The organism is Galliscardovia ingluviei, assembly GCF_014635685.1.
Classification (GTDB): Bacteria; Actinomycetota; Actinomycetes; order Actinomycetales; family Bifidobacteriaceae; genus Galliscardovia; species Galliscardovia ingluviei.
The window spans coordinates 346,029-403,699 of record NZ_BMDH01000001.1 but is presented as its reverse complement, the minus strand read 5'-3'; the positions used below and the strand labels follow the sequence as shown (position 1 = coordinate 403,699).

The window sequence follows — 57,671 nt, the reverse complement described above, 5'->3', positions numbered from 1 at the left end:
CACTACCTTATCAATACAGTATTCATGCAACACTATTGCACTTGAGATAATGCTTCACGCGCATACTGTGCGGTCTGTCCTGGAGTTTCACCAACTGCAATATGTACCGCTTCAAGAGCCTGCTTCTTTTCCTGTGCTGTGCCCTTGCCTCCAGAGACAATAGCTCCAGCATGACCCATTTGCTTACCCTCAGGAGCAGTAAATCCAGCAATATACGCTACCAGCGGCTTAGTCATATGCTCAGACGCCCATGCTGCTACTTCTTGCTCAGCACTACCACCGATTTCACCAATCATCACTACAACTTTGGTATTTGGATCGGCATCAAATGCCTGCACAGCTTCAAGTAATGTAGTGCCCACAATAGGATCGCCACCTGCGCCCAACGCAGCTGTAAAGCCGATATCTGATAGCTCACCCATAAGTTGGTAGGTTAAGGTTCCTGACTTGGAAACAAGACCAAGAGGACCGTAGGAGACAATATCTTGAGGAATAATACCCAAATTAACTCCCGGTAATGGCGCATCACTTGGCTCAAAAGTCACCAATCCAGGACAATTTGGTCCTACAATTTGTACGCCATGCTGTCGCGCTAATGCAACCATATATGCACTGTCGGCAACAGGAATACCCTCGGTAATAACAACAATAAGCTCTATGGATGCCTCGATAGCTTCTACTACTGCATCTTTGGCAAATCGCGGAGGCACGAACACTACTGATGCTTTTGCTCCTGTAGCTTCCTTCGCCTCTTTACACGTGCCAAAAACTGGAATTTCAACTGAAGAGCCTTGTACATCAAAGGCAACAGTTGTACCCGCTTTACGTGGATTAACACCGCCTACAATGCGCGTTCCTGCTGTAAGCATACGTGCTGTATGCGTCATCCCTTGATGTCCAGTCATTCCTTGGACGATAACAGGAGCGCCCTGTTCAATAAATAATGCCACAATTGCCTCTTTACCGTAAAACTTACTTCTTAAACTATGTATTTCTCTACTGGTTACTCGAACTTGTGTAAAGTATTGACCTCTAGTAGTACAGCAATACATACTATTGGTTACTTCTATAAATCAATACCCCATAGAGACGTTATGCACGTTCACCTGATTCTAGTGCAATTCGTACTGCACATTGTGCCGCTTCCTCCATAGTTTGAGCCACATTGATTTGAGGATTATTCGCGGATTGCAAAATAGACAATCCTTCTGCAGCAGCATTGCCATCAAAACGCACAACAATTGGTCGAATAGCAGTGATTTCATCAAGAGACTGCAGAATACCAGTAGCCACTTCTTTACACGAAGTAATACCACCGTAGACATTGATAAATACCACACGCACTTTTGGATCCGAAAGCACAATTTCCATACTTTGCTTCATCACCTGTGCAGAAGCGCCGCCACCAATATCTAGGAAGTTGGCAGGTTTAATATCACTGCCCTGTTGTTTGGCAGCTCCTGCTACGGCATCGAGAGAGCTCATTACCAATCCTGCGCCATTGCCAATAATCCCAACTTCACCTGCGAGCTTCACATAGTGCAAACCGAGTTGCTTGGCACGGGTTTCCAGTTCGTTCGCAGCATAAGGATCGACAAACTGCTGCCAACCATCATGACGATACGCAGCATTGTCATCAAGTGTGATTTTTGCATCAAGCGCGCATAACGACTTTGAAGCATCGTCATCTGGATCGCCAATTTTAGCTAATGGGTTGATTTCTACCAGTGTCGCATCATTATCCTTAAATACCTGCCACATTTTCAGTAGAATTTGAGCAGCTTGCTCTTCATCAGCATGGTAAAAGCCAATTTGCTGTGCCATAGCACGAGCAGCATCGATATTAAAGTCTTCTAGCGGACTAATATGCAAACGCTTAACTGCTTCAGGGTGCTCTTTGGCAATTTCTTCGACTTCTGTACCGCCATTTGCTGTTGCAAGCACATCAAAGTCACGTGAATTTCTATCGATAGCAATAGAGATATAATACTCGTGCAAAATATTCTTGGCCTCAGCGACGAGCACACCACTGACTTTATGCCCATGAATGGTCATTGGCAGCAATTGCTCCGAGGCTAAAATTGCTTCATCACGTGTATGTACAAGTTTAACTCCGCCAGCTTGACCACGATGGCCAATTTTTACTTGTGCTTTAATGACGCAAGGTAAGCCAATTTCTTCAACGGCCAACGCTACATCATGAGAATTTTGTGCGTAAATAGCGCGCGGGGTTGGAATACCAGCCTCGTCAAGTAACTGTTTGGCCTCATGTTCATACAAATCCATGGTAACCCCGCTTTCCAATAGAGGTAGTTTGTTGCGTACTCAATCTTGAGTAAGTGTAGCACTATACAACAGTTAAGCTGGCATAGTAACCAAACTTGAGTAATGTGATTGCTTAATAGTGTCTGGAATATCAATTCCTGTAAGTTCCATAACGAAGCTAAATCCAGCCACACTCGCTCCACTTGCTTCTATTAATTGCTGTGCAGCTTGAGCAGTGCCACCGGTCGCAATTAAATCATCGACAACAAGCACTCTGGATCCTGGTGTAATTGCCTGCTGTTCAATTTCGATAGTGGCAGTACCGTATTCCAGTTCATAACTTGCGGAAAGCGTTGGAGGAGGTAATTTCCCCGCTTTGCGAATTGCTACAAAACCTTTACCTAAACGCAATGCTAACGGCACACCAATTAAGAAACCGCGCGATTCTAAGCCAGCAATAACATCAAATTCGTCAGCAGGTACAGGTAATGCTTCTTCAAGTCCACGCATCAAGGTTTGTAACGCTTGAGCATCTGCCAGCACCGGCATAAAATCACGGAAAATAATGCCCTCTTTAGGGAATCCTGGAGTTGAGCCTATGCAATTGATAAAATGTTGTGCCTCTTGCTCACTCACGTTTAAGTCTTTAATCTGGATATCGCTGTTCATTATGCTCTTCTTCGTCTACGCTACTGGAATTTTGATGTTCACCATGCTCAAACTCTGTACAACAACGCATGTGAATATGTGTACTGCGCTGCGTATACAGCAAAATAAAGCCGCAATTCTTGAAACACTAGGTGAATTGCGGCTTGTGTTTACTTATGAGACTGCTCTGCAGACTCTTCTTGTTCTGCGGATGGTTCAGTTGCTGCAGCTGGTGCTTCTTCTACACCCTCTGCATTGCCTTCAGCAGCATCAGCAGTCTGCTCTTGTGCGTCCTGATCTGTCTGTGCTTCGGTAGCTTCTTGCTGTGAACGCTCATATTCTTCGTCGCTGACATACTTTGGTTCCACTGGAGCCTCGGTAATAGCTTGAATGCGCCAACGGCTACGAGAACCCTCGGAATCAAGAACCACTTGATCGTGATCAAGATCTACTTCAACAATATTGCCAATCAAACCAGAGAGTGTAGCAACTTTGTCACCTGGTTTGAGGTTAGTACGAAAATCGTCCTGCTTGCTACGCTGTTTTTTAGCGTTACGGCTCTGCCAGAACATTATCAGCACCATAGCGAGAACTAAAATAATAAGGAACATTCCATTAGGATCCATGTGCGTAGCACTCCTTGCATAACCAATCTCAGCGTATACCACTGAGCATTGCAGACACTAACTCTTTAAGGCTAAAACAGCACATTGACATCATCAGGCGGCAGTATTCCCAAATGCTGCCATGCTTTACGTGTCGCCACACGCCCTTTTGGCGTGCGAATCAAGAACCCCTCACGAACTAAGTACGGTTCGCATACAGTTTCCACGGTTTCTGATTCTTCACCAACCATTGCTGCTAGATTATTTAATCCCACAGGACCACCATTAAAGTTACGACAGATGGCTTCAAGTACTGCCATATCAAGGCGATCCAAGCCTTCTGTATCAATTTGATACAAATCAAGTGATTCGATAACGGCCTGGGCATCAACTCGAGGAAGATCATGCACCACAGCCCAATCCCTGACTCGGCGTAGCAAACGATTAGCAATACGCGGTGTGCCACGGGAACGTCGCGCTAATTGGTCAGCAGCGTCATCGTCAACTGGTAAGCCCAAAACTGCTGAGGAACGCTGAATAAGGCGCTGCATTTCTGAACGAGGGTAAAAATCTAAATGTGCCGTGAATCCAAATCGTGCACGCAAAGGAGCCGGAAGCATACCTTCTCTTGTGGTAGCTCCGACCACAGTAAAGCGAGGAAGTGTCAGAGGAATAGAAGAAGCCCCAGGACCTTTGCCCACCACTACATCAACGCGAAAATCCTCCATAGCAATATAGAGCAATTCCTCTGCAGGACGTGGTAAACGATGAATCTCATCAATAAAAAGCACTTCCCCTTCTTCCAATGAAGAAAGAATTGATGCTAAATCACCAGCATGAGCGATAGCTGGACCAGAAGTCACACGAATAGCTGATTCCAACTCATGTGCCACAATCATGGCCAATGTTGTTTTGCCCAATCCCGGAGGTCCAGCAAGCAAAATATGGTCAGGAGCCACACCACGCTTGCGCGCAGCATCTAGAAATAACTTCATTTGTGCTTTAAGTTGTGGCTGCCCAATAAATTCATCCAACCCTTGAGGACGAAGCTCTTCATCACTAACTGCATCTGCACCTATGGGTGCTGCTTGAACCATCCGTAACGACTCTTCACGAGCATTATGGTTCATTCCATCGCCTACTTCACTGATCATATTCACCCCCTTATGCATTATCGACCCTTATCCAGCCACGCTAATGCAGCTTTAAGTACTTGTGGTACTTGTTCACTGGTTATCGGCTGCTGCAACTGCTGTTCCTTAATCACACTGCGCACAGCCTCACTCGCATCGCGCTGCTGCCAGCCTAGGTACATAAGCCCTTCTACTGCCTGAGCAACACCTGAATCCTCAATTGCATCAACTTGCTGCGCGTCTGTTGTGGAGTGCTGCTGATCATTTTGCACAAACTGTAGAGAACCTTTAAGCTCTAATACAATTTTTTGAGCACCTTTTTTACCAAGACCGGGAGCTTTGGCAAGAGCAGTAATATCACCTTGCTCCACCGCAGCTTGCAATTGTTGAGCACCTAAAGTACCAACAATAGATAATGCCACTTTAGGACCAATACCACTAACCTTTTGCAATCGTATAAAAAGCTCTTTACTAGTCTGGGAAGTAAAGCCATACAAAGCAATGGCATCTTGCGAAATATTAAGCGTTGTGAACACATGGGTCTGCTGACCGACATGCATACTCATAAGCTCTTTGCTCGGCATACGAACTTCATACCCCACACCTTGCACAACTACTATGGCATGCTCTTTGCCAATAGCTGCAACAGTGCCTTCTAAACTCGCAATCATAGTCACCTCCCAACCCGCAATTAAACGCATATCAATTCGAACATCTGTTCGATATTGTATCGGAAAGTTTACACACTCGCTACTTTTACATACCTCGGCGTGTACCGCGTCCTCGTTGGGCTTGCGCTTGAGCTTGAGCCCATTGCCGTTGAGCAGCGGTAAGATGCTGTTCTCGCTCTCCGCCTTGTAATGCACCTGATGGTCGTAGCGCATGACACATAGCCAAAGCCAATGCATCGGCAGCATCGGCCGGCGTAGGCAGTGTATTAAGACCTAAAATTCGCGTCACCATTCGCTCAACTTGTATCTTCTGCGCTTGACCGTTGCCAGTAATCGCTAACTTAGCCTCCGTCGGTGTGTGCAAAGCCACAGGAATGCTACGTTGTGCAGCAGCCAACATCGCCAATCCAGCCACTTGAGCGGTACCAAGCACTGTAGCCCTGTTTTCTTGGGCGAATACACGCTCAATAGATACAGCATCGGGGCTAAATTCATCGAGCTTGGCGCTAATGCCCTGAAAAATACGCAGTATGCGCAAATCTTGTGACAGATGTGGATCTGAACGCACCACATCCACGTGAATAAAGGAAAGCCGGCGAGCTGCGCCGGCTTCTACCACGCCTATCCCGCACCGTGTCAGTCCAGGATCGACCCCTAAAATAATCATGAACTACTCTTCGTCCAGCTGAGCCATAATTTCGTCAGTGGCCTTCCATGTGCTGTAAATATTTTGCACATCGTCCAAATCATCCAAGTTATCAATTAGCTTGGAGACCTTGCGAGCATTATCAAGATCAAGCTCAATTTCGTTCATTGGCACCATTTCAGTTTCTGCAGAATCGTAATCAATGCCAGCATCCTGCAAAGCCTTACGTACTGGTACCAAGTCACTTGGATTAGTAGTTACTGAGTAGATGTCGCCATCTTCAACAACATCTTCTGCACCAGCTTCTGCAGCAATCTCAAAGAGCTTATCAAAATCAACGCCTTCACTTGGCACTTCAATAATACCCTTGCGCTCAAAGTTGAAGCTTACGGAGCCGTTTTCAGCTAACGAGCCACCACCCTTAGACAAGGTAGAACGCACATCTGCAGCAGCACGGTTGCGATTATCCGTCAAGCAGACAATAATCAGACCAACACCACCTGGTGCATAGCCCTCATATACGATCTCCTCGTAGTTAGCGCCACCTGCTTCTTCACCGGAACCACGCTTAACAGCACGTTTAATGTTGTCTGCAGGCATGGAGTTCTTCTTAGCTTTAACAATAGCATCGAAGAGTGCAGGATTACCGTTAGGATCGCCACCACCTTGACGGGCTGCGATTTCAATATTCTTGATGAGCTTTGCGAAGAGCTTGCCACGCTTTGCATCAATAGCGGCCTTCTTATGCTTTGTGGTCGCCCACTTGGAATGTCCTGACATACTTCTCCGATCAGGCTAGACGATAAAACTTCGACACGATGTTACGGCGTAAAGCAGACATTTGCTTCAATAAGAGAAAAGTCCCACGACTTTCATAACGTCGCAGGACTGTATTGTGGCTTATTAGCCACTTCAAGCCTATGGCTTTACTTAAGCATTTGGCCTCTTGCCGTGATTTGCACCCTTCTTACGGCGTTCACGACGCATACGTCCACGCTTGCCCATTTGGCACTCCTTTACTAATCAACTTACGCCTTGTGGATTATCGCATATTACCCAGACTAATGCAAATATGCAAGCACTTGTCTACGCCAATACACGTTGTAAACACAAGTATTTAGGCACGTGATGCAGCAATAAACAACTCGGTAGTGCTTGTCGATCCTGGCTCGATAGTAATCAAATCAATACCAGTATTAAAAGCATTCGCATAAGCTGTTTGAGGCTCTACAGCAACGCCTGCAGGATGCTGGGGAGCTGGGAAATGTGTGCCTGTGCACACCTGGAAGGAGGTAATCGTTTCATCGCCGCCGATACGTACTACTACCCCATCAGGGCGAGTGAATACAGCGGTCACCGTACCATGGTCATCATGCTGTAAATCTGTCCACGCATCATCAAATGGCTGCTCGGTAAGTAGCGTTGCTTGACGCAAATCATATTTAGTACCTTCAACAGGCTCCGTACCAGTTGGAATTAAATTCTGGTCAACAGTAACATGCGTATTACCAGGAATCATGAGTGAGCACTGAGCATTGTGCTCATCGATTTCATCGCCATAACCATGCAAACCATTAGCAAGCCAAGGGTGCACTGCCAAAGCCCATGGAGCCTTGCGATCGCCATAATTGGTAGCACGAATAACGATATGCAAGCCCTGTTCATCCAGACGGTACTCTGCTTCAACAGTTACATCAAATGGGTATCCAGCAAGTGCAGGGGTGCGCCAAGACAAGGTAACTGCCGACTCTTGCAATGATTCAAGAGTCCAACGTTCACGATATCCATAACCATGAATAGCAGTATTACGCTCATGCTCATCAATTGGTAGCACATAAGTATTGCCGTCAAACGTATAGGTTCCTGCTTCAATGCGATTTGGGAATGGCACCAAAATCTGTCCATGGCATGTCGGTGCAGGTTCATTAGCATCAAAAGGCACAATAACTTCTGTGTCTTGCCAATCTAAGCGGCGCAACGTTGCACCTTGTTCTGTAATTACTGCTCGATAATCACCATATGTAATAGTGTATTGTGCACCAGTATGCGGGCTACGCATTTGAGTCATTTTTTCTCCCAATACATCCGACCTTTGGGTAGCGCACACGTCCACATTGTATGCGCACCACCTTAGTCTACAACAACCGGTTCACTGGGCGTGTATGAACAGACACGAACACATGTACACATAGTCACGCATATTTACAGCATTGTCGGCTTGTTTCGCAACAATAGCTGTATGTCATGGACGATATCAACTGCTATCCAAACCTTAGAACAGCTGCCAGAACAGCCACTAATCACCACACTAGCTAACAGTGCACTCCTCGGATTTGACACCGAAACCACGGGCATTGACACCGATAGTGATGCCATTTGTTCTGCTACGTTAGTATGCAAATTCCCAGACACCTCTTGGCAAGACTATGGGGTACTGCCTTGGATTATTAATCCGCATCAGCCAATAGACCCCCGAGCAAGTGCTGTAAATGGTTTTACTGATGAATACTTGCAAACACATGGACGAGAACCAGAACAAGCACTAGACGAAATTGCCACAGTAATTACTCTTGCCCAGCGCAAGCATATTCCATTGCTGGCTTACAATGCGCCATTTGATGTTGCTATGATTGAGCACAATCTTGAACGTTGGGGGCTTCCTACTATTCAACAGCGGCTTGAGCAAACATCAGACATGCTGTTAGTTGTTGACCCGCTGGTACTTGATCGCGCAATTTCACACCGTTCTGGGAAGCGTACACTCAGCGCCACCACCTATTATTACGGCGTAGTGCCACACGGAGATTTTCACGATGCCACAGCGGATACTATCGCTGCAGTGGAACTAATCGAACCAATGGCTCGTCTCTTCCCACAAATTAGCAATCTTACCCTAGAACAACTGATGACTTGGCAACGTAATGCCCATGAACAGCAGCAAGAAAGCTATATGCAGTGGGCTGCGAGAAATGGTAAACGCGCATGGCGCAGTAATTGGTTATAAGGATACTCAAACCTTTTAGTGCTATGCCATTACTCATCATGGTTATGCGTTGAGTTGTGCATTTTCTGACTGATGGTCGCACTCACTCCATCAGCACGCATAGTTACGCCAACTAAAGCATCGGCTAAAGCCATAGTGCGCTGCTGATGAGTGATTACCAAAAGCTGTGATGATTCACGGAGCTTTTCAAAGGCATTGAGCAATCGCGTCAGATTCATATCATCTAACGCTGCTTCAACCTCGTCAAGAATATAAAAAGGACTTGGTCGTGCAGTAAAAATAGCAAAAAGCAAAGCCAGCGTAGTCAGCGAGCGTTCGCCGCCAGATAGTAGCGACAACTGCTTTACCCGTTTGCCAGCAGGTCGTGCCTCGACATGTACTCCTGCCTCTAACGGATGTTCATAATCGTCAAGTACGAGTTTGCCAGAACCTCCTGGGAAGAGCACAGCAAACATCTCCTCAAACGCATACGCGGTGGCATTAAAGGCTTCGATAAAGGTATGCTGCATTGTAGTGTCAAGATGGTCGATAAGCCTTAGCAAGTCATTACGTGAGTTAATCACGTCGTCGCGTTGCTGATTGAGGTGGCTGAGTCTATCTTGTAATGCATCATATTCTTCTACAGCAAGTGGATTGATTTTGCCGAGCCTGGCGAGCTGACGAGTTGCCTGCTCAAATTCTTGAGTTTGTTCATCTCGATTAAACGCGCGAGTCAGTGGCTGATTGTGTTCATCAACGCTTACGCTACCGTCTTTGGCATACACTGGTACTGGCTGATCGGGACCATACTGTGCAATAGCTTGTTCTACGCTTACCCCTACATCGGTGCGAATAGCGTGTTCGAGCTGCCCAAATTGTATAGCTAATCGCTCACGTTCAATATCTAAGGTACTTTGACGCTGTTGAATGTGTGTGAGCTTACTTGATAGTTCGTGTTGTTGCTCTCGCCACGCACGCAACTGCGCTTGTTGCGCGCTTGAGGATTCTTGTAGCCGCTGGAGTTCTTGCTCAAGTTCAGCACTATCCTTGGCTATCTGTTCGATAGTATGGTGTGCGCTAGAGGCTAATTGCGTCAAATGTTGCGCTACCTGCTGGTGTTGCTCGTTGCGTTGCTGAGTTTGTTCATTTTTGCGCTGCATAGTTTGCGCATTATCTTGGAGCATATGTGCTTGACGCTGGTATGACTCTAGTGCTGTTTGTGCCTGACTCAGCTCCTGTTTAGCTGCCTGTTCGTGAGTGCGGGCATCACTGAGCTTTTGCTCAATTTCTCGTTCGTGTGCTTGTAGCGTACGCGGATCTCCTCGGTTATCGCTCTGCTGCATTGCACTTTCTAGTGCTGTTTGTAGCACTGCTACACGCTCTTGGGCGTGATTTACACGATCTTGTTGTTCTGCAACTCGTGTTACGCATGTTTGTAGCTCAGCTTGTGCCTGCTGTAATGCTTGTTCAGCACCATCTAGCGTAGCTTTCCATCGCGCTGCCTGAATTTTTCGCTCATTGCGCTCCTGCTGTAAGCGTTCTACCTGTGCTTGTGCTATTGCTACTGCTGCTTGTGTTTGTTCACGTTCTTGCTGTGCCTGCTCAAGGTCTTGTTGCAAACTGGCAACTTGGGTAAGCGCTTGATCTCGTCTTGCAATCAAGCTCATATCGCTATAGGCTCCTGCTGAGCCTTGTATTACGGCATGCGCGGATACCCAGCATTGTGTTGTTGTTAATACTCTAGACCATCCGCGCTGCCACATAGCTTGTAGTTGTGCGAGACTTGGTTGTCCTTGCGCTGTATACACACATGTTTGACCGAGCAGTTGTTGAACCGCTTCGGTAATATGCTGGGCTTGCTGCGCATGCTTACCTTCACTGATGCGCGCACTAATTAGCTGTGCTGCTGGTTCAAAACCTTCAATAAGCGTATATGTAGCTTCGTGATTGTACAGATTTTGCTGCTTTTGATGCATTGCATCCTGTGCATCAGTGTCCATATCCGCATTGGTATTGCTATCTGCAGCAAGTAATGCTAAACGAGCACTGGTTGATTGCAGCGTTGATGCAATATCAGACAACGATTGCACGACGAAGGCTTGTCCTAAAGGTTCTAATGCAAGTGCAATAGCTTCTTCAAATCCTTCACGCACACGCAAAAAACTACTCAGCTTACCCAGTACATGCTCACCCTGTGTAAGAGACGCCGGCAATTCTTGTACCAATGCTTCATCGCGTGCCTGCAAAGTATCATCAATGGCATCAGCTTTTGCTTGTACTGCTACAATCTTCTGCGAAATTTCTTGTTCGTGATGTTGAGCATTAGTATGCGCTACTCGAGATGTTGAAAGCATATCGCGCGCTTGTTCTAGTTGCGTAGCAGCTGTCTGCTCGTCAAGTTCATCTCGGGTTTGCGTTTGCAAAGTATCGATATGATCTCTTGCCGATTGAACCTTTGCTTGTGCTTCTTCCTGCCGCTGATTCGCCTCTTGCAAGCGCTGTTCTTGCTGCGTAAGCCCTGCCGTTGCAGCCGCATATTGTTGCTGGAGCTGCGATATTTGCGCATCATGTGCCTGAATTACAGATTGCAACTCATCAACTGCTTGTCTCACTCGAGCAAGCTCATGCTCATGATGAGTACGCGAAGTTACTGCTTGATCAAGCGTAAGTTTAGCTTTAGAAATCACTGTTTCTTGATGCTGTGCCATAGTCTGCAACTCTTGTACTCGAGCAAGTAACGGCTCAACACTTTCTTGGCTCACAGGCACAATGCTTTCCCTGTGATGCCGAGCACGCTCAGTAGCTACAGTTTGCAGTGTTCGATAGCGTTCGAGTAATCGATCCAGTTCACGTCGCACTGTGTGTAATTGTTCAAGTTGAGGGTTTGTCAATTGAGCAAGTTGTTCTGCTTGCTTAATTTGATCCGCTAATACTGCAAGTTTACCACTTAGTGTCTCGTGTTCAAGGCGCACGCCGGTAAGCTCTTGCATCACTATTTGCCGCTGGTCTTGCATAGCAGCAGCATCAGCGGCATGTAATCGTGCTCGCGCATCATGCAATCGAGCGGTAATCATGTCTGCCTTACGCGACATACTCGCTTGCCGAGAAAGCGGTCCCATGCGGGTGTGTATTTCTTGAAGTACATCATCAAGGCGCTGAATATTATCTGCAGCAGCATCTAGTTTACGTAGTGCACGCTCTTTGCGCCTACGGTGCTTCAAAATGCCAGCGGCTTCTTCAATAAGTGCGCGATGACCCTGAGGATCTGCATGCAGTATGGCATCAAGACGCCCCTGCCCTACAATAACATGCATATGAGCACCTAAACCGGCATCATTAAGCAATTCTTGAACATCAAGCAGGCGGCAAGGAGTACCATTAATAGCGTATTGAGAACCACTATTTCTAAACAGTGTTCTAGTAATGGTGACTTCGGTATATTCAATATCCAGCGTGTGGTCGCTGTTATCAATGGTGAGGCTCACCTCAGCTCGACCTAAGGCTGGTTTGGATGAGGTACCAGCAAAAATCACATCATCCATTTGGCTACCGCGCAAAGACCGTGCACCTTGCTCACCCATCACCCAAGCAAGCGCATCAACTACGTTTGATTTGCCTGAACCGTTAGGACCAACAATAGCGGTGATTCCTGGTTCAAAGCGCAATACAGTAGGCTGCGCAAAGGATTTAAATCCTTTTAGTGTGAGTTCTTTAAGATACACGGCCCTCTCCGAGGTCTCCATAAGGTACTTACATATTATACGCGCTGGTTTTTCGGTTTTTTCAAATCCTCGTCTTCACGCTCTTTAAGCAAATACCTCGCGTCTCCAGCAGTGACAAAACTGCCGCAGACCAGCACACCATGTCCATATCCTACGCCAGTTTCATCGCCTGCATCTACTAAATCAACAGCAGCTTGAATAGCATCTGGCATAAAGTCTTTGCGAATTACTCGGTCAGCTCCAAAAATGTCAATAGCAATGCACTCAAGCTCTTGTGCTGGCATCACTCGTGATTTCCATGAATTCTCAGTTACCACGATGGTACTCAGCATTGGTTCTAGAATAGAGAGAACCTCTTCTACTTGCTTATCACGCATCATAGAAACCACACCAACGATTTGCTGGAAATCAAAGTTTTCTTCGATTGTCTCCCGCAGTGCCTCCACGGCTTGAACATTATGCCCGCCATCGACAATAATCGTTGGCGAAGTACGTACTACTTCAATACGCCCAGGAACTTTTACTCCGCCGAGTGCTTCAGCTACTACATCACCATCGAGCGCACCGGAGACGGGAACTACTACTTCGGCAGCCGCAAGTGCAGCCAACGCATTATGCGCTTGATGTTCACCGAACATGGCAACTGGTACTTGCTCATACGTGCCAAGAGGTGTAGCTAATGTAACTACTTGCCCTCCAACTGCAGGCTGTCTTGAAACCACCTGTAGCGTTTCTCCATCGATAAGTACAGGAGATGCTCCTGCTTGTAATGCAGCTTCTTGCAAAATTGGCATCACTTGTGACTCATGCGGCTGTGGTCCAATAATAACTGTGGACTTTGGCTTAATAATACCAGCTTTTTCCTGTGCAATCTGCTCTACGGTATCGCCAAGCCACTGCATATGATCCATATCGATTGGTCCGATAATAGACACATCACCATCAAGCACGTTGGTGGCATCCCAACGACCGCCCATGCCAACTTCTACTACGGCAACATCTACAGGCGCGTCAGCAAAAGCCCAAATTGCCATAGCTGTGAGTACTTCAAAAAAGCTCATCGCCGGCTGGTGGGCAGCAGTAAATTTCGCATCGACTAATGCAATAAAATCTTTGGTTTGATTCCAAATATCAATAAAATGGTCATCATCAAGTGGCTGACCGTCTATAGCAATGCGCTCTGTAATTTTCTCAACATGAGGAGACGTATATAAACCAGTGCGCAGTCCGTATGCTCGACAAATTGCTTCCACCATACGCGCTGTCGAACCTTTGCCATTCGTGCCGGTGATGTGTACCACTCTAAACGACTGTTGTGGAGACCCAAGTATATCCATGATCATGCGCATACGGTCAAGCGTTGGATCGAAATCATGTTCTGGAGCACGTTTCATTATTTCACGTGTGATTTCAACCAAAGACTGCCCTTGGGAATTTGGATGCTCAAATGACATACTTGCCTTCCAATGTTTCTCTATACAGCTACAACTTATCGCCATGGCTATTGTAGTCGTTTCATGTGATAACACACTCAACTCTAAGCGAAGTTCACATTGCACCCAAACTACTAGGCTTGTATGATTTCGTACAGTCTCAAAACTATGGTAGCTCATAAAGCAACAAAGCGAGGAATTATGGCTTTATCACAACATCAGTCAATGCCGCAGGCATCAGCACAACAACCAACTGTCAGCGATGACGAAGAACTGAGCATGCAAAGTATCAGCGATCGCGGTAATAATCGCACATTGGCACCCCATTCTGACTCATTTAAAAACTTTATGACACAAGGCTGGGATGATGAGCACTCTCAAGTTCAGCCATTACCATCAAGCGAATGGACACCTAGCCGACTTGCCACATTGGGTAAGCGGTTTATTGGCGAACGTATTGTCATTCCTGCAGGACAGCTCAAAGCTCGCAATAATGATTGCGATTATGCTTTTAGACCAGATACCACCTTTGTCTACTACACCGGTTTGGGTGAAGATTTTGAGCCGGGAGCTGTGCTTGTACTCAATCCGCGTATGCCTCAGACCACAGTTACCGGAACTGCTGATCCACGTCATACCCAAGTGGAGAGCGCCACGCATGATGCAATGCTTTTTGTCCATCCTCGTGCCGATCAAAGCACTCAGGATTATTATCGTTCAGCACAGTTTGGCGAGTATTGGATTGGTCCAAGACCTGGTCTACAAGAACTCCATACTATGACCGGTATTGCAACTTATGATATTGCAAGCCTGCGTGATGTATTGAGCAAAGATGTGGGCACTGAAGCTCATGCAGTGCAACTGCGTGTTTTGCGCCATGCTGATAGTGAAGTTACTGCAATGGTCGATGAAATTCGACAAGAGGCAGGGCTTGATGATACTGCGCATAACGGCGCTATGGATGACCGCTTATATGAATTTAGTGCTGAGCAGCGTATGGTGAAAGACTCTTATGAAATTGGCGAAATGCAACGCGCGGTTGATGCCACTCATGAAGGCTTTACACGCATGCTTGAAGCACTCCCCCGAGCAATTGGTGTCGAACGCGGCGAGCGCATACTCGAAGGTGCATTTAACGCTAATGCTCGCGAAGTAGGTAATGATGTTGGCTACGGCACGATTGTCGCTTCGGGCGCTCACGCACCTATTTTGCATTGGATGCGCAATAACGGTACGATTACTAATGGTGATTTGCTGCTTATTGATGCCGGTGTGGAAGTTAATAGTTTATATACCGCCGATATTACTCGTACATTCCCAGTAAATGGTCATTTTACACCTTTACAGCGCAAACTGTATCAAGCAGTACTTGACGCTCAGCAAGCTGGCTTTGAAGCAGCACAACCGGGAGCTACCTACCACGATATTCATTTTGCTGTAATGCGCGTGTTGGCTGAGCATTTGCACGCTTGGGGTATTTTGCCGGTAAGCGTTGAAGAATCACTCAGCCCCGAAGGTCAGCAGCATCGACGTTGGCATGCTTGTGGTTGTGCTCATCATCTGGGACTTGATGTTCATGATTGCGCACAAGCACGGTATGAGTCTTATCAGGAAGGCGTAATTCGCCCTGGCATGATTTTTACTATTGAGCCAGGTTTGTATTTTAAGGAGAACGATTTGCTGGTACCACAAGAGTACCGTGGTATTGGCATTCGCATTGAAGACGATGTGCTGATGACTGAACAAGGACCACAGTGGATGAGCAAGGCCATTCCAAAAGAAATTGATGAAGTTGAAGCCTGGATGGCGCAAGCTGCTCAAGCATAAACTCTAGTGCATTAGCGCAACCCAGCTCAACTCAATTGACGTCCTGTACTACATTCCTTGTTGCAAACTCAACAGCAATGAGGGAGCAATGAGGAGTGTAGGTTCCTCGTCTTAATCGTTAGGAGCAGATATGGCGACTCCACAATTTATTCTTGATTTACGCACTCGCATTGGTCATGATCCTTTATGGCTTATGGGAGTAACTGCTTGCATTGTCAATAGCAAGAATGAGCTTCTACTCGCCAAACGTGCAGATACTGATCAATGGGCGCTGATTTACGGCATTATTGAGCCAGGTGAAGAAGCTGCCGACTGTGCAGTACGAGAAACTTTGGAAGAGACCTGCGTACCGTGCACTATTGATGCATTAGTTGCCCTTACCTCCTCACCTCGTATGATTACTTATGCCAATGGCGACCAAGCACAGTATATGGATCACATGTTCATCGGCCATGCTACTGATGCACAAGCTGCACTTGCGCAAGTGGGCGATGGCGAAAATACAGCAGTTGGCTGGTTTGCTCAGGATGCTTTGCCTGACAATCTTGCACAAAGTACTCGTGAACGGTTGCAATTACTCGATCAATGGCGTGCTCAAGGCTCTACATCTGCTATTTTTGGTACGACTATTACTCAGGCTTCTTCCTGAAAGCAGCAATCTTGAGATATACGCATCGCGCATACGTGTACATATGCAAAGAGCTCTTGCGAACTATCGTTCAGCTGGCTGCGTGCGCAATACTACATGAGTACGGTCTGATAACGAGGTAGCATACAAGGTTGTATTTCCTCCATCCGCAAGATGAAGTGTTTTGCGCAGAGTAGCTACACTTTGTGGAAAGTTACGCACACTGATATTAGCATGAGTTAAATCTTGAACTAGTGCGCGCAACTGCTTTTTATTAGCTGAACTTACCCCTGTTATGCTCATGCATTTTCCAGGAAAAGTGGGAATGACTTGTGTTGCAATATAGAGATGAGAGTTGGGCGCAAGCTGGGTCACCCCATAGCGGCGTTCAAGATAGTCGAAACATCCTGCTTTCATCATTGCTGCATGCGGTTCATACACATACGCAGCACCTTGATGCGCTTCAAGCCATGCCAGATCAATCGGCATAGTATCAGTGTCAAAATATTGAACCGCATTATTAGCACCGTCGCTATCGATAGCGTATTGCTGGAAACGAGTATCCGTGAACGCTATCTCATCAAGTATGGTATTACTTCCAAGAATGTGGGCAATATGCAATGTTGGTAGCATATTGTGTTGCGCCAAGTAGGTAGCCATTTCAGGTCTTACTACAACAATAAGTAGTTCTTTACACTCACGCTGTACTGCCACAATATGAACATCCTGCACTACCCCATCAGTAATATCATCTACAGCTTTATGCCAATCAAGCATTGGTGACAGTTTTATCATCACTATTGGGGCAGCGTTAAGCATCGATGGCAACATGGTGAGCACATTCGGTGTGCAATCTGCTATCGCGTACGTGCGACCACCTGCTTGGTCTCTTCGAGCCGGATCAATTATCATGCAGGTAACTTGTTGGTGCGCATTATTGATGCGGCCGAGTACAAGCTGTGCGTCATCACATTCCACTTGTACATGGTCAAGCTCAAACACACGCATATTGTGTTGCACAATGTGTGCTAGTTCGCGATTGCGTTCTACCATAGTCACCTTGTCAAAAAGCGGTGCCAACAGCGTACAATCCACGCCAAAGCCACCGGTAAGGTCCACTAATCTGCTCGATTCAGTATGTACTGCTGGCAGAACTTTCAACAATGAAGCCAATACTTGCTGTTTATATGTGGCAGTTTGCTCGGAAGAGCACTGTTCCATAGAGAGCTTTATTGGAAAAACAATATGATCATACTTCACCCATCGTGGTAATTTATGTTCGGCTCGTTGCCATCCATCAATCTGTTGCAAAGCGGCATGGAAATTGACTTGTGACTCAGGCTTAGCATGGAGTGCAAGCTGTGTAACCTGTTCATGCTGATACTGGTGGACAAACCGCCATGTTTCCTCGTTATAGAATGCAGCAGGTTCGCTTTCATATACCATAGTCTGTTCCATATTCCATAGCGCTTCAAGTTACTGTAGCAACTTACTGTACTATAGCGGCTTATATATCACAAGAGACTACTGTAGCCGCAATGTATACGGCTATCGTGCTTTGTTTACACTAGCTCTTCGTACATCGCCAAATGCGCATATGCTTACCAACTTATACAGGTTTTGCGTAGACTACATATTCATAAATGAAACCGGATGATCAATAAGATTGCGTAACCCAAAAGCGGCCGCACCGTAGAGTGCTGGATGTTCAATATCGCAGCATGAAAGCACTTTAATATCCATGGCATATCGCGCCAAAATCTGCGGAGCTATGCGTAACTTTAATCGTAATGGTAAGTCTTCTTCAAACACTGACCAGAATCCACCAAGCACGATAGTATCAACATCAAAAATATTGATGGCATCTGCGGCAACAGATGCCATAGCACTTAGTGCCTGGTCAATAGCCAGCACTGCTTTTGTATTACCTGCTCGCCATAGCTGATACAATGCTGAAACATACTCGCTTTTTGCAGCTTCATCGCCTTCTGCCAATCCTGCCATTTTTACAAGTTCACGGCGTCCTGCATACATTTCGAGGCATCCTCGCCTACCACAGCGGCACCTTGGTCCATTCATATCAACAGAGACATGACCAAGTTCTCCTGCAAAACCGTGATCACCTGGCACCACGGTGCCACCTCGCACTACTGCCCCACCGACACCAACGTCAGTAGAAATGTATAAAAATGATGACTGATGCGTCAGCGATGACCTATTACCGCTGCCTTGATACGCGTAACTCGGTACTTGTGCAATTGCCGCAAAATTTGCTTCATTATCAGCAATAGCATGTAAACGATTTACCACGTCATACTTCGTTAGTTCGAGGTTCGTCCAACCTAAATTATTAGCAATAATAAGTTTATTGCCATCGCTTACCAAACCTGGAAGCGCCAGAGCTGCACCAGCAATATGAATGTGCTGCTGCTCTAGCATGCGTTCAATGCGATGAACAATTTCATCAAGTTTTGCAAAAATATCATCTGGATCGGTATGTTCCATTACTTGATCAACCCACTGATACGCTAGTGTGTTACCCGCCACATCAACAACAACGCATCCATACCCATCAGTATTGATTTGCATACCTAATCCAGCCCATGCTCGAGGCTTAAAAGTCAGCGGAGTGCTTGGTCTGCCATTCCTGCCAGCTTGACCATCTTGTTGCGGTGTAAGCTGCTCGAGTACATTATTGGATAGCAAGATTTCTGCAAGCAAGGACAATGTAGCTTTGGTCAGTCCAGTTTCTTTGGCTAGTTGTGCTCTGGAAAGTGGTGTCGGCGAGTGTAATAATGTTGAAAGCACAACAGAGAGATTATGATTACGCAAATCATCCTGATTGATACTTGCTGACCTTGACACAGTGCTCTCCTTTACGCTTGCCCATATGTCCTATTTGAGAGTCGGCACTACTGTACCACTATTTTGTCAAAATTATAAACTAATTTTATATCTTTAATTTCAACGATATCAATCTATTGTTATCGTTTTCCACTAATCTGTATATCTATTATATACTTATTTAGTTTGTTGATTTAATTAAATATGATACACTACTAGTAACTGTTCGACACACAGTATTTACATACGTACGTTCAACGATGACGTTTGGGAGGCTCTATGAGTGACCGCATTCTTGTTGCAGGAATCGACACCTCAACACAATCTTGTAAAGTCCGCATTACCGATGCTCAAACCGGACAAACAGTACGCTTTGGTTCGGCTAAACACCCTGATGGAACAAGTATCAACCCAGATTTCTGGTGGCAAGCCTTCCAAGAAGCAGCAGAGCAAGCTGGTGGACTTGACGATGTTGTGTCCCTCGGCGTTGGCGGACAGCAACACGGCATGGTTCTGCTTGATGAATACGGCGCAGTGATTCGTGACGCACTCTTGTGGAATGATACTCGCTCAGCACCTAATGCTGATGCACTTATTGAAGCATTGGGCAAAGAGCCACTCGCAACGGATGGCAGCGAAGATGACTTAGATTCAGACATTATGCAGCGCGGTCGTCAACGCTGGGTGCGCGCTGTAGGATCTTCACTGGTAGCTTCTCTTACTATTACCAAAGTAGCTTGGGTGGCACAGCATGAGCCAGAGCAGGCACAACGTATTGCAGCTATCTGCTTGCCGCACGATTGGCTATCATGGCGCATTGCTGGACATGGTCCATTATCCAAAGATGCCACAGAGACTGAAAAACAGGATAATCTTCAAGCATTAACCACTGACCGATCTGATGCATCTGGCACTGCCTACTTTGATGCTACAGCCAATGAATACCGCTATGATCTACTCGCTCTAGCCCTTGGTGTAAGTACCGAGCAAGCACAGCAAATCATTTTGCCTCGAGTACTGGAACCAAGTGAAGCAGGTAATAATGCCGACCCACAGATTGCAGGAAAACTGGTCGGAGGCTGCATCATTGCTCCTGGTGGCGGCGACAATGCTATGGCTGCTTTCGGACTCAATATGGGTGTTGGCGACGTCAGTATTTCATTGGGGACTTCTGGTGTTGCCGCGGCAGTTAGCCCGGTTCCTGCTTACGATATGACAGCTGCGGTAACAGGATTTGCTGACTGCACTGGTCATTGGCTGCCCTTGGCATGCACTATTAATGGTTCGCGCATTACTGATGCAGGATGTGCAGCACTAGGTGTCGATTATGATGGACTTGCACAATTAGCGGCACAATCTACTCCAGGAGCGCAGGGCATTACCCTAGTTCCATATTTCGATGGCGAGCGCACACCAAATAGACCACATGCTACTGCAACGTTAAGCGGTATGACGTTAGCCAATACTAAAAAGGAACATATTGCGAGAGCATTTGTAGAAGGCTTGCTGTGTTCACAACGTGACTGCCTTGAATTAGTCAAGAGTTTAGGCACAGAGGTGAAGCGCGTACTGCTTATTGGAGGTGGCGCTAAATCGAAGTCAGTACGAGCTCTTGCCCCAAGTATTTTAGGGCTTGATGTTGAGCTGCCAGTTGCTGACGAGTATGTGGCTATTGGCGCTGCAAGGCAAGCTGCTTGGGTATACTCTGGCGAGATCGAACCACCGGTTTGGCAAGTTGCTAACGAGACTGTGCTGACTGGAGAACCTACTGAAGCTGTGTATCAGCAGTATGTGGCAGCTCGCGGGTAACACTTCCCCATATGCACTAAAAGTTACTAAAAAGAACTGCATAGTACACAGTTCATATAGCGCAAAACCAAAATGGTGGATCTTCGTAGGAGACCCACCATTTTCATGAATATTGGTATTGCTGTCTATTCAAATGAAACAGGCGTTTGACAATCAACAAGAATCTCACGGGCTGCAGCGCGATCAATCTTCTTATATGATCCTCGAGCATCGTCGCCAACATGATCTGCCATAGCATCAAACATGGCATCATCTGGGTGGACACCAGCTTCTTCAAGAGTACGAGGTGCACCAACGCGAGCCAAGAAATCGCTATATCGTTCAATACCTTCTTTGGCACGAACAAGATCACTCTTACCTGTGGCATCTACTCCCCATACATTAGTTGCCCAACGCGCAAATCGTGCTGTTGCCTCAGGGCTGGCCTCTACTACATATTTCATCCAATGAGGATGCACTACTGCTAAGCCTGCGCCATGAGGGATATCATATTTAGCAGAAATAGCGTGTTCAATACCATGCGTTGCCCAGTCTTCATCTTTTCCACGAGAAATAATACGATTAAGCGCTAATGTCGAATCCCACATGGCATTGCTGCGTGCAGTATAATCTGTCGGCTGAGCCAGACATGCACGCCAAGAACGTAGAATATGACGCATAATAGCTTCTGCCATCTCATCAGAAAGGTTATCGTCACTTGGCAGGGAGAAGTATTGCTCACAGGTATGGCAGAACATATCTGCAAATCCATAAATTGTTTGTTCACGGCTCAGCGTGGTCAAATAGGTAGGATCCAGCACTGAGAAGCGTGGGGTCAATGGGTGTGAAGTATATCCAAGTTTGCGCTTACGCTCCCAGTGGGTTAGCACTGCCGCGTCTCCCATTTCTGAACCAGTTGCAGCAGTAGTTAACACCACACCAAGAGGGACTAAATCTTCTGGCGCTTGTTTACCAGTTTCAATGTAATCATCCCATAAATCTTCATCTTCACCAATACCTGCACCAAGGGCGATAAACTTAGCGCAATCGATTACCGAGCCACCGCCAACGGCAAGAATCAGTTTAACATCATGCTCTTTTACCAGTTTCACACCTTGTAAAGTGATATCAAGTCGAGGATTTGGCGTTACTCCTGCAAGTTCAATAACTTCATTGCCTGCTTCTTGCAAGGCTTTCATAACGTCATTGTACGCACCATTGCGCTTGATGGAACCACCGCCATACACCATAAGGATTGCACCACCGGCACGACGTGCTTCTTCAGTAATATTGGTAGCTTGACCTTGCCCAAAGTAAATTTTTACTGGATTATGAAAAATAAAGTTTTGCATAATACCCCGTTTCTTAAACATCGTAGTTTTTGCACTGCAAGTACAACCACAGTAGCTATGTCACTACTAGTACTTGCAATAACGGTCTCGTATCAAGTATAAGGGACCACCTGCATGCAGATAGCCCCTTTAGTTAAATCTCTATACTAATTGGCGTATAGCATAATTTCACTATTCATGATACGTCACCGGAACTTCCAACTGTCCCGAAGGCGACTGATCAATGGTAAGAGGCTGCTTTGCTTGAGCAGATGTAGTTACGTCGAATTCATACATTACTGACTTACCCGGAGCCAAATACGCAACATCAGTGAGTAGCGACTTCCCATCCATCTGAGCTTCGCGATGACGCTCTACTTTCCCCACATAGGTAAAATTGCTGATATTACCCCCTGCAGGAGCATAGAACAACATTCGTTGCACTGAAGTGCCACTTGGAGCGACAAGTTTGCCGCCCTCCCCAGCCTGCACACCGCCTAAAATATAATCAGTTGCAGTACCAGCTTCCTGATCAGTCAGCGTATTAGTCAACGTGTATTTCACGTGATACGTTGTTGTACCATCAGCATTATCGGCAGTTTTCATTACTTCACCTTGGCGAGTAATATACCAACCCATTTTGGATGGATTCTGCTCATTTAGGTAAATACCAATTTCCGGCTGCGTAGGGTCGTTGGGCGCAGATTTTGCAAAACCAGCACCTTGCAAATACTGTGCCTCATCTTGATGAGTAGTATATGCATAAAAATGGCGTTGTCGAGCTAGACTTTGCAAACTTTTTGCCGTTTTCAACATTTTGTTCATATTCATATTGCTAAATGCAGACTTCATCACTGCATTGGCAAGATATTCAAAATATTGATCTTGCTGTTTTGGAGTGTATTGTTTATAAATGGTGTTCAGCATAAACTCTGCTGTATTGTCTCCAGTAAGCACTTGCCCATTATCAAGGGTCACATTACCATTGATTTTCACCATTTCCTGGATGAATACCGGATCAATAGCAATAACACCGTCAACCGGCGAAGCATACGGAGATTGTTGCCAAGCAAAATTGAGTAAAGTAAATACTCGATCCATATCAGGAACGGCAAACGTATCACGCACATCCATAGAAAATGGTAGCGGTCCATTAAACACTGCATGTTCCTCAGCATTTGCTGGTGACTGAGGCCGAATAAACTCACCATTTGGATGGAAATCACCAACGGTAATTTTGCCATGGTCAACACTCATCGTTCCCATCGAGCCAACCAATCCACCGCCTGAGCGCTGTTCAGATGGTGTTTGTGCTACGAGAAGATAGGTACGTGCACCGTTAACACCTAATAGTGCAGGCAGACCTTGAGCAGCAAAATGAATCGCGTGGACTTGCTGCGCCATGGCATCCATTTGTGTAGTAGCACGTGTATATGCTTGACTCAGTTGTGCAATATGAGGCTGCGGCAGTTGCTGAAGGCGTTGCTGATATTGCGTAACATGACTATTTACAGTTTGTAACGCTGGCTGCAGAGCAATAAGCGGCTGCAAATTTAATCCACCTTGCCCATCAGTTAATGAAGCCTGACGTAATGACGATAACGCCCCGCTCGCCTCAGGCAAGGTGTTTTGACACATATCAGAGAGAATATTGGTCATTCCACGAACTGTGGTAACGTCTTTGCCATACACCGGTATGTATTGAGCAACCTTCCATAAACCGCCATCAGTTATGGTTTTTGCTTTGCTTGCATGCTCTTGAGCTTGGTTTATTGCATCATTCAGCGTTTTGATATTAGTGATAGATTTTGTATCGATAACCTTAGTCAAGGACTGCACTACTTGCGTTTCTTCCGCTTGCACCTCTTTAGCCTGCTTAAACAGTTGATAACCAGCAATAGCAGATGCTATAAGCAACGCCACCAGCACTAATACCACTGTAAGTATGATATTTCGGGCAATATGTTTGCTGTTAGCCTTCTGATGTGCGCCACCTCTATGATGCGTATGACTTATTCCCACAGCACAACTCCTCTATATTATAGATATCGCTATAATAGCAACCCCACTACTCCTGCACGAGACAGTAATACCTAATATCGTAAATATTGTGAGAACTCTAGTTACCATGGCAATCAGTGCACTCATCTAGCATGCATGTATTTCATTGTTACTATGCAGGAAGCCGCTTAAGTATACCTTGCTTAAGCGGCTAACCGATCATGCAATTCCTGCACAACTACTGTTTACTATCTACTTATTGCTGCTGATCATAATTTTCAACAACATAATGCAAAATATTCGTGCGGTTCAGCATACCTATCATTTTTCCCTGTTCCATAACAGGAACTTTTTTCAAATGATAATCAACAAGTACTTGACAAATTGAAGCCATAGAATCATTGATATCTACACTTATCACTTTACGTGTAGCAATATCAGCAACAGGTGTTTGCATAGCCTTGTCCAAACGCTGCGTAAACGACTCGCTATTGCGCTCCATAACTGCACTGTAGAAACTGGTATATTGCGGGGTCTGATCAGCAAGCATACGCAAAATATCGCCATCTGATACAAAGCCGATAACCTGCTCTCCCTCAAGGACTGGAACTCCAGAAATACCTTTTTCGGAGAATAATTGCATAGCTTGCATTGCAGTAGCTGTGGATGGCAGCGCAAATACGTCTGTTTTCATCAGTTCACGGAGCACTGGCTCGCCTTCACGTGAGTGCACTGCTGCAGGAACTTGATCTTTGCGTAGTGTGCGAATGAAGAAGGTCCCAATGAAACCGAAAATAGCAAGTACTAAGGTGAATGCAAAGCCCCAACGCGAACCAATCGAGAAGCCGAGTGCATTATCAGTACCACCTGCTTGTGCATAATGCTGCTGCCCTGCAACTAATAAACTCGTGGCAACCGCTGTACACACAGCACCTAACACTTGCTGCAAGGTGTTCAAAATTGTTGAGCCATCAGTAGATAGCTCATGTGGGAGCGAGCTTAAAGCATATGTTTGTGTGGGGCTCATAGCAAGAGGCACGCCAATCATCAAAATAATATGGCATATCACAATAAATGCCAATGGAGAACTTGGCGATACGCTTAGCAGTAGTCCAGCTCCAATAATAGACAGCGCAAAACCTACTGTTGCGGGCTTCCTAGCACCGATTTTGTCAAATAAGCGACCGGAAACCATGGACACCAGTGCGTTGATAATGCCCCCTGGAAGCATAACCATACCAGTGAGTGCCACAGCAATCCCCATGCCATTTTGATAATACTGTGGCAAAATAAACATTGCAGAAAGTGTGATGCCGAAATTCACCATCATTAAGATGGCACCAATGCGGAATCCTGGAATAGCAAATGCTTTCAAATTCAAAATAGGCTGACTACTGGTCAGCTGGCGCATTGAGTACAGCACAATACCAATAACGCCAATAATAAGTGATACAAGCACAGGTAATGAAAGCCAGCCGTACAAACTCGCCATACCAACACCAAGTACTAGACCACCAAATCCGAGTACCGACAGCACTACAGACAGGCTATCAATATGCGGTCTCGTGCGCTCATATGGATTAACCATGAATAGCACGGCAAAGACAAGACCAATAATAAGGAATATGGCGAGGCTCAGGAATATCCAGCACCAGCCAAGTCCTGCCATTAAAGCGCCTGCAAGAGTTGGTCCGATTGCCGGAGCAAACATAATAACTAATGCGGTGATACCCATAGCAGCGCCGATTTTTTGTGGCGGCATCACTTCCATAACAAGTGCAAACATCATCGGCAGAACTAGGCCTGTACCAACACCTTGGATAGCGCGGCCTAGCAGAGCCACAGTGAAGCTTGGTGCGCAGGCACTGATGATCGAGCCAACTAGGAATGCTGCAAGTGCAAAAATTGTAATACTTTTGGCTTTAAACCATTTCATCAATGAGCTAGAAAATGGCAATACAATGCCGATTACCAGCATATAACCAATTACCAGCCATTGCGCGATAGAAGTGGTTACGTGGAATGCCTTTGAAAGTTCTGGAAGTGCAATATTTAATGCAGTTTCACTATACATACCCGTGAAACCGCCCATATACAAGCCCATCAAGGTCAGGTATGGGTGTGCAACTTGCATACGTGCGCGAGGTATCTTTGTCTCGCTAGGTACAGGATTGTGTTTACTCGTACTCATGTCAACCTTTCATTCTCTTTCAGTGACACATCAATGACCGCACGAGTGTTATGAATCTAAGAATTGCATACTGCATTTTGCGCAATCACATCGCAATCACATGCAACTCTACAGGAAAACTCAAGCGTGTGAGGGGTCGTAGACACGACGAAGCGGAGAACTAAACCGTATATGTCTAGTTCTCCGCTTCACTGCGTTCACCGAGCAACTCTTTGAGTTGCCACACGAGTTGTAAACTTACGGCAATTCTGTTCATCTCATAAGCGCACTTCACTAAATCTTCACAAGTATGAGCGGACTCATTTTCGAGTAGGCATACTCTTACCATCGTTGCTTTCATGCGCGCTACTATCTTGAGTATTCGTATCCTCAGATGAGTCACTCTCTGATGGATCTCCTTTAATCCACATACTCATCCCACTATATCCCGTGTATACAATGACAATTGCAATACACACCAGCAAAAATATCGTGGGGACACTTTGTAGTGTGTGATCGCGTAACGCATCATGGATTGTTGAAGCGAACCAGGCAATAGAAGCAACACAGGTTAGCAGATATAGTCTCATCCTAAACTTAAATTGGTTTGCCATATTATCCCCTTCTATACCACTAAACTGAGCCATTATAGCGTACAACGAAAAATCAGGTACTTAAGTTTCCTTAAAGTACCTGATCACCTTCTACCAATACACGAAGTTTTCACTCAACTATGCTGTGGACAAGCAAATGGAATACCATACTCATTCACATGGTGTATTTGAAAAACTAGAGAAAGGTACTCGTGTAAAGGTAAGTCTACAGTGTGTGTGGCGAGAAAATCACCACACACAACTACTGCACTGTATTAACCCTTCTTGCGCTTGGAAAGCAAATCATAAGCCACAGCTGCAATAACAACAAGACCCTTAATGGTCTTTACCCAAGCAGCATCTACACCCATGATGGACAGACCTTGGTTCAGCACACCCATAATCAATGCACCAACCATAGCACCTGGAATAGTACCAACACCACCAGTTACTGCTGTACCACCGATAAAGCATGCAGCGATGGCATCCATCTCAAACTCCATACCGGTCTGTGCAGTAGCGGAAGCCAGTCGAGACAGTGTAATAATTGCAGCCACAGATGTGAGGAAGCCCATATTCAAGAAGATGGTGAAATCAACGCGCTTGGTATTGATACCAGAAAGAATAGCTGCCTTACGGTTACCACCAACCGCATACACATTACGACCAAACACCATGCGGTTTAATACGAACCAGTACACACCGACGAGTACAGCAATAATAACCAATACGATCGGAATACCACCCTGCTCAGCGTTACCAGAGGAAGCAAGCAGATAAGTGAAATATCCGATGAACAGCACTGCAACAACAGACTTCAACACAACCCAGCTTAATGGTTCAGCAGTAACGCCTGCCTTCAACTGATTCTTGCGCTTCTTAAACTGAGCAAAAATCACAAATACAATAGCAAGCAGACCTAGGACAATAGTCAATCCATCAAATTGACCCCACCATCCAAGAATATTAGGGACATAATCCTTTGCGATTGCACGGAATTCACGAGACTGTAGTGGAATAGACTCACCTGCAACAACAGTTGCCAAACCACGGAAAATCAACATACCGCCCAGTGTGGTTACGAAGCCAGGAACACCAACGTATGCTACCCAGAAACCATGCCAAGCACCGATTGCCAAACCGATTGCAATCATCAGAATAATAGCAAGCATCCAGTTTAAGTGCCAGTGTGCCATGCCATAAGCACCAACACCACCAATAAATGCCACCACAGAACCAACAGACAAATCGATATGAGTAGCAATAATAACCATCAGCATACCTATAGCTGCGATAAGCACATAAGCATTCTGCTGGAATAGTGCAACAACATTATTTGGATTCAGTAAACGACCGCCAGTTAAGAACTGGAAAACAATAATTACCAATACCAACGCAAGATAAATACCCCATGCACGAGCATTACCAAGCACCATATCTTTCAGCGAGGCAGTCTCTGGTTCTTTATGAACCGCCTTTGTTTGTTCTGCCATGATTTTTCCTTTCAAACCTTTATTCGCAACTGATAATTTGCCAAATGACTGCTATGTCATTGACTGTTACCTACGTTTTGCAACGCTATCTATGCATATACACGATCATCACTGAGCGCTTGTGAAGAAGTCATATACTTCATAAGCTCTTCCTGATTCGTGGATTTTGCATCGAGATTTGCTGTAATCTTTCCTTCGCTCATGGTGTAAATACGATCACAAATACCCAGTAACTCTGGCAATTCAGAACTAATAACAATTACTGCTGAACCAGAATCAGCAAGCTGGTTGATAATTTCGTAAATATCGTATTTTGCACCAACATCAATACCTCGCGTTGGCTCATCCAAAATCAAAACCTTCGGATTTGTTGCCATCCATTTTGCGAGTACTACCTTCTGCTGATTACCACCAGAAAGATTACCTGCAGGCATTTCAATAGTTGGAGCTTTGGTCCTAAACTCTTTACGATACTTCTCAGCAACCTTACCCTCAGCAATGCGGTCAATTACTCCACCTTTGCTTAAAGACTTTAAACTTGCCATAGAAGTATTTTCACGAATGGACTTCATCAAATTCAGACCGTATACTTTACGATCCTCAGTTGCATAGGCCACACCATGATCAATTGCTGAACGCACTGACGGGAAGTTTACTTCCTTACCTTCCATCACAATACGTCCCTTGGCATGAGTACCGTACTGGCGACCAAATACACTCATTGCTGTCTCTGTTCGTCCTGCACCAATCAGTCCAGCGAGACCGACTATTTCTCCAGCACGAACATTGAAACTTACGTCCTTAGCTACAAGACGACTCTCATCAAGAGGATGCCTCATACTCCACTTTTCAATTCTCAGCATTTCTTTACCAATGTGTGGAGTATGATCCGGGTAGCGATTCGTCAAGGAACGACCAACCATATCACGAATCAACGCATCAACATCTAACGGGTGCTGCTCATCAATATCGATATGAGAAATGGTCTGCCCATCACGAATAACTTGTACTGCATCTGCTGAAGCAGCAATTTCGTTCAATTTATGGGAAATAATAATTGCAGTAACTCCACGCTCTTTACGCAGCTGATCAATAAGTTGCAATAAGTGCGCAGAATCTTCATCATTCAATGCAGCGGTTGGCTCATCAAGAATAAGGAGCTTAACATCTTTAGTCAGGGCCTTTGCAATCTCAACAAGCTGTTGCTTACCCACACCGATATTGGCGATTAAAGTATCAGGATTTTCTTTTAATCCTACAATATCCATTACTCGTTTGGCTTCTTTGCGCTGAGCATCACGGTCAATCGCAATACCCTTACGCTTTTGATTGCCGAGGAAAATATTTTCAAGAATGGACATATATGGCACTAATGCTAATTCTTGGTGAATAATAACAATGCCTTTTTCTTCGGAATCACGAATGGTTTTAAACTGGCACTCTTCACCGTTGTAGAGAATATCGCCCTCATAGGTTCCGTATGGGTACACACCTGAAAGCACATTCATCATTGTTGACTTGCCAGCACCATTTTCGCCACATAGCGAGTAAATCTGACCGCGTTTCACCGTCAAATTCACATCTTTTAAGGCTGTAACTGGACCAAAGCGCTTAACAATATGGCGCATTTGGAGAATTACATCGCCTTGATCAGTTGACTTGCCAACTTCCATGGCTCCCCCTTTGTATGCAGTATTCATACAAGTTGACTTGGTATTGTATGCAATATGTATGCCGTTATCACCAATCTGATGAGCATGCAGATACTGTATTGAGAAAGACATAAAACGCTGATTTTATACTTCTATGTATTGGTAGGGATTGATACAGCATCTCGGTCAAAGATATTACTCATTCATCTGTGAGTAATGGCAACTCTTTTGCATATCACATGTAGATATAAATACGGCATGATATATTTTGGACAAAAGGAAGGTGCCCCTACTATGGCTAATCTATAAATCGGTTATCAATAGGTTTGCCGTAGCTCAGAGGCACCCTCGTGCATTATTTACAATCCAGCATCAGCAGCGCTGATATAACCACCGTCTACCAGAATCTCCTTGACATTATCCTTGTCTACAGAAACTGGTGTCAGTAACTGGCTTGGCACATCCTTATTGCCGTTGTTAAAGGTATCCTTGGCTTCTGGCTTCTTACCATCAACCAAATCCTTAATCATCTTTGCAGTGGCCTTTGCCAGCTCACGAGTATCCTTGTATACAGTCATGGACTGCTTGCCCTGTACGATTGCCTGGACGTTTGCCTTCTCTGCATCCTGACCAGTGATTACTGGGAAGTAATTCCAGCCAGCACCTTCAACAGCATTTACTGTACCCATTGCTTCTGCGTCATTTTGAGCAAGAACTGCGTCCAGCTTGGTGCCGTCATTGTAGAAGGAGTTAATACGATTCTCCATCTCATTCTGTGCTTTCTGGCGATCCCAGTTATCAATACCGATAGACTGCCACTCATCGAGTGATCCCGGAACCTTGCCAGACTTGGACTGCAATACACCAGACTTGAAGTATGGTTCCAGCACCTTCCAAGCACCTTCGAAGTAGTAACGAGCATTGTTATCTGTTGGAGAGCCAGCCATCAGCTCTACGTTGAATGGACCCTTTGCCCCGTCCTTCAAGCCGAGCTTCTTCTCAATGTACTCACCCTGCATACGACCAACATCAGTCAGGGAGAATGTTGCATAGTAGTCAACGGCATCAGTGTTCATAATCAGACGATCATATGCAATTACTGTTGCACCGTTAGACTTGGCCTGCTCTACGGCAGCACCAGTTGCTGTACCATCAATGGAAGCCACAACTACGTACTTAGTGCCATTATTAGCCATGTTCTGAATTTGAGAAGTCTGTAGATCAGTCTTGCCGTCAGCATACTGCAAGGTAACCTTGTATCCGTAACCTTCAAGCTGCTCCTTGAGGTTTTCGCCATCAAGCTTCCAGCGTTCAAGCATTTGCTCAGGCATTGAAATGCCCACGGTAACTTCGTCAGAGCTTGAGCTAGAGTTTGTTGCACCACGACTTCCACCACATGCAGATAGTGGCAGTAGGAGTGCAGTTGCTGCAACTGCGCCGATTAGCTTATACCATTTCTTCATGGTTTGCCCCTCATCTTTGATAGGAACTGTCCTTCATTCCATTTGAGCTGCTTTGCTCTATGGATGGACTCACTATAACATATATAGTTAGATGATTCAACTAACTCAGTAGTGTCGACAGGCCGTCAATTTTATTGTCGCCACTGTTTTCCTTGCATTTCAAAGGTTTTATCACATTTTACGTATTATTTTATTTAGTAAAAAAGTTTTACTAAATTATGCTTGTGTTAGCGTGAACAACTTTGAAAAATCAAGCAACACTCCAAAATAAGCCGTGCGTGTTGTTTTCACAAATTGAGGAGGTACAACTCACAACGCTCGCTATCAACACCCTACCATTTACATATAGGAAAACTTTAGAACAGAACAGCCAATATTTCATGCACAACAGTACAGTACCCACTCACTTATTGACATCAATTTACATTACCCTTCTTACACACCGCATTCACGCAGTAATATTTCAATAACCAGCAATAGCTCAACAATCTGCCTAGCAATTATGTAATACACAGCTCACACCCTTATTACCCTATAACTACTAGAAAACTCTGATATAAACTAAAAACATACACACATCAGAAACACGCCGATTTGACCAGAAGACAAACTTGCTATATATTATTCAAGTTGCTTGGAGCAATCCAGTAAACATGCGCCAGTAGCCCAATGGATTAGAGCATTTGACTACGGATCAAAAGGTTGCAGGTTCGAATCCTGTCTGGCGCACTCTTTAACCCGAGGTATTATGCTTCGGTTTTTTCGATATCCCAATACCTTACTTTTCTACCCCTTACATCAATACTTTCATCATTGCATAGGTAACGATAATCGAAATAAGTGTTATTGCAATAATCAGATACCCTTTTTGATACACATATTTGCCGCTCTCCCGAGCTTGTGCAATCTCATCTAATGTTTTACCTTCCATAAAGGCCACAATTTCCTTATATGTTCTTAACTCATGATGCCTTTTTAAGTGTTCAACCTTAAACGCAGCAATCATAGTAAGAACACATAGGGCGAGCCAAATTCCAATCCCTGGCCAATCAAGTAGCACTATCAATGGCACTGCAGACACTAGAGTAACTAGGAGTAATAGCGCCATGACACTAACCCATTTTTTGAACTCGGCTCGATCCTCATGTGAAGCAATGTTTTGCATGACCTTGTAATCCTCTCTTACTAACTGATCCACGGTAGTGCCAAAAATTTCGGATAGTAACACCAAACTTTGAATATCCGGGTAACTTTTATCGTTCTCCCAAGAAGAAACCGTCTGTCTTGAAACATACAACTTTGATGCCAACTGCTCCTGAGACATCGAATATTGTTTCCGATACGCTTTAATTGTCTTTCCTAACTGCATGCCCTCACCTCCATACTCCATAGCGTACACAACTTATGCTTTGCTCTCTATCAACATCCCTTTACATTTGGCATATTTCATGTCAAAATATCTTGACATACCAGTAATTTAAAGGTTTTTGCAGAGTATTGAAGCGAAGTCCTGCATACTTGCTCAGACTCTCAACCCTTATCAGCCGTAGCCCGAATCTCGCTTTCTATTCCCATTCTGCAACAATCTACTCGTTATGACTTTTAACAAACTCAAATAAAAAGAGAAGATCAATGCTCTTTGATCTTCTCTTACATCTTGCGTAGCTGTATCAACTACTGCTTATGCATCAATATTAGATCTATCAAAATCGTCAGCATTATCAATAATGAATTGCTTGCGCGGAGGGACTTCATCTCCCATAAGCAAACTGAACATTTGTGCCGCGTGCTCTGCATCTTCCATGCGAATTCTTCTCAGCATCCTTGAGCGTGGATCCATTGTGGTGTCTGCTAACTGATCAGCATCCATTTCACCCAAGCCCTTATAGCGCTGAATATCATCACTAAACGCAATACCATCTTGAATAAGTTGCTGTGTTTTTCTCTGCAGCTCATCATCAGAGTACGTATAAATATACTCGCCTTTTCTCGAGCCTGCTAAAGCAATTCTGTGCAATGGTGGCACAGCAGCATATACACGACCTGCCTCAATAAGCGGTCGCATATAGCGATAAAACAGCGTGAGTAGCAAAATACGAATATGCGCACCATCCACGTCCGCATCGGTCATCATAATAATTTTGTTATAGCGCGCCTGCTCCAAATCAAATGTAGTACCAGAACCAGCGCCTATTACCTGAATAATGGCAGCACACTCTTTATTCGCCAGCATCTGCGAGACAGAGGCTTTTTGCACATTCAAAATTTTGCCACGAATTGGCAGTAATGCTTGGAATGCCGAATTTCGTGCAGCTTTTGCTGTGCCGAGTGCCGAGTCACCCTCTACAATAAATAACTCAGCAATATCATCATTTCCAGGCATTGAATCTGATAACTTTGCCGGCATTGAAGCCGATTCCAGCGCATTCTTCCTGCGGGTAACTTCTTTGGTTTTGCGTGCTTGAATACGCGCATGCATTTCGCCAACGATTTTCTCAAGTACTCGCCCAGATTGCTCTTTGAATCCACGTTTCGCACCGGTAATCATCTGCCCGAAAACATCATCGGTGAGTTTTGTCACGATTGGTTTGACTTGCGCAGTTCCTAGCACATCTTTAGTCTGACCTTGGAATTGTGGCTCAGCAATACGCACAGTTACTACTGCCACAAGACCAGTAGTAACATCATCACGCTCGATTTTTGTTGCAGAATCTTTAAGATTTACTTTGAGTTTGCGCGCGTTAGCTTCAACAGTTTTACGCACTTGGCGGGTTAGCGCATTTAAGAATCCATCTACATGCATACCACCGCCAGGAGTTTCTACTACATTAACAAAACTGCGGATTTGAGTGTCGTAGTCGTTAGTCCATCTTAGAGCGATGTCCACATCACAAGTGCGCTCTACCATTTGCGCATGTAAATCACCATCAGCACCAACGGCCTGAGTTTCTTCTTCATAGGTATCAGATCCACTAATATGCCAAATATCGCATACTGGCTCGCCAGTAGATAAAAAGTCTACAAAATCCACAACACCGCCGGTATGCATAAACTGTTGCACGCGAGGATGAGCAAAAGGCGCATGCTGCGCATTTTGCTGCTGTGCAAGCTGATCTGCCTGCTGAGTTCCAAGCTCGTCCTTATGCGCTGGCTCAGTAGCATTACCACTATTGGTAGCCTGTGCTTCATCACTGGCTTCAATGTCATTAATCTGCGATGCCTGATCAACTACGTTTTCTACATGCGTCGCGTCTTCAACAACTTCACTATTTTCTCCAGTGGTACTCTCAGGAATATGCTCATCAATAACTGTAATAGCAAGACCGGGAACTAAGAAACTTGTTTGGCGTACACGGTCAATCAGCTTGTCATAGTCAAATTGTGCTGTATCATTGAAAATTTCTGGATCCGCCCAGTAACGAATTCGCGTACCAGTAACACCTTTACCAACAGTTGCCACTTTTCGTAGTTCTGTTGCTTTATTCTTACGAGTTTTCGTAAATGGGGATCCAGGGTTAGGTTTATTTGGATCAGCATCTTTATAGACACCTGGATGCCCCTGTCTAAACTCCATGCGCCATGTTGTTCCATCTCGATCCACTTCAACATCGAGACGAGAACTGAGAGCATTAACTACTGAGGAGCCTACACCGTGCAAACCGCCGCTAGCATTGTATGAGGCATTACCAAATTTTGCTCCAGCATGCAGCTTGGTGAGCACCACTTCTACACCTGAAAGCCCTGTTTTTGGCTCAATATCAACTGGAATACCACGACCGTTATCAGCAACACTAATTGAGCCATCACTATGTAAAGTCACGGTAATAGCATCGCAGAAACCAGCAAGTGCCTCATCAACAGCATTGTCGATAATCTCCCACAAGCAGTGCATCAGACCTTGACTATCAGTGGTACCAATATACATACCTGGGCGCTTGCGCACTGCATCAAGCCCTTCAAGTACTGCAAGATCCTTTGCGCCATACTCACTTGCTGTCTGCTCTTGTTTTGCCATTACTTCCCTCTTATAGTTTTCCAGAGAGTACTACCGGTTAACACAACAAATAGGCATACTACACCCATGCAGTATGCCTATCAAAGCACGTCACTGATCCAAGAAATCACGCAAGGTTTGTGAACGTGATGGGTGACGGAGCTTAGACATTGTCTTAGACTCAATCTGACGAATACGTTCACGAGTTACTCCATAGACGCGCCCAATATCGTCAAGTGTCTTTGGTTGACCGTCTTCCAAACCATAACGCATCTTAATAACACCAGCCTCACGAGGAGACAGTGTCTCAAGCACTTGCTTAAACTGCTCTTGAAGCAACGAGAACGCAACTGCCTCAGACGGCGCAATAGCATCTGTATCTTCAATCAAATCGCCAAACTCAGAATCGCCGTCCTCACCCAAAGGTGTGTGCAAGGAAATTGGCTCACGTCCATACTTTTGCACTTCCTGCACTTTTTCAACTGGCATATCGAGCTCACGAGCCAATTCATCAGGCGTAGGTTCACGACCCAAATCCTGCAACATCTGACGCTGTACACGAGAAAGCTTGTTAATAACTTCCACCATATGCACTGGAACGCGAATAGTGCGTGCCTGATCAGCCATAGCACGGGTAATCGCCTGACGAATCCACCATGTGGCATACGTGGAGAACTTAAAGCCCTTCTTCCAGTCAAACTTTTCTACAGCACGAATCAGACCCAGATTGCCTTCCTGAATTAAGTCGAGGAATAGCATGCCACGACCGGTATAGCGCTTAGCAAGGGAGACCACCAAACGAAGATTTGCTTCAAGCAAATGATCCTTGGCCTTACGACCATCATTAGCAGCCCACTTTAATTCACGGCGACGCTTAAAATCGAGTGTATCGCCTTCGGTATCAAGCAGGTGTTGGGCATATAAGCCAGCCTCAATGCGCTCTGATAAATCAACTTCTTGTTCTGCATTCAGCAGGTTAACACGACCAATTTGCTTGAGATAATCTTTTACAGGATCTGCAGTAGCACCGGTTGCGATTACTCGACGCTTTGGATTGCCTGAAGGCGTGTAGTTGTCGTCATCATCAAAGTAGGTAACAACATATGCGCCTTTTTCCGTTGGCTGTGCTGGAGGCTCTGGCTTACTATCCTCATCGTCATCATCATGATGATCTTCATCACTATCATCGTCATTATCGAGATCGTTGTCAAAATCATCATCACTGTCAAGATCGTTGAGATCATCGTCTAAATCATCGGTGAGATCGTCATCTAGATCAGCACCAATCTCGTCATCATCTGGATCAGTGTCTTCGAGATCTAAGCTCGTATCATCCATATCCTCGTCATCAAGTTGCTGCAAATCTTTATCCTCAACTTGTGACTTTGCCTTTGAAGATTTTTTTGTACTAACAGTTTTCGTGCTAGATGCCTTCGTCTTGCGAGATGCCGTCTTTTCGGTGGCCAATGTCTCCTCCTGAATCGAGCCCGCACATACCCTATTTCCTTCATAGGGCATAGCTATGCGAGGCAATGTCAACTACTGAGCTAACCATGTTGCCAAGACGATTATTCCCCGCAACACTCTTGCGCGTGGCGAAATTTCGGCTATAATCTGCACAATTGCTGAGTTTGCCCCACCCATCGAGGAAATAATCCACGTATAATAGCCTGCTCAATAATCTTGGCCAGAGTATTCGTCGCATTTATTGCTAAGGTCTGCTGGGCGCACGCATAACTTTGTGTTTGCTGTCCAACAAACCATAATATATACGTTAATGCAGCAAACGCTTGCTCGCTGTATTCATAAGGCACACAACGCACCACTTCAACAAGATAGTCAATGCCATGCTGACAACGGACAAGGTTAGGACGCAGCGACTTATCCTTATATGCCCGCTCGATAATCTCAGCGGTTTTGCGAGCGCATGGTGTTCTTGGTACTCCAATGGACAACAGCTCCATATCTGCAATATCTAGTGTTTCATCAAGTACACTCAAAATACATGCATCTCGAGCCGGTCGATGTACATGCATAGCTACACACGTATGCTTCCACGTTTCATATTGTGGTGCGGTAATACCATGTTCCAAACAATCAAGCCACTTCGCAATATATCGTTTGATAAGCATGGTATCTGCTTTGACAATACCCTGTTCCATACGCAATTGTTGGTGTTTGTGTAACGCTTGCTCTATATCCTCTTCACTGTATTGCATAGGTGGCGATGCCATCGACTGATCCACTGGTGAAGTATGGTGAATAACGAACTCACGCACACTATGCTCGTCCTGCTGTTGATCACAATATGCCGCTACCCACCCTGGAATACCTACTGCAATAGTCATATTTTCTCCCTATATCGCTGTATGCCATGCTGCTGGCGCTTTTATTTGCTATGTCTTACAGTGTCAGAGTTTGCAGCAAGAATCCATATATCTTGGAATTGTTATCGAATGTATGTAGTCTATTAGCATACAAAACTGTGCGTAAGCTACTTTTACTGACCATCTACTACGCTCAATACCATGGGTATACTCCACAGCAATAGTCAGCAATCACTGACCTCCACCAATACACACGATGTTTCGCAACAACTTGATGCGGCAACAAACTACGAAATACTGCATACTCTTGATACTGATCGTGAAGCTATAGAAGCGCGCATTAATCAGCTTATCGACCAACAATGCAATTTCAGTCGTTGCGCTGAAAGCACTGACTATTACTACCCACTTATCGAAGATATTGCCACACAAGCACACACATCAAATACTGGAGGAAAACGCCTCCGCGCCCTACTCGCATTAGCATGGTTCGATGCTTGCCAACAAACTACAAACAGCGAGCCATCCTCGTGTACCCATGGCGATGAATGCGCCCATACACGTATCGGCAATTCCATAGATCGCGATGCTATGGTGAGCCTCGCTAGTGCCATCGAAATGTATCAGACCGCGGCTCTTGTCCATGACGATATTATCGACGATGCTGATACTCGCCGCGGCAAGCCCACAGCACACCGTGCTCTTGCTCGTCCTGGCGTTAGCGGTACTGGGCTTGGCATTATGTTTGGCGATTTACTTACTACTATAAGCATGAGCGTCCTCGCCGATCTCAACATTGCTCACCATGAACCTGTGTTCAGCCAACATATACTTCACCGATTTATGAATATGCATCGCGATGTCGAACTCGGTCAAATACTTGATTTAGCCAGCGAACACATGCCACTTGACGAGCCACAAGCAATTATTGCAAACGCTATGAAAGTCTACCGCTGGAAAACAGCAAGCTACACCACTATCGCTCCCCTTGCCTTAGCAGGTCTTGCTGCAGGTTTACATCCACAAGTTGCTCACGCGTGGAGTATGCGCGTAGGATTGCCATTAGGATTAGCGTTTCAGATTGCAGATGATCTTATCGACGTTACCGCAAATCCCCATCACAGCGGTAAGCCATTAGGTGGCGATATTCGTGAAGGTAAACGTACAATACTGCTTGCTGACACACTGCAAGCAGTAGATACAACACAGCGTGAGTTTATTATCAATGCATATATGCAAGCACACCGAGACGAAGCAACATGTAAGCGAATTATTGAGCTCATGCATAGCAGTGGCGCAGTGAAGCAATCACAATCACGCATTACTGTGCTCTACCAACAATCAGTAGGTTGTTTACAACGTGCAGCAAAAGAACTGTCATTTACTACGCCCAATATCGACAATATACTTGCAACTTGTTCACTCTTCATCCCCCAAGTGCATGAGTAGAGTACAATAGTGTCATTGCACAACATGAAGGAATGTACATGGCGACACAACCACAAATTGGTGAACTTATTGACGGGCGATACCAGATCACCAAACTTATAGCACAAGGCGGAATGGCAACCGTCTATCAAGCAACCGATATTAAACTTGAGCGTGATGTGGCTGTAAAAGTTATGCATGTGCAATTAGCCCAAGGACCACATAAAGATCAGTTCATTGAGCGTTTCCATAGAGAAGCTCAGTCAGCTGCCAAAATTTCTAATCCTCATATTGTGCAAATTTATGATACTGGCAGCTACAACGGTCTTGAATATTTGGTTATGGAATATGTGCATGGTGTTACTCTGCGACAAGAGCTGGAACGACGCGGAACATGCACTGTACGCGAAACACTCCGTATTGTTGACGGCATTCTAGAAGGTTTAGCCGCGGCTCATGCTGCAGGTATTATTCACCGTGATATGAAGCCAGAAAATATTATGCTCACTGATCGCGGACGTGTGCGCATTACAGATTTTGGATTAGCAAAAGCCACATCACAAGCTACACTTGCAACAACTGGCATGCTACTTGGCACAGCAGGCTACCTTGCTCCAGAGATGATCGAACATAATCAAGCCACTGCGCAGGGAGATATTTATTCAGTTGGCATTATGGCTTGGGAAATGCTTACTGGAAAACTGCCATTCCAATCTGAAAATACAGTAACCGTTATGTTCAAGCACGTACACGAGGATGTGCCAGCATTACATGCCCTTGACACTAGAATTCCTGGTTCAGTATCAACATTGATTAGCACTCTTGCTGCACGCAATATTGAAAATCGCCCACAAGATGGCGCTGTTGCCCTAGCTCTTGTACGCACGTGTATGCAGAGTTTAACTCCTGAACAACTTGCCTTGCGTCTTGGCGATACTACTGAGCATTACACGAGTCTGCTGCCTCAAGCCCAACACACCGCGGCAATGCAGCAACAAACTACAAACTCTGGTATAGAGCAGTCACCACTACAAGCAGACCAAATGCTTGAAACTGCGGCTTTAACAGACAATACACAAGCAACGCAAACACTAGGCAACACTCCTTCTGATGCTCCAACTCAGGCCTTGCACCAAACGCAAGCTGCACAAGCAGATCAGCAAAGCACGAATCAACCGCATAACAAACGACGTATCGCACTTATCAGCATTATCAGTGCTGTAGTACTTGCTCTTGCAATTGCGGCAGGCGCATGGTGGTGGACGCAAGCAGGACCTGGAAGCTACTGGCAACTGCCAGCACCAACCGATATTCAATGCGTTGATGATAAGCCATGCTCGCTAAAAGGAGCGTCATGGAAAGAGTATGAATCAACGCTGAAAGTAGCAAATATCCCTTATGAAGTGAAGCATGACTATAGCGACACGATAAAACGAGGCTATATTACTACTACTTCGCCTGAACATGTGGGAGACCATATCAATAAACATAGTGGTACGCTGATTGTGACCGTCTCACAAGGCATTCAACAAGCCACTATTCCAGAAGATATTACCCAGCTTGGATCGACCAACAATACCAAACCATTAGCAGCATTACGGGAAGCTGGATTCACCAATATTATCCATGATGAATCCTCAGACGAATACTCCATAGATCATCCACAAGGCGCCTTGATTAGTATTACTCCAGACCCAGGAAGCACACTGAACCATAATGAAGCAGTAACTGTTGTGCTTTCTCTTGGACCAAAACCTGTGAGTATGCCTGATATTGAAGGAAAGTCATGGGACGAAGCACAGGCTGCATTACAGGAAGCACAGCTCAAAGCAAATAGCAGTGAGGAGTTTAGTGATAGTGTTCCTGCTGGCACTGTCATCAGCACCTCTGAACACGCGAATGCTCAATTGCATTGGGGTGATACTGTAGATGTGGTGATTTCCAAGGGTCCTGAAACTGCTCATATTCCTGAAAACTTAATTGGCAAAAATGAAAAGCAGGTAACACAAACCCTTGAACAACTTGGATTCAAAGTCACTACCAATCGTGTCCTTGGCGGCATTTTTGGCACAGTACGTGAAATAAGTGTAGACGGCAAATCGTATTCCAGCGGAGGCGACGTACGTCTGCGCGATACACAAGGCAATGCCACTACTATTACGCTCACTATTGTGTAGTAAACAGATACATGCATAACGCATATGCAAGCATACAATGTATTTAGAACCACACTCTTGCATATACTACGACATGTAATAGCGCACAAAGCGCATGCGCATAACGCTTATCCATATCACAGCAATTGAAAACTGCATGCACGAAAGTGTGCATATACGCGATGTGAGTGAATTAGCGAAAGTTTCATCCAACGATATTTCTAGAGAAACTACTAGAGATAATATTGTGAATGATCAAAAACAAAACGTTGCATGATTTCAAATACTTGCTGTGACTCTTCGAGCCAAACCTGCCCCACAGGAAAAACATGACCTAATGTCTTACCTTTAGTAGGCACAACATCGTAGATTTCACAATAATTACCACGCTGTCGCATAGCTGCAGCAAATAGTAATGACTGCGTTTCCAAGAAATCATCGGAACTCGTAATAACTACCGATGGTGGCAACTGCGCATATTGTACAAGCCCTTGCATAGATTGCAATTCCTCTGTAGTTTGTTCGGCGAACGATGTGAAGAATGTCCCTCCCATTTGGGCGATGTATGGCAGCGTATCCGTGGTAGATGACCCACGTGTAAATGGTTCCAACTCAAATAATCCGGATTGGAATATCGTACCTCGAACCGGCAAATCTTGTATTGGACAATGCAGCTGCTCACCGACTACAGTGCTATTGAGAGCTGCAGCTGTGTAGAGTGCAAGGGTTGCCCCTGCGGAGTCGCCGGTGATAAACAAGTTACGCAAATCTATAGGGTATTCGTGTGCGTGAGCTTGTAACCACTGTAGCGCGGTAAAAATGTCTTGCAATTGACCCATAAAATCAGTCGTTGGAGCAAGACGATACCCCAAAGACACCACAGCAACACCATATGATGCTACGTGAGTGCCAAAATTGCGATTCAAATCCTTATACCCGTAAACAAAACCACCGCCATGGATGTCAACAATCACTGGCAACGTAGCTCCGCCTCGCAACAAAGCGTCATGCGGTAGGTAAATATCAAGACTATGAGCTTTGATATGCGCAATCGTATCACCGGTAGGTTGTGCATACGCGATATCAGCAAACACATCAATACCATCAGGATCACACCATAGTTGGCAGCGATAAGAATCAACACCAAGCCCAAATTGTTCGCGAGTTTCAATAGCTACTCGCGCAATATCTGCTGGTATCTGCGCTAAATCCTCATCAACCGGCGTAAAAGTGCGTATTCTATCAATATTTTCTTGTGTTTTTGCGAACATATTATTCTGCCTTCATATCTTCCAAAGTTACACCAGCAGTTTCTGGTAATAACTTTACAACAAACACATATCCTAGTAATGCAAACACCGCATAGATCAAATAAACATTGCCAATCCCAATCAGATTCTTCAAAGGAGGGAATGTATTAGAAACTGCAAAGTTGCCAATCCAGTTAAATGCAGTTGCAACAGCCACACCAAGAGCACGAATATCATTAGGGAATATTTCTCCAATAACTACCCACATCGCTGGACCCCATGTTAGACAGAATGTCACATAAAATGCGTACACGGCAAGCAATGTAACCGGTCTCCAAATACCTGGTAGCGAAATTCCAGCATCAGTTATAGTTGCTTGGTGGAAGCCAAAACTTGCAATTGCTAAGAACACTGCCATAGCAACAGAGCCCCACTTCAAAATATTACGACGACCAACTTTATCTACAATTACCATATAAACAACAGTCGCAAGCACCGCGGCAATAGTGCGATAGACAGAAATATTCAAAGCTGCTTGTTCACTAAAACCAACTGATTTCCACAGACTTGAGTCATAATACAAAATAATATTGATGCCACAAACCTGCTGTAATAGAGCAATACCAATGCCAAGCCAAACAACTTTTTTCAAACCAAATGTTGGACCTCGCAAGTCATGCAAACGAGCAATATGTTCGTGGTTCATAGTGTGGCGAATTTCAGCAACTTTTGCCCTAGGGTTAGCTTCACCAACAATTGTTCCCAAAATATGTTCCGCTTGACTATCCTTGCCTTTCATCACTAAGAATCGGGGAGATTCAGGAAGCGTAAATGAAACAATAAGCATAATAACCGCAGGAACAATCATGGAAAGCAGCATCCAACGCCACGTGCTAACACCAAAACAGAATGGGTTATCGGCACTACCAGAAATACCTGCGAAAACAGCATTTACAATAACTGAAGCCAAAATACCTAAAGCAATCGCCAATTGTTGAAAACTTCCAAGGAATCCTCGCATCTGCGCAGGAGTAATCTCTGCAATATATGCTGGTCCGATTACCGAGGTAAGTCCAACACCTAATCCGCCGACTAAACGGAAGAAAATAAACATCCAGATACCAGTAGCAAATGCTGAAAAAATAGAACTGATAATAAACAATATTGCCGCTATAAGAATAGTAGGCACTCTACCAAACCGATCAGCTATTTGACTAGTGAACCATGCTCCAAGTACACATCCTAGAAGTGCGCATGATACCGAAAGACCGCTCATAGCACTACTCAGTCCAAAACCAGACTATGTGCCCGCAATCGAATCAACAGCACCATTGATTACAGAAGTATCATAACCAAATAAGAAACCGCCCACTGCAGCACATAAACATACCACAATTATTTTGCGCTTTACTGCTGGGGCTAATTGTGCAGTAGCAGTATGAGACTGTGACATGGCTATCCCCCCTTATGTATTTCTTTGACGACCTTGTCATTGTTTAATATTAGGAATACTCGGAATGACAAATATACTTTTTGTGACATAGTTATAGCACTTTCGTAACGTACTTTGTACCGAGGTGATATTCATGAATAATGAGTTCATCGTTAAAGATAGCCCAGTTATTGATAGAAACTATTGTGAACAAAGTGCATGTTCCTCACGATATATCGCTAGAGTACTTATTCATCAGCAGCCAGAGTTAGTACCAACACATTGGCATGCTGGACTGGAAATGAATTACGTGATTTAAGGCAGTGGCACTGTAACCATAGGTTCAAAAGTCGAAGCACTGTATCCCGGCAAAATGTGTATTATTTCTCCCTATGAATTACATAATTTTGTAGAAGAGAAACGCAATGGAAAAAATCCGCTTATTATCTCTATGACATATGATGATGTACGACTTCGCCAAGTATATAACTTGGTAGATAATGTGCTACTTAGCCCCAATGCTCCTCAAGCCACTGATGCGGATAGAGCTCAATTTATAGATTTGTGTATGCAAATTTATGATCTTACATCAGCAATCAGCGCTGAACGTTCATTAAAAATTAACGCCCTACTCTTTGAAATAGCGTATTTAACATTTAGAAAATTTACTGTTGGAAGTCGCAAACAACCAATAACACAACACGGGCAAAATATTATGCAACCTATTTTTGGCTATATTGATGCCCATAAACGACATGCACTCAGAGCACAAGATGTCGCTTCATATTTTGGGTACAGTCGTGAATATTTTTCTCGTCTTTTTAAAGCAAATAGCTCAATTACATTCAAAGAGTATCTCACTACATTACGCCTTGAAGATGCCTACTATCTCTTGATGTATCAATACCCCGGATCATTGAACGACATCGCTCGCCAGACGGGATTTGCAAGTGCGCGAAGCTTTATCGCTATTTTCAAACAGCACTATGGTATGCATCCACTGCAATATCGTAAACAGTATGCGCAATAATGGCAGAGTAACGCACCCCCCGTTTTTATATCCGGAATACAACCTGAAAAGAGCCTATCTACCTTTTCCACCATGCTGGTAAAGAGATGCAAGAGTTCTTCTGGCTTGAACATAATGTAATCCTTTACTGTGTTTTGGCGCACTGTTAACAACGCAGCGTGCGGAGTCTGCGAAACGTGGCGGCGGCAGGATTCGAACCTAGCGCACCCAAATGGGACTCGAGTTACAGTCGAGCGTCGTTGACCACTTGACTACACCGCCAAAAACAATGAAGCCACCCGTTTGGGTGGCTTCAGATAGAACTTATTTGATAGTTATTTCACGAGCTTATTCTCTTCCAATTGTTTCATCCCGTTGAACATACGTGGACAATAATCCATATCAAGCGGATTAAGTGAGTAACAACTAATGATATCGTCGTATAAAGTTCTCGGAATTGATACACTATTCTTGAGCGCCTCGGCAATAAAAATAGCTACAGCTGCATCAAATTCACCAGCATCATTCATCTGGTTAAGTATATTTTTCGCAGCATACTCACACCCAGCTTCGGAGAGAATATCAGCTAAAGCATTAATATCGTTGTCGTCGCAATGCTGTAATGCCATGACTCTGCTCCTTTAGCTGATAGAATGTGGTTACTTGGCTATTGCTCCAATCCAGTACAATACGATAGTTGCTCTCATTAGCGCTGAGCTCGATTATTTGACTAACGCTACCATGATATTTTCTTAATCCATATTCTAGCATTTGTTGAACATCTTGCACGTCCCATTTCTTAGGAAACGATGGAAATCTTACCCTTCGATTCATTCGAAGTCATATAAGTGTCTGCCACGCTATTTTTTCGCATGAACATCATAATTTCCATAGAGAATGTGATTCCCGTGATAAGCATTCTTCCAAACTTCACCATGTAAGGTACTTAGCAAACGACTATATAATTGCGTATCGCTAAGCATAAATGATAATTACAATTATTGTCCCATCAGCCTCACCAACATCAGGTAGTTTTCGGTAACTAGAACAACTAATCCATCATTAATTTGATTTGAGTATACTATAACTTATGAAAATCAGAAAAATTCTAAATATTATCATCCTTGCACTATGTGCACTCACATCGCTACTTTGCGGCATAGTGGGCTGGGCGCTTCCTGCTGGACTATTCGCTCTTGCGGGTGGCGTGCGCGCAATAACCGTCTATCTTACGGAGGTAAAACAATGACACAAGTATTCTTAGGAGTAAAAGACGTGTCAAAACACATCGGTGTAACCAACGCCGCAGCATACAAACTCCCAGAGCCAGACGCACTGATAGGCAATACACGTGGCTGGTTACCCGAGACCATAGACTATTGGCGCGCGCATATGCCGGGTCAAGGCGCTGGAGGCGGTAGACCACGAAAAGCAGATAAAAATCAATGATACAGACAGCTATCAAACGCCATTTATACGGTCTCTTTACATGCACCTTATCAATAGCACAACAAGAAACAACAGCTTGAGCTTGTGCGCATCAGGTATAAGCTCAAGCGTCGCTGTACCGACAACATTATTCAGGTTCTTATCTCCATTATTGCCTCCTAAAAATAAAGCCACCATCCGTGATAGCTCAAATTACAGCTCCGCATTAACAGAATATGGAATTACATTTTTCACCAGTGGACTTCTGATATAACTTAGTAACATCAGATATTTCACCATCAATCTCACCGTCAATATTTAAGCATGATACTCTCATCCAGTGCAGTATTCTCCTCATTTGTTCAGGAGCAAGCAAATCCAAATCATCATGCTTTATAATTACAGCGAGCGCTTCATAGAAGAAAAGTCCGAAATCGTAGTTTAATGATGGAAGCGTTAGAAATGCGAAATATTCATTAGAAACATGTCCTTTGATGAGTTCTCGGCAATAGGTGTATGTGTCGTATGTTTGATGGTGGCGAGTTTTATAGCGAAGTTCGCGTTCCGTCATAGTACTACGCCTCCTTTGGGTAGAATGAGATTATTATGTGTTTTCTGTTTACTAACGCTTCAACAGTGATTTTTTCTACTGTTTTTGTATAAAACGTATTGCCTAATATTGTCTTTCGCTGATGACCGTTTGTTATAAGTGTCAACTAGTTCTTTTTCTATTCTAATACTTTCCCAGTTTTAGGGAATTGTGGTCTATCTGCGGCTCATCTATACCCAAACAATGACCACCGCTGTAGTCAAAATCGCTACCACTGCGAACAATGCTGCCGTACAAGATGTGGTTCCATTGTTTGTCTGATAGTTGTGGTCCATCAACAGGCATGGGTGGGGCAACCGTAGGTTTGACAGAGATAAGCTTGCCATCACGAGGAGAACCCGCATCCAAATAATAAGCAAACACGTCACGCCGATACGCTTTCCATTTGCTCATAGCAGTAGCCCCAACACGGCAAAAGGGCATATAGGCAGAAAACAAGGGGATAAAAATCAGAGTCAACTCCAAGATCAAAGGAATTCTCGACCTACCGTCTTACTCACATTCGGGAGCCCAGCTGTAATCCACACAAGTTGACCGTTTGACGGTTTTACATGTATTGATAGTTTTTCGCAAAAGGCGTGTCAAAACGGATAAAACTAATAAAGATAGATAAAAGGGTTTGATACGAGCAGTGTAACTTTTGACCAGCTTGCATGTGAAGCTGAACTACTGGGCGTGCGCATTAGAGAGCAACGTCTGGAGCATGAACTGTGCGGGCTCTATGATCATGAGCGGCACACTATCGTCCTCAACCCTAAACTCTCGGACGTGCAACGCTTGTGCACTCTTGCTCATGAGCTTACTCATGCGCGGTATGGGGATAGTTTGCACGACCACTGGCTGTCTGGTAAGTGCGAGCGTAGGGCTCGGCGTGATACTGCGTTGCGGCTGGTTAGCCCATTAGAGTATCGGCTAGCGCAATGCATGTTCGAGGGTGAACGCTTTTTGATGGCGTCTGATTTGGGTGTTACAGTGCACGTGATGGAAGATTATCAGCTGCTTGTGCTAGCGAGCGCGAGCATGGTGTGAGTTGTGATTTGAATAACATTCTTTCAAAATATCTAAGTGGATAATAGATTATATTCAAATATCTACATATAGTATAGGTTTGGTGATTATATCACTATATCCAGTAGACACGCCTATCTACTAGCGCAACACCAAAAAAACCTGTAAAATTACCTCCTACATGTACGCGAGAAAGCATTGCATCTAGTATGATTACGCGGATGTGAGCTTCTCCAAACTGGCGGCTAGCCAATAGGTGGGCCGCCTTTTATTTTTATATTTATAAGAGTCGAAATGTCTAAGAAAACAAATAAGCGTCCTGCTCTCACAGCTAAAGAGCAATGTGACCATATGGCTGCGCATAATATTAAGTTTGAGAAATGTTCAAGACAGGACGCAGTTAAGTTCCTCACAGAGAACACCTACTATTTTAAACTCAAGGCTTTTGACAATAATTTTTACAAAAATGCTGACAATAATTATTACAACGTTGATTTTGCTAATTTACAAGATATTGCAGCACTGGATTTTCATCTACGTTCATTGATTTTGGGATTGACTGGCGATATTGAACATTCTCTACGTATCCGTTTTAATAATTTGATATCAGCATACGATGATATCGATCCTTATGAGGTATTACACACATATCATCAGGATCAAAATGCGTTTTATGCTAAGAAAAATCAGTCATATAAGCCAAAAAATGAATTTTGTCAGTCTGTTTACACTCAAGGCATGCTTGATAAGTATATTTCAGCACAACCAATATGGCTTTTTTGGGAGACTTGCACTTTAAATAGTCTTATTCAGTGTTATCATTCATTCCTTTATCACAACAATATTGACGATATAATCTATCCTTTATTGTTTGGCATGAGGCTTCTGCGCAATGCTGCATCGCATCATAATTGTTTACTTGTACCTTCAAACACCAATGCCAAGAAAAGTATAAGATTAAGTCAAATGCTTGATTGGCTCATTGAGGATGTACCAGCAGATGACCGCACACTGGTAAAAATACACGTATTATCAGACATACTGCTTCATGATTTTGCATGCGTACTACTAACCCATATTAACCTCGTGCGCAGTAGGAAGATACGAGATGGTAGGCTGCATGCAATGCAAAGTTTTATTAATCGGCTTGATAAGCACAAGGATTGGTATCAAGATGAGACTGCTCATTATAAAAAAATATTTGTATTGAGATTGCATGTGATGAAAATCCTTTTAATGAGCGTAGTTCGCTTTTACGAAAAGACAGATCAGGGAGAGATATCTGACAGTATGACGAGTCTTACCGCGCTGCCAATAAGGCGGAACAAATCTAGGAGTTAATATCTTCAAATATTGTTTATCTATTCCCCACTGTAGAATAGTTGCGTGATGAAGCTAGGCAGTGTCTAGTTCGCGAAAGCCCATCTATCGTAAAGGCTGGATGGGCTTTCGTACATATGTTGAGAATCTTTCTACGATATGTTATTGCGTCTACAGATACGCCAAAATACACGGCAAGATCCATTCTGCTCATGCCTGCCTCTATGCATTTTTGGACTTCTTGTTCAGGCATAAGAAGGGATCCAGCGAACTCATTGGCAAGCACTTCAAAAAGATTACCCTTACCACTCACGCTGCGCTTATCCACATACCGTTGCAAACGAGTTTATTTTCGCTTACAACGGCAATACTCATACTCTAGCTAATATCAATCACCTGCACATCATCATCGTCACGCAACGGCGGAATAGCCTAAGCAAGCAGCAACCCCAAACTCGCCGCATCACAATGCGTATAATGCGCCGTCATATCAATACTCGTATGTCCTATGATACTAATCCGCACATCATCAGGCATATTAGTCCAAGCAGCCATCGTCTCCAACCAATGCCATGCCGAATGAATCTTCACCCGAGGAAGCCCAGCCGCTTCCAACGCTTTCAACCAATGATACCGCTCCACATTATCACGAATCGGATTACCGCGAGCGCTAGTAAACACGAACTCATGATCGTTAATATGCAGTCTGTGAATGCGTGCCCATAGTCGTTGCCATAAGGCTTCTGCTATGGGTACGAAGCGTTTTGCTGCTCGTGTTTTTGGCGTGGTCAGCCATAGTATGCCGTGTACGTGTTGCGCATTAAGGTCTTCGAGTCGCACGTATCCGATGATGTCGTTGAGTGCTTTGACTCATCCAGCACGAGTGCGGTAGGTGTTGGGTTTAACTCGCGTCTGATAGTCTTCAAGCCATCGTTCAGTATAGTCCTTAAAGTACGGGCTTTTGTTGCTTTTGATGTATCCTGTGCGCTCGTATTCGGCTATTTTTGCCTGGAATCGTTCTCTTGCTTCTGATTTGATTTTGCCTTTAACTTCGAGGATTTGTGGTTTGCCTGTGGCTGGGTTATTGCCTAGGTTTTTTCTAAAGTGCCATACGCCTCTGTTGTCTTTGAAGATGGATCCAGCACCTTTAGTGCGTCTTGTTGCGGTCATGATGTGCCCCTTTAATCGTTGCTATTATTGGCACTCATAAGGTGTTAGGTGCCATTAATAAGGTCACCTTATGAGCACCTTATCAATGGCACAAACCGCATAAAACGTGTGAAAAACGGCAGTTTTTAATTATCTCATTTTACGTTGTTTTTTCACTATTTTCAGCGCAAAAACATTGCAATTTCAACGTTTTGCCATACGTTCAAGCCATGTTTCTAGACATTAAACTTGAACTCGACAATGTCACCCGGCTGCATAACGTAGTCACGACCTTCTTGGCGTAACTTGCCTTCTTCTTTGATTTTCACCATAGAACCTTCAGCCGCCACGAAATCATCATAGGAGACGATATCCGCTTTAATAAACCCACGCTCAAAATCAGAGTGGATAACGCCCGCAGCCTGTGGAGCTGTCCAACCCTGATGAATCTGCCATGCACGCACTTCTTTTTCACCAGCAGTCAAGTAAGTTTGCAAACCGAGCACATCAAAACCAACACGTGCAAGCTGATCTAAGCCAGATTCCTCAAGACCTGCATCTGCGAGCATTTCGCGCGCATCATCTTCATCAAGCTCTGTCAAGTCAGCTTCAAACTGTGCATTTAAGAAAATTGCCTGCGCTGGAGCCACCGATGCTGCCAATTGCTGTTTCAATTCCTCATTGCCCAGCTCATTGTCATCAACATTAAACACGTAAATAAATGGTTTTGCTGTCATCAAATGCAGCTCGGCAATGTCAGCTTTATCAATATTGCCTGCTTGAGCTGCAGCATCAATGGTGGTACCAGATTCGAGAATACTTTTTGCAAGTTTCACCGCTTCCACATATGATGCTTCGACTTTTTTACCGCGCAAGTCCTTTTCTAATTTTGGCAAGGCATTTTCAATCGTCTGCAAATCAGCCAAAATCAGCTCAGTATTGATGGTGTCGATATCATCTGCTGGGTTGACTTTGCCGTTAACATGCACAATATCATCATCTTCAAAGGCGCGCACTACTTCGCAAATAGCATCCGCTTCACGAATATTGGCGAGGAATTTATTACCTAAACCCTCACCTTCAGATGCACCCTTAACAATACCTGCAATATCAACGAACGTAACCGTTGCTGGAATAATTTTTTCCGTATGTACCAGCTTCGCCAGCACTGGCAAACGTTTATCTGGCAACGGCACAATTCCAGTATTAGGTTCAATTGTGGCAAATGGGTAATTTTCTGCCAACACATTATTGCGTGTTAACGCATTAAACATAGTGGACTTACCAACATTTGGCAGTCCTACAATTCCAATCGTAAGCGACATGTGTACCAGCCTACCGCCTTACCTTGTCAAACGCTCAACCAAGCGCCATATGCTTATATACCGTTTATTTGCCTTCAATAGCATCAATAGCGTCAATAATAGCTCCCCTAAATCCAGCGCGTTCTAATGCAGCAACTCCTCGAATAGTAGTGCCTCCTGGCGAGCATACAGCATCTTTCATTGCGGCAGGAAGCGTACCGGTTTCGCGTTGTAATTGACCTGTGCCCGCTACCATTTGACTAGCGAGACGATATGCAGTTGCCCGGGTAAGCCCGTACTTTACACCGGCGTCAGCAAGCGCCTCCATAAACATCGCTACATATGCAGGCGCACATCCTGCAACGGTACCAGCAATCGATAGATGAGCAGTATCAACACGTTCGATAAGCGCTACTGTACTGAAAAGCGCGTCAAACAGCTCCCGCTGCTCATCGGTTAACGTATCTGTCGCTTCAGTCACCATAATGCCTTTGCCCACAGCAATTGGCGTATTCGGTACTGTGCATACTACATGAGCATCTTCACCAAGCATGGCAATCATCTGCTCAACATGCATACCAGCAGCAATAGAAACCACTAATGTACTGCGCTGCACAACGTGCTCTCGAATCTGCTCACATACTGCCTCATATACATATGGCTTTACTGCAAGAATTAGCACATCCGCTTGCTCTATTACTTCCTGTATGCTACGTACTGCTCGAATACCGAGAGCTTGAGCCTTGTCCCGTAACGGCTTATAGTGCGCAGCACAAGCCACAATATGATCTGCAGAAACACTTCCAGAAGCAATCAATCCCTGTGCTATAGCACTGCCCATAGCACCAAAACCTATACACCCAATCGTTACTGATGTTGTATCGTACTGCATGCAAGCTCCTTTTGTATGAATATCAAACTCGTGCTGTACGTTATTTTATAGCATGCGGTTGAGTGCCCTGTATGATCATTGATTGCGCAAATTCATTCTTAATACCGATATGCAAAAGGCAGCTCACACCGTAGACTACTAGTGTGCACAATATCCAAGTACCACATCAGCAACCAGGACGCTCACAGCGGCAACAGCGTGCGCAACAGCAAGCGCAACCTAACCAGCACTCTCATCAGCAACCAACGCGCAATGAGGTGCTACGTCGCTTGGTACACCACATACTGCATATTGTGCAATCGCCTTTGGTTATTGATTCACTCAGCATAGTGTTTATTACGTTTATCAGCACTGTTGGAGCAGTACGCACACTGAGCCCGGGACTTATTTTCCCATATGATAATGATCTGTCAGCAGACACCAATTTTTCTGATCCCTCATACTGGATGTGGTGGAACTGGATACTCATACTGCCAGTGTGTATACGCCGCGTGCGCCCAGTGCAGGCATCGTACGCGTTTATTGCACTAGCACTTTTACAATTAGTATTTGGTCCAGCTCTGGTCTTCTCTGATGTGTATGCACTTGTGCTGGTATACACTATTACCGTCCGATTGCCTAAACGCCAGCTTATTCCTTTACTTATCAGTGCCTACGGTATGGTACTGCTTACCACAGTAGTACTTACTATTACAACTGCTATTGGCCCACTCGCTGTACCAGAGAGTACCCGTATCAATACGCATGTATATTCGTGTTTGCCTGACCATCGACAATTTGATGCATCAGGTTGTGTCCATGATATTGTGGCATCATCAGTCGTAGGTATTATGCTCGCGCCGCTGCTGAGCACTGTTATTATTGTCGCACTATGGCATCGATCAAGGCAACACACAGCCCAATTATTACAAGAACAAACTGCTACATTAGCTGCAAATTTACAGCAGCAAGCGCAAGTAGTTCGTCTTGCTGAACGTGCTCGAATTGCCCGCGATATGCACGACGTCGTAGCGCATACCCTCTCTATTATTATTGTGCAAGCTGATGCTGGTCGTCTTGCAGGAGCTCATAATCTACCGGTTGCGCTGCATACCATGCAAACTATCGTCTCGCAAAGCCATCAAGCATTAGATGGTATGCACGAATTACTAGGGACCATTGAAGAGCCTCCTGAACAGGCGACGCAAGATCCACAAACTCTGTCGAAGCAAAATCTAGTACAATCAGATACTTCAAACCAAACCGCGCTACCCCAAACCTTGGAACAATCACGCCAGCACTCGCAATACAGCACTACTACAAGCTCTGCAACAACGTATCGATATATTCCTCAACTTATCAGCCAAGCCCAACTTGCCTCTCCAGACTGCACATTTACCCACACAATCGAAGGCACACCGGAGCCTAGAGAATTATCTGCAGCCGCTTCAACTACGGCATATCGTGTCGTTCAAGAATCACTGAGTAATATTCGTAAGCATGCCGGTCCTCGCGTACACGTGGACTGCTCTGAGCGTTGGAGCGTGGGGCAACTCGAACTCACTATTCGTGATGATGGTAGAGGGGTAACGCAACAAATCAATCAGCAAGAGCAAACTAGCGGCTTTGGTTTATTGGGTATGAAAGAACGTGTAGAGGCTTGTGGAGGCACTCTTGAAGCGTCCCCTCAGCTTCAAGGCGGTTTCGTAGTCCATGCGCGTATCCCTTTTGAGTCAGCTGCCCCTACACTCTCATCTACTCCACTTGCCGCGCAAAATTCTGAAAATGGATTATCACTGTCTGAGTCTCAATCGCTGCCAACATTGCTATCTTCACCATCTATGCAAAAGCAAACATTGCAACATCAAAATATGCACAGTCAACCAACGCACAGTTCGCAGCCTCATGATCCTCTAACAACATCTCAAAACGCAGCCACACAATCAAGCACCGATCAACCACACGCACTACGCAAATCTATTGCACAGTATTGCAATATATTCGTTCAATCTATTAAATCTGTAATTAATACCCTACGCCAAATAATGCGCCAGCCTCGCACCATTGACCCTCACAAACCAGTTATTCGCGCTACTCAAGAGTCCAGCATTATTGCACGATTCGCCTCATGGACTAGCCGACACTATATGGTGATGGATGCAATCCTTGCGATATTCCTCATTACTATCAATGTATATTATGTCAGCGAAGTCAGTCCTCTAACTCCTCAATGGCGTTGGGTTGATGTCATAATCGTGATTATAGAAATAGGGCCTCTAGTTTTGCGCAGACGTATGCCGCAACTGAGCGCTGCACTTATTGGATCATTAGCCATTGCTCACTGCATATTCTTATCTTGGTGGCCAAGTAGCACATTCGTAGTTTGTATTTCGCTATACTCCGTCATGCTCTATGGCCCAAAAACTGCAAAACTCTGGGTATATCCGTTAAGCGCATTCGGTTGCACTATTGCTGCCTTAAGATACATGGCTTTTGCATCAGATCTACCATACGGATTGTTCTCAGCAACTTACACACTCTTTACGTATGGTAAAGATGGCGCATCATCTCATTATCCCCCATTGACGAATATCCTTATCGCCACAGTTGCTGTAGCACTTGCCAATATGCTCACCTGCACTATTGCTATTGCAGCAGGACTTATTCGACAAAGTAGAAATACAAATTTATGGGTATTGCAAGCACAGCAACAGGCCCTCTTGGCCTCTCAGCAGCAACGTGTAACTTTGGCTGCTAATATGGAGCGCAATCATATCGCTTCACAAATTCAGCAGGAAGTTACTGACACCTTATATGCAGTAATTAACCAAGCGGAACACGGACTTACCCAGCTAGAAACCTGGAATGCTGATGTGTTATCAAAAGATAGCGCACATCAGCCTGACTACAGTGAGCAAGTAGCACAAGTATTCACTGATATCGCTACTCTTGGAAGAGACGCATTAGCTCGCATGCGAGCGCTGCTAAGAGTATTGCGCGATACTAGTGATACCGATAGCTCTACTACAGTCAATCATGCACCACTTAAACCTATCCAACAATAAGTCCAATACATGGCATACTTGCGCTACAATAGTGGTCAGCACATCAATCTCGTAGAGAAAGTTGGATTATGCAGGATCATCCAGTGATTACAGTAGGTATTGCAGATGACCAGGAACTGGTACGCGCTGGATTTTCGTTAGTAATCGATTCACAGCCAGATTTACATGTTGTCGGTATGGCGGCTGACGGCGAACAAGCGGTCGAGCTTGTCCAACAGCAACAACCAGATATTATGCTCATGGATGTGCGCATGCCCAATATGGACGGTATTGCAGCCACCGAGCGTATAAGCGCTATTAGCGAGACTACGCGCGTTATTATGCTAACTACCTTTGATTTAGACGAATATGTCATGGCAGCAATTAGCGCAGGAGCTAGTGGTTTTTTGCTCAAAGATACTGAACCAGAAACACTACTTGCTTCTATTCGTACTGTGTATCAAGGCAATGCCATTATCGCCCCAACTGCTACAAAACGCCTTATCGAGCATATGAATCAGGGAACGATGAACCCTGATGTTGCACGCACCGCTCTCGAACAGACTCAGCCGGCAAGCCAGCATCAACAATCACCAATTACGCAGTCTACTCAGTCTTCCATGTCATCTTCTACTCCTTACTACACCGATCCTGAGCTGGAACTCCTCACCGACCGCGAGCGCGAAGTATTGGTTGAGATTGCACACGGATTGAGTAATCAAGAAATTGCTGACCAGCTGTATATTGGGCTGCCAACGGTCAAAACGCATGTTGCTCATATTTTGCAAAAGATTCATGCTCGAGATCGCGTGCAAGCAGTGGTTTTTGCCTATGAAAATCATTTAGTGTAACGTTTAGCGTATTGCTTTCTAGTCATATACGTACAGTGCAGCCTCTAGAGGCGATACTTCCTGTATCGAATCTAGAGGCTGTTTATCTAAATACTGTATGTTATGTGCCTTAGTCAGCTTGCGCTAGGGCAACCACGGGAGGGGTTCGCACTGCCCTGCGCGCTGGCAAAATACTCGCCAGTAGTGCACACACTATACCGCCGACAATAATCGCTCCAGCGGTAAGCCAATCAAAAGCGAAGGAGACTTTGCCCATAAGTGAGCACACAATATAGGTACCAAGCCATCCGAAAAGTGTGCCAACAATAATGCCGACAATGCCCGCTACTACGGCAATCATTACGGCCTCTATCGCGAGTGACTTGCGTAGTTGTGCACGTGTCATGCCAATAGCGCGTAGTGTTGCTGATTCACGTGTACGCTCGATTACCGACAGTGACAGCGTATTGGCTACACCAATAATAGCGATAATCATAGCTACTGCAATAAGCGCCAACAACACTTGCAAAATAACGGTAATCATCTGGTCATATAAACTGCGCTCCGCTACAGAACCGCCGACAATAATATCCTGCTGATCGCCAAGTGCTTGTC

General features: G+C 44.9%; 48 protein-coding genes, 2 tRNA genes and 1 pseudogene (1 of these 51 only partly in view). 14 read left to right on the top strand and 37 right to left on the bottom strand.

The window, feature by feature from the left end; genetic code table 11:
* Window positions 1-32: 32 nt before the first annotated feature.
* The 10 genes from sucD to IEU85_RS01630 form a co-directional block, all read right to left on the bottom strand.
* Window positions 33-950, bottom strand: a complete 918-nt coding sequence (gene sucD / locus IEU85_RS01670; RefSeq protein ID WP_188354505.1) for a succinate--CoA ligase subunit alpha — start codon at window positions 948-950, stop codon at window positions 33-35.
* Between the two features lie 142 nt (window positions 951-1,092).
* Window positions 1,093-2,286, bottom strand: a complete 1,194-nt coding sequence (gene sucC, locus IEU85_RS01665) for an ADP-forming succinate--CoA ligase subunit beta (RefSeq protein WP_188354504.1) — start codon at window positions 2,284-2,286, stop codon at window positions 1,093-1,095.
* A gap of 72 nt (window positions 2,287-2,358) precedes the next feature.
* Window positions 2,359-2,937, bottom strand: coding sequence for an adenine phosphoribosyltransferase (locus IEU85_RS01660; protein ID WP_188354968.1), 579 nt, complete (start codon window positions 2,935-2,937; stop codon window positions 2,359-2,361).
* A gap of 146 nt (window positions 2,938-3,083) precedes the next feature.
* Window positions 3,084-3,539: a preprotein translocase subunit YajC gene (gene yajC / locus IEU85_RS01655; protein WP_188354503.1), complete on the bottom strand. Its 456-nt coding sequence runs from the start codon at window positions 3,537-3,539 to the stop codon at window positions 3,084-3,086.
* A 71-nt stretch (window positions 3,540-3,610) separates the two neighbouring features.
* Window positions 3,611-4,672: a Holliday junction branch migration DNA helicase RuvB gene (ruvB, locus tag IEU85_RS01650; RefSeq protein ID WP_188354502.1), complete on the bottom strand. Its 1,062-nt coding sequence runs from the start codon at window positions 4,670-4,672 to the stop codon at window positions 3,611-3,613.
* Window positions 4,673-4,689: 17 nt separating this feature from the next.
* Window positions 4,690-5,322: a Holliday junction branch migration protein RuvA gene (gene ruvA / locus IEU85_RS01645; RefSeq protein ID WP_188354501.1), complete on the bottom strand. Its 633-nt coding sequence runs from the start codon at window positions 5,320-5,322 to the stop codon at window positions 4,690-4,692.
* An 85-nt stretch (window positions 5,323-5,407) separates the two neighbouring features.
* Window positions 5,408-5,989 (bottom strand): crossover junction endodeoxyribonuclease RuvC, encoded by a 582-nt coding sequence (ruvC, locus tag IEU85_RS01640; protein WP_188354500.1) that lies wholly within the window; start codon window positions 5,987-5,989, stop codon window positions 5,408-5,410.
* A 3-nt stretch (window positions 5,990-5,992) separates the two neighbouring features.
* Window positions 5,993-6,748, bottom strand: coding sequence for a YebC/PmpR family DNA-binding transcriptional regulator (locus IEU85_RS01635; RefSeq protein WP_188354499.1), 756 nt, complete (start codon window positions 6,746-6,748; stop codon window positions 5,993-5,995).
* A 150-nt stretch (window positions 6,749-6,898) separates the two neighbouring features.
* Window positions 6,899-6,973, bottom strand: a complete 75-nt coding sequence (locus IEU85_RS08855; protein ID WP_371866622.1) for a 50S ribosomal protein bL37 — start codon at window positions 6,971-6,973, stop codon at window positions 6,899-6,901.
* A gap of 112 nt (window positions 6,974-7,085) precedes the next feature.
* Window positions 7,086-8,036, bottom strand: coding sequence for an aldose 1-epimerase family protein (locus tag IEU85_RS01630; protein WP_188354498.1), 951 nt, complete (start codon window positions 8,034-8,036; stop codon window positions 7,086-7,088).
* A gap of 171 nt (window positions 8,037-8,207) precedes the next feature.
* Here IEU85_RS01630 and IEU85_RS01625 point away from each other — a divergent pair, with 171 nt between their 5' ends.
* Window positions 8,208-8,972: an exonuclease domain-containing protein gene (locus IEU85_RS01625; protein ID WP_188354497.1), complete on the top strand. Its 765-nt coding sequence runs from the start codon at window positions 8,208-8,210 to the stop codon at window positions 8,970-8,972.
* 29 nt (window positions 8,973-9,001) lie between these two features.
* Here the strand turns inward: IEU85_RS01625 and smc are convergent, their stop codons facing one another.
* Together smc and IEU85_RS01615 are read right to left on the bottom strand one after the other, a co-directional pair.
* Entirely contained in the window at window positions 9,002-12,673 is a 3,672-nt protein-coding gene (gene smc, locus IEU85_RS01620; protein WP_443093420.1) for a chromosome segregation protein SMC, read from the bottom strand.
* 35 nt (window positions 12,674-12,708) lie between these two features.
* Window positions 12,709-14,127, bottom strand: coding sequence for a bifunctional folylpolyglutamate synthase/dihydrofolate synthase (locus IEU85_RS01615; RefSeq protein ID WP_188354495.1), 1,419 nt, complete (start codon window positions 14,125-14,127; stop codon window positions 12,709-12,711).
* Between the two features lie 204 nt (window positions 14,128-14,331).
* Here IEU85_RS01615 and IEU85_RS01610 point away from each other — a divergent pair, with 204 nt between their 5' ends.
* Both IEU85_RS01610 and IEU85_RS01605 read left to right on the top strand, forming a co-directional pair.
* Window positions 14,332-15,933: an aminopeptidase P family protein gene (locus tag IEU85_RS01610; RefSeq protein ID WP_188354967.1), complete on the top strand. Its 1,602-nt coding sequence runs from the start codon at window positions 14,332-14,334 to the stop codon at window positions 15,931-15,933.
* 130 nt (window positions 15,934-16,063) lie between these two features.
* On the top strand, window positions 16,064-16,582 hold the full coding sequence (locus tag IEU85_RS01605; protein ID WP_188354494.1) for an NUDIX hydrolase: 519 nt from the start codon (window positions 16,064-16,066) through the stop codon (window positions 16,580-16,582).
* Window positions 16,583-16,645: 63 nt separating this feature from the next.
* On the opposite strand, the gene IEU85_RS01600 is transcribed toward IEU85_RS01605, so the two are convergent.
* Together IEU85_RS01600 and IEU85_RS01595 are read right to left on the bottom strand one after the other, a co-directional pair.
* Window positions 16,646-18,019 (bottom strand): THUMP-like domain-containing protein, encoded by a 1,374-nt coding sequence (locus IEU85_RS01600; RefSeq protein ID WP_188354493.1) that lies wholly within the window; start codon window positions 18,017-18,019, stop codon window positions 16,646-16,648.
* A 171-nt stretch (window positions 18,020-18,190) separates the two neighbouring features.
* Entirely contained in the window at window positions 18,191-19,426 is a 1,236-nt protein-coding gene (locus IEU85_RS01595; protein WP_188354492.1) for an ROK family protein, read from the bottom strand.
* Window positions 19,427-19,684: 258 nt separating this feature from the next.
* Between IEU85_RS01595 and IEU85_RS01590 the strand changes: the two genes are divergently transcribed.
* A complete protein-coding gene (locus IEU85_RS01590; RefSeq protein ID WP_188354491.1) occupies window positions 19,685-21,214 on the top strand; it encodes a xylulokinase in 1,530 nt (509 codons plus the stop codon).
* A gap of 125 nt (window positions 21,215-21,339) precedes the next feature.
* On the opposite strand, the gene IEU85_RS01585 is transcribed toward IEU85_RS01590, so the two are convergent.
* The 7 genes from IEU85_RS01585 to IEU85_RS01555 all read right to left on the bottom strand — a co-directional run bounded on the left by IEU85_RS01585 (window position 21,340) and on the right by IEU85_RS01555 (window position 31,896).
* Window positions 21,340-22,545: an iron-containing alcohol dehydrogenase gene (locus IEU85_RS01585; protein ID WP_188354490.1), complete on the bottom strand. Its 1,206-nt coding sequence runs from the start codon at window positions 22,543-22,545 to the stop codon at window positions 21,340-21,342.
* A gap of 171 nt (window positions 22,546-22,716) precedes the next feature.
* Window positions 22,717-24,546 (bottom strand): DUF4012 domain-containing protein, encoded by a 1,830-nt coding sequence (locus tag IEU85_RS01580; protein WP_229714677.1) that lies wholly within the window; start codon window positions 24,544-24,546, stop codon window positions 22,717-22,719.
* A 235-nt stretch (window positions 24,547-24,781) separates the two neighbouring features.
* A complete protein-coding gene (locus tag IEU85_RS01575) occupies window positions 24,782-26,716 on the bottom strand; it encodes an MDR family MFS transporter (RefSeq protein WP_229714676.1) in 1,935 nt (644 codons plus the stop codon).
* A 299-nt stretch (window positions 26,717-27,015) separates the two neighbouring features.
* Complete coding sequence (locus IEU85_RS01570) at window positions 27,016-27,309, bottom strand: hypothetical protein (RefSeq protein WP_188354489.1); 294 nt, start codon at window positions 27,307-27,309, stop codon at window positions 27,016-27,018.
* Window positions 27,310-27,563: 254 nt separating this feature from the next.
* Window positions 27,564-28,781: a multiple monosaccharide ABC transporter permease gene (mmsB, locus tag IEU85_RS01565; RefSeq protein WP_188354488.1), complete on the bottom strand. Its 1,218-nt coding sequence runs from the start codon at window positions 28,779-28,781 to the stop codon at window positions 27,564-27,566.
* An 89-nt stretch (window positions 28,782-28,870) separates the two neighbouring features.
* Window positions 28,871-30,454, bottom strand: coding sequence for an ATP-binding cassette domain-containing protein (locus IEU85_RS01560; RefSeq protein WP_188354487.1), 1,584 nt, complete (start codon window positions 30,452-30,454; stop codon window positions 28,871-28,873).
* 338 nt (window positions 30,455-30,792) lie between these two features.
* Window positions 30,793-31,896, bottom strand: coding sequence for a substrate-binding domain-containing protein (locus IEU85_RS01555; RefSeq protein ID WP_188354486.1), 1,104 nt, complete (start codon window positions 31,894-31,896; stop codon window positions 30,793-30,795).
* Window positions 31,897-32,551: 655 nt separating this feature from the next.
* On the opposite strand from IEU85_RS01555, the gene IEU85_RS01550 reads away from it, so the two are divergent.
* Window positions 32,552-32,625 (top strand) — tRNA-Arg (locus tag IEU85_RS01550).
* Between the two features lie 64 nt (window positions 32,626-32,689).
* On the opposite strand, the gene IEU85_RS01545 is transcribed toward IEU85_RS01550, so the two are convergent.
* The 4 genes from IEU85_RS01545 to IEU85_RS01530 form a co-directional block, all read right to left on the bottom strand.
* Window positions 32,690-33,265, bottom strand: coding sequence for a helix-turn-helix transcriptional regulator (locus IEU85_RS01545; RefSeq protein ID WP_188354485.1), 576 nt, complete (start codon window positions 33,263-33,265; stop codon window positions 32,690-32,692).
* 312 nt (window positions 33,266-33,577) lie between these two features.
* Window positions 33,578-35,911: a DNA gyrase/topoisomerase IV subunit B gene (locus IEU85_RS01540; protein WP_188354484.1), complete on the bottom strand. Its 2,334-nt coding sequence runs from the start codon at window positions 35,909-35,911 to the stop codon at window positions 33,578-33,580.
* 90 nt (window positions 35,912-36,001) lie between these two features.
* On the bottom strand, window positions 36,002-37,408 hold the full coding sequence (locus IEU85_RS01535) for an RNA polymerase sigma factor (RefSeq protein WP_188354483.1): 1,407 nt from the start codon (window positions 37,406-37,408) through the stop codon (window positions 36,002-36,004).
* Between the two features lie 89 nt (window positions 37,409-37,497).
* The gene (locus IEU85_RS01530) at window positions 37,498-38,238 is read right to left on the bottom strand and encodes a hypothetical protein (RefSeq protein WP_188354482.1); all 741 of its coding nucleotides are present in this window, start codon (window positions 38,236-38,238) and stop codon (window positions 37,498-37,500) included.
* A gap of 180 nt (window positions 38,239-38,418) precedes the next feature.
* On the opposite strand from IEU85_RS01530, the gene IEU85_RS01525 reads away from it, so the two are divergent.
* On the top strand, window positions 38,419-39,666 hold the full coding sequence (locus IEU85_RS01525; RefSeq protein WP_188354481.1) for a polyprenyl synthetase family protein: 1,248 nt from the start codon (window positions 38,419-38,421) through the stop codon (window positions 39,664-39,666).
* Window positions 39,667-39,698: 32 nt separating this feature from the next.
* On the top strand, window positions 39,699-41,822 hold the full coding sequence (locus tag IEU85_RS01520) for a Stk1 family PASTA domain-containing Ser/Thr kinase (RefSeq protein ID WP_371866596.1): 2,124 nt from the start codon (window positions 39,699-39,701) through the stop codon (window positions 41,820-41,822).
* 212 nt (window positions 41,823-42,034) lie between these two features.
* Here the strand turns inward: IEU85_RS01520 and IEU85_RS01515 are convergent, their stop codons facing one another.
* The 3 genes from IEU85_RS01515 to IEU85_RS08640 are packed head-to-tail and all read right to left on the bottom strand — an operon-like array spanning window position 42,035 to window position 44,504.
* Window positions 42,035-43,072, bottom strand: a complete 1,038-nt coding sequence (locus IEU85_RS01515) for an alpha/beta hydrolase (RefSeq protein ID WP_188354479.1) — start codon at window positions 43,070-43,072, stop codon at window positions 42,035-42,037.
* 1 nt (window position 43,073) lies between these two features.
* The gene (locus tag IEU85_RS01510) at window positions 43,074-44,339 is read right to left on the bottom strand and encodes a sugar porter family MFS transporter (protein WP_268234206.1); all 1,266 of its coding nucleotides are present in this window, start codon (window positions 44,337-44,339) and stop codon (window positions 43,074-43,076) included.
* Window positions 44,340-44,351: 12 nt separating this feature from the next.
* Window positions 44,352-44,504 carry a hypothetical protein gene (locus tag IEU85_RS08640; RefSeq protein ID WP_229714674.1) on the bottom strand — a complete coding sequence of 51 codons (153 nt, stop codon included), beginning with the start codon at window positions 44,502-44,504 and terminating at the stop codon, window positions 44,352-44,354.
* A gap of 133 nt (window positions 44,505-44,637) precedes the next feature.
* On the opposite strand from IEU85_RS08640, the gene IEU85_RS01505 reads away from it, so the two are divergent.
* Together IEU85_RS01505 and IEU85_RS01500 are read left to right on the top strand one after the other, a co-directional pair.
* Window positions 44,638-44,802, top strand: a complete 165-nt coding sequence (locus tag IEU85_RS01505; protein ID WP_188354478.1) for a hypothetical protein — start codon at window positions 44,638-44,640, stop codon at window positions 44,800-44,802.
* A 54-nt stretch (window positions 44,803-44,856) separates the two neighbouring features.
* Window positions 44,857-45,513: a helix-turn-helix transcriptional regulator gene (locus tag IEU85_RS01500; protein ID WP_188354477.1), complete on the top strand. Its 657-nt coding sequence runs from the start codon at window positions 44,857-44,859 to the stop codon at window positions 45,511-45,513.
* Window positions 45,514-45,690: 177 nt separating this feature from the next.
* Here the strand turns inward: IEU85_RS01500 and IEU85_RS01495 are convergent.
* Window positions 45,691-45,774: transfer RNA gene (locus IEU85_RS01495), tRNA-Tyr, on the bottom strand.
* Window positions 45,775-45,827: 53 nt separating this feature from the next.
* Window positions 45,828-46,121, bottom strand: coding sequence for a hypothetical protein (locus IEU85_RS01490; RefSeq protein ID WP_188354476.1), 294 nt, complete (start codon window positions 46,119-46,121; stop codon window positions 45,828-45,830).
* A 616-nt stretch (window positions 46,122-46,737) separates the two neighbouring features.
* Here IEU85_RS01490 and IEU85_RS01485 point away from each other — a divergent pair.
* Window positions 46,738-46,941, top strand: a complete 204-nt coding sequence (locus IEU85_RS01485) for a hypothetical protein (RefSeq protein ID WP_188354475.1) — start codon at window positions 46,738-46,740, stop codon at window positions 46,939-46,941.
* Window positions 46,942-47,146: 205 nt separating this feature from the next.
* On the opposite strand, the gene IEU85_RS01480 is transcribed toward IEU85_RS01485, so the two are convergent.
* Both IEU85_RS01480 and IEU85_RS01475 read right to left on the bottom strand, forming a co-directional pair.
* Complete coding sequence (locus IEU85_RS01480) at window positions 47,147-47,491, bottom strand: hypothetical protein (RefSeq protein ID WP_188354474.1); 345 nt, start codon at window positions 47,489-47,491, stop codon at window positions 47,147-47,149.
* 162 nt (window positions 47,492-47,653) lie between these two features.
* On the bottom strand, window positions 47,654-47,923 hold the full coding sequence (locus tag IEU85_RS01475; protein ID WP_188354473.1) for a hypothetical protein: 270 nt from the start codon (window positions 47,921-47,923) through the stop codon (window positions 47,654-47,656).
* Window positions 47,924-48,205: 282 nt separating this feature from the next.
* Here IEU85_RS01475 and IEU85_RS01470 point away from each other — a divergent pair, with 282 nt between their 5' ends.
* Together IEU85_RS01470 and IEU85_RS01465 are read left to right on the top strand one after the other, a co-directional pair.
* Window positions 48,206-48,559: an ImmA/IrrE family metallo-endopeptidase gene (locus tag IEU85_RS01470; protein WP_188354472.1), complete on the top strand. Its 354-nt coding sequence runs from the start codon at window positions 48,206-48,208 to the stop codon at window positions 48,557-48,559.
* A gap of 273 nt (window positions 48,560-48,832) precedes the next feature.
* Window positions 48,833-49,879 (top strand): Abi family protein, encoded by a 1,047-nt coding sequence (locus tag IEU85_RS01465; RefSeq protein ID WP_188354471.1) that lies wholly within the window; start codon window positions 48,833-48,835, stop codon window positions 49,877-49,879.
* Between the two features lie 16 nt (window positions 49,880-49,895).
* Here the strand turns inward: IEU85_RS01465 and IEU85_RS08850 are convergent, their stop codons facing one another.
* From IEU85_RS08850 to proC, 4 genes and pseudogenes are all read right to left on the bottom strand, one after another.
* Window positions 49,896-50,144 (bottom strand): ImmA/IrrE family metallo-endopeptidase, encoded by a 249-nt coding sequence (locus IEU85_RS08850; protein WP_371866621.1) that lies wholly within the window; start codon window positions 50,142-50,144, stop codon window positions 49,896-49,898.
* 146 nt (window positions 50,145-50,290) lie between these two features.
* Window positions 50,291-51,028, bottom strand: a pseudogene (locus IEU85_RS08920) (tyrosine-type recombinase/integrase).
* A gap of 215 nt (window positions 51,029-51,243) precedes the next feature.
* Entirely contained in the window at window positions 51,244-52,332 is a 1,089-nt protein-coding gene (gene ychF, locus IEU85_RS01450; RefSeq protein ID WP_188354469.1) for a redox-regulated ATPase YchF, read from the bottom strand.
* Between the two features lie 64 nt (window positions 52,333-52,396).
* Window positions 52,397-53,224 carry a pyrroline-5-carboxylate reductase gene (proC, locus tag IEU85_RS01445; protein WP_268234205.1) on the bottom strand — a complete coding sequence of 276 codons (828 nt, stop codon included), beginning with the start codon at window positions 53,222-53,224 and terminating at the stop codon, window positions 52,397-52,399.
* Between the two features lie 122 nt (window positions 53,225-53,346).
* Here proC and IEU85_RS01440 point away from each other — a divergent pair, with 122 nt between their 5' ends.
* Entirely contained in the window at window positions 53,347-56,247 is a 2,901-nt protein-coding gene (locus tag IEU85_RS01440) for a sensor histidine kinase (RefSeq protein ID WP_188354467.1), read from the top strand.
* 68 nt (window positions 56,248-56,315) lie between these two features.
* Window positions 56,316-57,077, top strand: a complete 762-nt coding sequence (locus IEU85_RS01435; RefSeq protein WP_188354466.1) for a response regulator — start codon at window positions 56,316-56,318, stop codon at window positions 57,075-57,077.
* Window positions 57,078-57,186: 109 nt separating this feature from the next.
* On the opposite strand, the gene IEU85_RS01430 is transcribed toward IEU85_RS01435, so the two are convergent.
* On the bottom strand, window positions 57,187-57,671 hold the 3' end of the coding sequence (locus tag IEU85_RS01430; RefSeq protein WP_188354465.1) for an ABC transporter permease. It continues 2,245 nt past the right edge of the window; 485 of the gene's 2,730 nt are visible here — the last part of the coding sequence; its start codon lies beyond the right edge, outside the window; its stop codon occupies window positions 57,187-57,189.

Coding starts and splice junctions, on each gene's coding strand:
- IEU85_RS01500 (WP_188354477.1), top strand. CDS start 44,857: ATGTGTATTATTTCTCCCTATGAATTACATAATTTTGTAGAAGAGAAA.
- IEU85_RS01630 (WP_188354498.1), bottom strand. CDS start 8,036: ATGACTCAAATGCGTAGCCCGCATACTGGTGCACAATACACTATTACA.
- IEU85_RS01505 (WP_188354478.1), top strand. CDS start 44,638: ATGAATAATGAGTTCATCGTTAAAGATAGCCCAGTTATTGATAGAAAC.
- IEU85_RS01490 (WP_188354476.1), bottom strand. CDS start 46,121: ATGGCATTACAGCATTGCGACGACAACGATATTAATGCTTTAGCTGAT.
- yajC (WP_188354503.1), bottom strand. CDS start 3,539: ATGGATCCTAATGGAATGTTCCTTATTATTTTAGTTCTCGCTATGGTG.
- IEU85_RS08640 (WP_229714674.1), bottom strand. CDS start 44,504: ATGTCACAGTCTCATACTGCTACTGCACAATTAGCCCCAGCAGTAAAG.
- IEU85_RS01615 (WP_188354495.1), bottom strand. CDS start 14,127: ATGTCATTTGAGCATCCAAATTCCCAAGGGCAGTCTTTGGTTGAAATC.
- IEU85_RS01635 (WP_188354499.1), bottom strand. CDS start 6,748: ATGTCAGGACATTCCAAGTGGGCGACCACAAAGCATAAGAAGGCCGCT.
- IEU85_RS01485 (WP_188354475.1), top strand. CDS start 46,738: ATGACACAAGTATTCTTAGGAGTAAAAGACGTGTCAAAACACATCGGT.
- IEU85_RS01435 (WP_188354466.1), top strand. CDS start 56,316: ATGCAGGATCATCCAGTGATTACAGTAGGTATTGCAGATGACCAGGAA.
- ruvA (WP_188354501.1), bottom strand. CDS start 5,322: ATGATTGCGAGTTTAGAAGGCACTGTTGCAGCTATTGGCAAAGAGCAT.
- IEU85_RS01625 (WP_188354497.1), top strand. CDS start 8,208: ATGTCATGGACGATATCAACTGCTATCCAAACCTTAGAACAGCTGCCA.
- IEU85_RS01515 (WP_188354479.1), bottom strand. CDS start 43,072: ATGTTCGCAAAAACACAAGAAAATATTGATAGAATACGCACTTTTACG.
- IEU85_RS01605 (WP_188354494.1), top strand. CDS start 16,064: ATGGCGACTCCACAATTTATTCTTGATTTACGCACTCGCATTGGTCAT.
- IEU85_RS01585 (WP_188354490.1), bottom strand. CDS start 22,545: ATGCAAAACTTTATTTTTCATAATCCAGTAAAAATTTACTTTGGGCAA.
- ruvC (WP_188354500.1), bottom strand. CDS start 5,989: ATGATTATTTTAGGGGTCGATCCTGGACTGACACGGTGCGGGATAGGC.
- ychF (WP_188354469.1), bottom strand. CDS start 52,332: ATGTCGCTTACGATTGGAATTGTAGGACTGCCAAATGTTGGTAAGTCC.
- mmsB (WP_188354488.1), bottom strand. CDS start 28,781: ATGGCAGAACAAACAAAGGCGGTTCATAAAGAACCAGAGACTGCCTCG.
- IEU85_RS01530 (WP_188354482.1), bottom strand. CDS start 38,238: ATGACTATTGCAGTAGGTATTCCAGGGTGGGTAGCGGCATATTGTGAT.
- IEU85_RS01475 (WP_188354473.1), bottom strand. CDS start 47,923: ATGAGCAAATGGAAAGCGTATCGGCGTGACGTGTTTGCTTATTATTTG.
- IEU85_RS01610 (WP_188354967.1), top strand. CDS start 14,332: ATGCCGCAGGCATCAGCACAACAACCAACTGTCAGCGATGACGAAGAA.
- IEU85_RS01525 (WP_188354481.1), top strand. CDS start 38,419: ATGGGTATACTCCACAGCAATAGTCAGCAATCACTGACCTCCACCAAT.
- IEU85_RS01535 (WP_188354483.1), bottom strand. CDS start 37,408: ATGCCCTATGAAGGAAATAGGGTATGTGCGGGCTCGATTCAGGAGGAG.
- IEU85_RS01540 (WP_188354484.1), bottom strand. CDS start 35,911: ATGGCAAAACAAGAGCAGACAGCAAGTGAGTATGGCGCAAAGGATCTT.
- IEU85_RS01465 (WP_188354471.1), top strand. CDS start 48,833: ATGTCTAAGAAAACAAATAAGCGTCCTGCTCTCACAGCTAAAGAGCAA.
- IEU85_RS01480 (WP_188354474.1), bottom strand. CDS start 47,491: ATGACGGAACGCGAACTTCGCTATAAAACTCGCCACCATCAAACATAC.
- sucC (WP_188354504.1), bottom strand. CDS start 2,286: ATGGATTTGTATGAACATGAGGCCAAACAGTTACTTGACGAGGCTGGT.
- IEU85_RS01600 (WP_188354493.1), bottom strand. CDS start 18,019: ATGGAACAGACTATGGTATATGAAAGCGAACCTGCTGCATTCTATAAC.
- IEU85_RS01555 (WP_188354486.1), bottom strand. CDS start 31,896: ATGAAGAAATGGTATAAGCTAATCGGCGCAGTTGCAGCAACTGCACTC.
- IEU85_RS01545 (WP_188354485.1), bottom strand. CDS start 33,265: ATGCAGTTAGGAAAGACAATTAAAGCGTATCGGAAACAATATTCGATG.
- IEU85_RS01590 (WP_188354491.1), top strand. CDS start 19,685: ATGAGTGACCGCATTCTTGTTGCAGGAATCGACACCTCAACACAATCT.
- ruvB (WP_188354502.1), bottom strand. CDS start 4,672: ATGATCAGTGAAGTAGGCGATGGAATGAACCATAATGCTCGTGAAGAG.
- IEU85_RS01560 (WP_188354487.1), bottom strand. CDS start 30,454: ATGGAAGTTGGCAAGTCAACTGATCAAGGCGATGTAATTCTCCAAATG.
- IEU85_RS01575 (WP_229714676.1), bottom strand. CDS start 26,716: ATGAGTACGAGTAAACACAATCCTGTACCTAGCGAGACAAAGATACCT.
- IEU85_RS01520 (WP_371866596.1), top strand. CDS start 39,699: ATGTACATGGCGACACAACCACAAATTGGTGAACTTATTGACGGGCGA.
- IEU85_RS01570 (WP_188354489.1), bottom strand. CDS start 27,309: ATGGCAAACCAATTTAAGTTTAGGATGAGACTATATCTGCTAACCTGT.